This window comes from Arsenophonus nasoniae DSM 15247 (assembly GCF_000429565.1).
Taxonomy (GTDB): Bacteria; Pseudomonadota; Gammaproteobacteria; order Enterobacterales; family Enterobacteriaceae; genus Arsenophonus; species Arsenophonus nasoniae.
Genome location: NZ_AUCC01000002.1, coordinates 57,672 through 101,287 on the forward strand (window position 1 = coordinate 57,672; position 43,616 = coordinate 101,287).

29 protein-coding genes, 1 other RNA gene and 5 pseudogenes (1 of these 35 only partly in view) are annotated in these 43,616 nt (G+C 36.9%); 23 read left to right on the forward strand and 12 right to left on the reverse strand.

The features are described from left to right. The 5 genes from clpX to G468_RS0100865 form a co-directional block, all read left to right on the forward strand. Window positions 1-601: the 3' end of an ATP-dependent protease ATP-binding subunit ClpX gene (gene clpX / locus G468_RS0100845; protein WP_026821477.1), read on the forward strand. It extends 686 nt beyond the left edge of the window; 601 of the gene's 1,287 nt are visible here — the last part of the coding sequence; its start codon lies off the left edge, out of view; it ends in the stop codon at window positions 599-601. Window positions 602-790: 189 nt separating this feature from the next. Continuing rightward, window positions 791-3,151: an endopeptidase La gene (gene lon / locus G468_RS0100850; RefSeq protein WP_026821478.1), complete on the forward strand. Its 2,361-nt coding sequence runs from the start codon at window positions 791-793 to the stop codon at window positions 3,149-3,151. Between the two features lie 231 nt (window positions 3,152-3,382). Continuing rightward, a complete protein-coding gene (locus tag G468_RS0100855) occupies window positions 3,383-3,670 on the forward strand; it encodes an HU family DNA-binding protein (protein ID WP_026821479.1) in 288 nt (95 codons plus the stop codon). Window positions 3,671-3,830: 160 nt separating this feature from the next. Next, window positions 3,831-5,702, forward strand: coding sequence for a peptidylprolyl isomerase (gene ppiD / locus G468_RS0100860; protein ID WP_026821480.1), 1,872 nt, complete (start codon window positions 3,831-3,833; stop codon window positions 5,700-5,702). 263 nt (window positions 5,703-5,965) lie between these two features. Continuing rightward, window positions 5,966-6,334: a ComEA family DNA-binding protein gene (locus G468_RS0100865; protein ID WP_051296898.1), complete on the forward strand. Its 369-nt coding sequence runs from the start codon at window positions 5,966-5,968 to the stop codon at window positions 6,332-6,334. 199 nt (window positions 6,335-6,533) lie between these two features. On the opposite strand, the gene queC is transcribed toward G468_RS0100865, so the two are convergent. Beyond that, the gene (gene queC, locus G468_RS0100870; RefSeq protein WP_026821482.1) at window positions 6,534-7,232 is read right to left on the reverse strand and encodes a 7-cyano-7-deazaguanine synthase QueC; all 699 of its coding nucleotides are present in this window, start codon (window positions 7,230-7,232) and stop codon (window positions 6,534-6,536) included. 492 nt (window positions 7,233-7,724) lie between these two features. On the opposite strand from queC, the pseudogene G468_RS19360 reads away from it, so the two are divergent. The 3 genes and pseudogenes from G468_RS19360 to ffs all read left to right on the forward strand — a co-directional run bounded on the left by G468_RS19360 (window position 7,725) and on the right by ffs (window position 11,501). Next, window positions 7,725-9,471 (forward strand): annotated as a pseudogene (locus tag G468_RS19360) (SmdA family multidrug ABC transporter permease/ATP-binding protein). Next, a pseudogene (locus tag G468_RS19365) lies at window positions 9,464-11,244 on the forward strand (SmdB family multidrug efflux ABC transporter permease/ATP-binding protein). Before G468_RS19360 ends, G468_RS19365 begins: the two co-directional pseudogenes overlap by 8 nt. A gap of 160 nt (window positions 11,245-11,404) precedes the next feature. Then, window positions 11,405-11,501, forward strand: an RNA gene (ffs, locus tag G468_RS22755) — signal recognition particle sRNA small type. Between the two features lie 540 nt (window positions 11,502-12,041). Here ffs and G468_RS0100885 read toward each other — a convergent pair. The 4 genes from G468_RS0100885 to G468_RS0100900 all read right to left on the reverse strand — a co-directional run bounded on the left by G468_RS0100885 (window position 12,042) and on the right by G468_RS0100900 (window position 17,516). Next, entirely contained in the window at window positions 12,042-12,245 is a 204-nt protein-coding gene (locus tag G468_RS0100885; protein WP_026821483.1) for an HHA domain-containing protein, read from the reverse strand. Window positions 12,246-12,301: 56 nt separating this feature from the next. Then, window positions 12,302-12,670 carry an Hha toxicity modulator TomB gene (tomB, locus tag G468_RS0100890; RefSeq protein WP_026821484.1) on the reverse strand — a complete coding sequence of 123 codons (369 nt, stop codon included), beginning with the start codon at window positions 12,668-12,670 and terminating at the stop codon, window positions 12,302-12,304. A 520-nt stretch (window positions 12,671-13,190) separates the two neighbouring features. Next, a complete protein-coding gene (locus G468_RS0100895) occupies window positions 13,191-16,310 on the reverse strand; it encodes an efflux RND transporter permease subunit (RefSeq protein WP_026821485.1) in 3,120 nt (1,039 codons plus the stop codon). A gap of 42 nt (window positions 16,311-16,352) precedes the next feature. Beyond that, entirely contained in the window at window positions 16,353-17,516 is a 1,164-nt protein-coding gene (locus G468_RS0100900; RefSeq protein WP_026821486.1) for an efflux RND transporter periplasmic adaptor subunit, read from the reverse strand. A gap of 136 nt (window positions 17,517-17,652) precedes the next feature. On the opposite strand from G468_RS0100900, the gene acrR reads away from it, so the two are divergent. The 3 genes from acrR (at window position 17,653) to mscK (ending at window position 22,188) form a co-directional block, all read left to right on the forward strand. Beyond that, entirely contained in the window at window positions 17,653-18,288 is a 636-nt protein-coding gene (gene acrR / locus G468_RS0100905) for a multidrug efflux transporter transcriptional repressor AcrR (RefSeq protein ID WP_026821487.1), read from the forward strand. Between the two features lie 31 nt (window positions 18,289-18,319). Further along, complete coding sequence (locus G468_RS0100910) at window positions 18,320-18,682, forward strand: DsrE/DsrF/TusD sulfur relay family protein (protein WP_034249140.1); 363 nt, start codon at window positions 18,320-18,322, stop codon at window positions 18,680-18,682. An 89-nt stretch (window positions 18,683-18,771) separates the two neighbouring features. Then, window positions 18,772-22,188, forward strand: a complete 3,417-nt coding sequence (gene mscK / locus G468_RS0100915) for a mechanosensitive channel MscK (RefSeq protein ID WP_026821489.1) — start codon at window positions 18,772-18,774, stop codon at window positions 22,186-22,188. A 33-nt stretch (window positions 22,189-22,221) separates the two neighbouring features. On the opposite strand, the gene rsmS is transcribed toward mscK, so the two are convergent. Further along, window positions 22,222-22,395 carry a pleiotropic regulatory protein RsmS gene (gene rsmS / locus G468_RS22760; protein ID WP_071846834.1) on the reverse strand — a complete coding sequence of 58 codons (174 nt, stop codon included), beginning with the start codon at window positions 22,393-22,395 and terminating at the stop codon, window positions 22,222-22,224. A gap of 22 nt (window positions 22,396-22,417) precedes the next feature. Next, the gene (gene priC / locus G468_RS0100925) at window positions 22,418-22,966 is read right to left on the reverse strand and encodes a primosomal replication protein PriC (protein ID WP_026821490.1); all 549 of its coding nucleotides are present in this window, start codon (window positions 22,964-22,966) and stop codon (window positions 22,418-22,420) included. Window positions 22,967-23,099: 133 nt separating this feature from the next. Between priC and apt the strand changes: the two genes are divergently transcribed. From apt to G468_RS0100975, 10 genes and pseudogenes are all read left to right on the forward strand, one after another. Then, window positions 23,100-23,663: an adenine phosphoribosyltransferase gene (gene apt, locus G468_RS0100930; RefSeq protein ID WP_406929613.1), complete on the forward strand. Its 564-nt coding sequence runs from the start codon at window positions 23,100-23,102 to the stop codon at window positions 23,661-23,663. 88 nt (window positions 23,664-23,751) lie between these two features. Beyond that, window positions 23,752-25,731, forward strand: coding sequence for a DNA polymerase III subunit gamma/tau (gene dnaX, locus G468_RS0100935; RefSeq protein ID WP_026821492.1), 1,980 nt, complete (start codon window positions 23,752-23,754; stop codon window positions 25,729-25,731). Between the two features lie 75 nt (window positions 25,732-25,806). Beyond that, window positions 25,807-26,136: a YbaB/EbfC family nucleoid-associated protein gene (locus G468_RS0100940; protein ID WP_026821493.1), complete on the forward strand. Its 330-nt coding sequence runs from the start codon at window positions 25,807-25,809 to the stop codon at window positions 26,134-26,136. Continuing rightward, window positions 26,136-26,741, forward strand: a complete 606-nt coding sequence (gene recR / locus G468_RS0100945; RefSeq protein WP_026821494.1) for a recombination mediator RecR — start codon at window positions 26,136-26,138, stop codon at window positions 26,739-26,741. The genes G468_RS0100940 and recR overlap by 1 nt, the downstream gene beginning before the upstream one ends. Before the next feature lie 196 nt (window positions 26,742-26,937). After that, a pseudogene (htpG, locus tag G468_RS19370) lies at window positions 26,938-28,807 on the forward strand (molecular chaperone HtpG). 186 nt (window positions 28,808-28,993) lie between these two features. Beyond that, window positions 28,994-29,638, forward strand: coding sequence for an adenylate kinase (gene adk / locus G468_RS0100955; protein ID WP_026821495.1), 645 nt, complete (start codon window positions 28,994-28,996; stop codon window positions 29,636-29,638). A gap of 136 nt (window positions 29,639-29,774) precedes the next feature. After that, window positions 29,775-30,737, forward strand: a complete 963-nt coding sequence (gene hemH / locus G468_RS0100960; RefSeq protein ID WP_026821496.1) for a ferrochelatase — start codon at window positions 29,775-29,777, stop codon at window positions 30,735-30,737. Between the two features lie 629 nt (window positions 30,738-31,366). Beyond that, on the forward strand, window positions 31,367-31,579 hold the full coding sequence (locus tag G468_RS0100965; protein WP_026821497.1) for a Wzz/FepE/Etk N-terminal domain-containing protein: 213 nt from the start codon (window positions 31,367-31,369) through the stop codon (window positions 31,577-31,579). Between the two features lie 234 nt (window positions 31,580-31,813). Then, complete coding sequence (locus G468_RS0100970) at window positions 31,814-32,509, forward strand: hypothetical protein (protein WP_026821498.1); 696 nt, start codon at window positions 31,814-31,816, stop codon at window positions 32,507-32,509. A 97-nt stretch (window positions 32,510-32,606) separates the two neighbouring features. Beyond that, the gene (locus G468_RS0100975) at window positions 32,607-33,914 is read left to right on the forward strand and encodes an inosine/guanosine kinase (protein WP_026821499.1); all 1,308 of its coding nucleotides are present in this window, start codon (window positions 32,607-32,609) and stop codon (window positions 33,912-33,914) included. Between the two features lie 51 nt (window positions 33,915-33,965). Here G468_RS0100975 and ybaL read toward each other — a convergent pair whose 3' ends face one another. Then, window positions 33,966-35,714 (reverse strand): YbaL family putative K(+) efflux transporter, encoded by a 1,749-nt coding sequence (ybaL, locus tag G468_RS0100980; RefSeq protein WP_026821500.1) that lies wholly within the window; start codon window positions 35,712-35,714, stop codon window positions 33,966-33,968. Between the two features lie 872 nt (window positions 35,715-36,586). Here ybaL and ushA point away from each other — a divergent pair. After that, window positions 36,587-38,252 (forward strand): annotated as a pseudogene (gene ushA / locus G468_RS19375) (bifunctional UDP-sugar hydrolase/5'-nucleotidase UshA). 19 nt (window positions 38,253-38,271) lie between these two features. On the opposite strand, the pseudogene ybaK reads toward ushA, so the two are convergent. The 3 genes and pseudogenes from ybaK to copA all read right to left on the reverse strand — a co-directional run bounded on the left by ybaK (window position 38,272) and on the right by copA (window position 42,524). Beyond that, a pseudogene (ybaK, locus tag G468_RS19380) lies at window positions 38,272-38,744 on the reverse strand (Cys-tRNA(Pro)/Cys-tRNA(Cys) deacylase YbaK). Window positions 38,745-38,841: 97 nt separating this feature from the next. After that, complete coding sequence (locus G468_RS0101000; RefSeq protein WP_026821501.1) at window positions 38,842-39,654, reverse strand: TraB/GumN family protein; 813 nt, start codon at window positions 39,652-39,654, stop codon at window positions 38,842-38,844. A gap of 149 nt (window positions 39,655-39,803) precedes the next feature. After that, window positions 39,804-42,524, reverse strand: coding sequence for a copper-exporting P-type ATPase CopA (gene copA, locus G468_RS0101005; protein ID WP_026821502.1), 2,721 nt, complete (start codon window positions 42,522-42,524; stop codon window positions 39,804-39,806). Between the two features lie 130 nt (window positions 42,525-42,654). On the opposite strand from copA, the gene cueR reads away from it, so the two are divergent. Continuing rightward, window positions 42,655-43,053, forward strand: a complete 399-nt coding sequence (cueR, locus tag G468_RS0101010; RefSeq protein ID WP_026821503.1) for a Cu(I)-responsive transcriptional regulator — start codon at window positions 42,655-42,657, stop codon at window positions 43,051-43,053. On the opposite strand, the gene G468_RS0101015 is transcribed toward cueR, so the two are convergent. Beyond that, on the reverse strand, window positions 43,019-43,501 hold the full coding sequence (locus G468_RS0101015; protein WP_026821504.1) for an NfeD family protein: 483 nt from the start codon (window positions 43,499-43,501) through the stop codon (window positions 43,019-43,021). The genes cueR and G468_RS0101015 overlap by 35 nt on opposite strands. Between the last annotated feature and the right edge of the window lie 115 nt (window positions 43,502-43,616).

Here is a 43,616-nt window from a genome sequence, read left to right on the forward strand (position 1 = left end):
GGGAGGCCGTAAACATCCACAACAAGAATTTTTACAAGTTGATACTTCTAAAATTTTATTTATTTGTGGTGGTGCATTTGCAGGTCTTGATAAAGTGATTGGACAACGGTTAAATACACGTTCAGGCATTGGTTTCTCAGCTGAGGTGAAAAGCGAATCTGAGCGAGCGACTGAAGGTGAGCTGCTTTCTCAAGTGGAACCGGAAGATTTAATTAAGTTTGGTTTGATCCCTGAGTTTATTGGTCGTTTACCTGTCGTAGCTACTTTAGGCGAATTAAGTGAAGAAGCATTAATTCAGATTCTGAAAGAGCCTAAAAATGCGTTGACTAAGCAATATCAAGCACTGTTTGAACTTGAAGGTGTTAATCTGGAGTTTCGTGAAGAAGCATTGAAAGCAATTGCGAAAAAAGCCATGTCGAGGAAAACAGGAGCACGTGGTTTACGTTCTATTGTGGAAGGCGCTTTACTCGAAACTATGTATGATTTGCCGTCAATGGAGCATGTTGAGAAGATAGTAATTGATGAAATGGTCGTTGCCGGTCAATCAGAACCTTTGGTGATTTATAGTCAGCCTGATATTCAAGCATCCGGTGAAAAATAAATCTCAATGCTTTTTTGATTGAATTGTATAATGCAAAATGAGGGATTTCCCTCATTTTGTGTTTAATGCCGAATCAGGCTATTGAATGTCAAAATCTTGTCCCCATATAACTTTATATTTGAACTGAGGTTTCTCAAAACTTTTAAGGAAACCCTAAAATTGGCATAAGCTAAACGAAGAGAGAACCTTATGAATCTTGAGCGTTCCGAACGCATTGAAATTCCCGTACTGCCTCTGCGTGATGTCGTGGTTTATCCACATATGGTGATCCCATTATTTGTTGGCCGTGAGAAATCAATTCACTGTCTTGAAGCCGCAATGGATCATAATAAGCAGGTCATGTTGGTGGCTCAAAAAGAAGCGTCTACTGATGAGCCAAGTGTAAATGATCTTTTCTCTGTAGGGACAGTTGCTTCTGTTTTGCAGATGCTAAAACTACCAGATGGTACTGTTAAAGTATTAGTTGAAGGTCTGCGGCGTGCAAAAATCACAACGCTAACAGATAATGGAGAATATTTCATTGCACAGGCTGAGTATTTTAGTTCTCCAACTGTTGATGAAAAAGAGCAAGAAGTCCTAAACCGGACAACCATTAATCAGTTTGAAGGCTATATTAAACTGAATAAAAAGATCCCACCTGAAGTATTAACATCATTACATTCTATTGAACAATCGGACAAATTAGCTGATACAATCGCTTCCCATATGCCGTTAAAATTAGCGGATAAACAGCGTGTATTAGAAATGGCGGATGTGGTTGAGCGCCTTGAATATTTGATGGCAATGATGGAATCTGAAATTGATTTACTGCAGGTTGAAAAACGTATTCGTAATCGCGTTAAAAAGCAGATGGAGAAAAGTCAGCGCGAATACTATTTGAATGAGCAGATGAAAGCAATTCAGAAAGAATTAGGTGAGATGGAAGATGCGCCTGATGAATATGAAATGTTCAAACGTAAAATTGAAGAAGTCAAAATGCCAAAGGAAGCGCGGCAAAAAGCGGAAGCAGAATTACAAAAATTGAAAATGATGTCACCGATGTCTGCTGAAGCGACAGTTTTACGCAGCTATATTGATTGGATGGTGCAAGTCCCGTGGAATGCTCGTAGTAAAGTTAAAAAAGATTTGCTAAAAGCTCAGGAGACATTGGACAGCGATCATTATGGTTTAGAACGCGTTAAGGAACGTATTCTCGAATATTTAGCTGTGCAGAGTCGTGTGAGTAAAATTAAAGGGCCAATTTTATGTTTGGTGGGACCGCCTGGTGTCGGTAAAACATCCTTGGGCCAATCAATTGCTAAAGCGACAGGACGTAAATATATTCGTATGGCACTTGGTGGTGTCCGTGATGAGGCTGAAATTCGTGGACATAGACGAACTTATATTGGCTCCATGCCGGGAAAACTAATTCAAAAGATGGGAAAAGTGGGTGTTAAGAACCCCTTATTTTTGTTAGATGAAATCGATAAAATGTCCTCGGATATGCGAGGTGATCCTGCATCAGCTTTACTTGAAGTGCTCGATCCAGAACAAAATGTTGCCTTTAATGACCACTATTTAGAAGTTGATTATGACCTTTCTGATGTTATGTTCGTTGCAACTTCAAACTCGATGAACATTCCAGCACCGTTATTAGATCGGATGGAAGTGATTCGTCTTTCTGGTTATACCGAAGATGAAAAACTCAACATTGCGAAAAAACATTTGTTACCCAAACAGATCCAACGAAATGCCCTAAAAAAAGGGGAACTTACGATCGATGATAGCGCAATTATTGGCATTATTCGTTATTATACCCGCGAGGCTGGTGTTCGTGGTTTAGAACGAGAAATTTCAAAATTATGCCGTAAAGCAGTCAAAGCACTACTGATGGATAAATCATTAAAACACCTTGTCATTAATGACGATAATCTAAAAGACTATCTTGGTGTGCGTAAAGTTGATTACGGTCGTGCAGATACTGAAAATCGTATCGGTCAAGTGACGGGTTTGGCTTGGACAGAAGTTGGTGGTGATTTATTAACTATTGAAACAGCTTGTGTACCGGGCAAAGGTAAACTCACTTATACCGGATCACTAGGTGAGGTTATGCAAGAATCAATTCAGACTGCATTAACTACCGTTCGAGCGAGAGCAGAAAAGTTAGGTATTAATGCTGATTTCTACGAAAAACGGGATATTCATGTGCATGTACCAGAGGGAGCAACACCAAAAGATGGTCCCAGTGCAGGAATTGCGATGTGCACAGCATTGGTTTCTTGTTTGACCGGTAATCCTGTACGAGCAGATGTAGCGATGACAGGTGAGATAACATTACGCGGTTTAGTGTTACCAATTGGTGGTTTAAAAGAAAAATTGCTAGCCGCTCACCGTGGTGGGATAAAAATTGTGTTAATTCCCGATGAAAATCGTCGTGATTTGGAAGAAATACCTCAAAATGTTATCGCAAATTTAAAAATTTACCCGGTAAAGACCATTGAAGAAGTTTTTTCTATTGCATTACAAAATCCCCCTTTTGGGATGGAGATAGTGAGCAAAAAATGTTCTTAATGCCCTGATTTAAAATAAAAATTTTATATAAAATTAAAACTGATAAATCTTAAATGGTTTATCAGTTTTTTTTGTCTCCTAAATAATTTAAGTAAACAAATCTATAATTATTTGGCTGTAATATGTTTTCTTGCCATACTTTTGTAGTAGTGATACGACGGTGTCATCTTTTTGTGAACCGTTAGCAATATGTTTGTTTAATCCATAATTAATAAAATGGGGATGATAAGCGTGAAAAAGAAAGAACTAGTAGAGAAAATTGCAAAAGAGTCGAAGGCTGCTAAATCAGTCGCTGAGAGCGTGTTGAATGCATTTCTTAAAACTGTATCTCAAACTCTTAAAAAAGGTGATAAAGTTCAGTTAATAGGCTTTGGCACTTTTGAAGTTAAACAACGTGCAGCACGTAATGGCCGTAATCCTAAGACAGGTAAGGTAATTAAGATAGCTGCAGCAAAGGTACCGTCGTTTAAAGCCGGCCAAGGATTAAAAGATACTGTTAACGGCCACAAGAAAAAATAAGGATTGCGGCATACTGTTAACGGATAAACTAAAACAGAATCAATTGTTTTAGTAAGTTAGAATCGGGCGCATCATAAACATGATGCGCTTTTTTCTTTTAAGCTAAAATAGCGTATTATGCATCTATTTACTTTGATTAAAAACGGAGAGTATCCTCTTTATGATGGACAACCTACGCACGGCGGCAAATAGTCTTGTGCTAAAAATAGTATTTGTGATTATTATCTTATCCTTTGTGCTTACTGGCGTTGGTAGTTACCTGATTGGCGGTTCAAGTAATCACGTGGCGAAAGTGAATGGTACAGCAATTAGTCAAGTTCAACTACAGCAAGCTTTTCAGCAAGAAAAGCAAGTATTACAAGAACGATTGGGTGATCAATTTGCTGAAATTGCGAGTAGTGAACAAGGGATGCAAATGTTGCGTCGTCAAGCTTTGGAACGTTTAATTGGCGTGACATTGCTTAATCAATATTCAAACCAATTGGGTTTAACGGCGAGTGATAATCAAGTTAAGCAGGATATCTACAATATGCCGATATTTCAAACAGACGGGCATTTTGATAGTGAAAAATATCGAACGATTTTATCCCAACATAATGTTAATGCTGATGATCTTGCCCAAGAAATACGGCAAAACTTGATTAACCGTCAACTTAGCAAAATGTACATAACGGATGAATTTGTCTTACCTGAAGAAGTTAAGTCCTATGCTCAGTTACTTTTACAGCAACGTGAAGTAAAAACAGCAACTTTATCGCTTGCTAACTATCAATCTAAACAAACGGTTACAGATAAAGAGTTACAAGATTACTATAATGCGCATCAGAACAGTTTTATTTCACCCGAACAGGTACAGGTTAGTTATATTAAGTTAGATGCCGCTTCTCAACGTGAAAATGTGGCGGTCAAAGATGAAGAGCTGAAAAACTATTATGAGCAAAATATAGCTAACTTTACTCAGCCAGCGCAAAAACATTACAGCATGATCCAATTGCCAACAGAAAAAGAAGCCGATTCCGTTGTGAAATCGTTAGCCGGTGGTGCGGATTTTAAGCAATTAGTTGCCGAAAAATCGACAGATAAATTTAGCGCAGCAAATCATGGTGCTCTTGGTTGGATGGAGGCGACTTCAACGCCAAGTGAAATTATTGCTGCTAATCTAACTAAAAAAGGGCAGATTTCAGCTGTAATAAAATCGGCTAGCAATTATATTATATTTCGCCTTGATGATATTAAACCTGAAGTAGTAAAACCTTTTCAGTCTGTGAAAACAGAGATTGCCAATACACTAAAAAATGAAAAAGCGATTAATGCATTTTATTCACTCCAACAAACTGCAAGTCGTGCGGCAATGGATGATAACGAATCATTAACAGCTGCTGAAAAGGCTACGGGTATTAAAGCGGTAACAACAGGTTGGTTTAGTCGTAATAATCTTCCCGAAGAAATAAGATTTGATAAGGTGGCTGATACTATTTTTAACGGTAACTTAGTAGATAAAAATGGGCCAACAGGTATTAATTCAGATGTTATTAATGTCGATGGTGATCGTGCGTTTGTTATTCGAGTTGAAAAATATAAACCACAGGTAACACAGCCATTTGATGAGGTGAAAAAAACAGTAGCTGAATTAGTGAAGCTTAATAAGGCCACAAAAGAAATGGAAGCAGAGGGCAATAAATTGCTTACTGCATTAAAACAGGGGGCAGGTGAAGCTGCTTTAGCCAAACTAGGTATTAATTTTGGTGATGCTAAGATTATTGAGCGTTTTGAGCAAAATGACGTATTGGTTGAACCCATTTTTCAAATGCCTATTCCCAAAGAAAACACACCGACTTATTTCAGCACCAAAGATGCTAAAAATAATTTAGTTATTATTCAATTAATTAAAGTTACTCAAGGTCAACCGACAGATGAAGAATTAAAGGTTTTTTCGCAACGTTATAAAATGATACTTGGCAATGTTATGATGGAATCATTGATGTTAAATTTACGTGATAGTGCTAAAGTCGATTTAGGACGAATGGAGTAATTTGCGATCGTCTTTCACATAATTGAATACGATTACATAAATTAGAGGCTGTGCTTGCGCAGCCTTTTACTATTTTATCATTCTATTGTCGTAATGTTTTTTTATTCTTGTATCTTATCCATTGCTTAGAAAATCTGTTTTTTCATAGAGAAATTATCCCAGAATTGCTTAGCAAACGACCATAAAGCGTATACACCAGGGAAATATAATGCCTATTTGGGTAAATAAATATTGATTTTTACTAATGAATAAGGAGGTTAAAGATGCTGCTAATGATAAAAAAGAAAATAAAGTTTACAACTAGGATCTTGATTTTTGCGATAGGATTTTGTCATACCGCACTTGCCCAATCTGATCAGCTAAAAGTCGCTAATGATCAACCGCAAACTACAACGAAATTAGTTATCAATAAAATGGACAATCGACAGTTGATGGATGATAAAGTTAACATCAATACTGCATCTGAGGAGGAGTTGGCGGAGAAATTAAATGGGGTCGGATTAAAAAAAGCGCAGTTAATCGTGCTACATCGCAAGAAATTTGGCGGATTTAAATCAATCGAGCATCTTCAGGATGTGCCAGGTATTGGTTTGGGTTTTATTGAAAAAAATCGTGAGAAATTAACCTATTAAAATGTGATAGGAACTGAGAGATAGCTATTAGTCTCAGTTCCTTATTCCTTACACCAATATACGCTGTAGGTATTAAATACACTTAAGCTAAAAATAATAAATATAAATTATTATATCTTGCATTGATTAATAGAGTGCTATTTATTCTAAGTTAAATTAGGTTATTGTTTGCGTATCGTTAAATAGTATCAATTTAAAATTATTTAAGGTGCATTTTTTGCTTTAAAGAGGACATAATTGCTTGTCTATGATTAAGATAATATTTTAATCCCTCTGCACGCAGATGGCAGGCTGCACATTTTTGACAGCCATCACCTATAATACCATTGTAACAAGTAAGGGTTTTATTTTGTATAAATTCAAAGGAGTGGTAATAATCGGCTAGTGCCCAAGTCTCGGCTTTATTTAGCCACATAAGTGGGGTTTCAAAGCGAATTGCTTTAGCTATACCTAGGCAAATAGCTTGATTGAGCGCTTTAACAAATTCATCTCTACAATCAGGATAACCAGAAAAGTCTGTTTCACAAACACCGGTTATAACTACTTCAGCTTGAACTTGGTAAGCATAAATAGCAGCAAGTGTGAGAAATAGAATGTTACGTCCTGGAACGAAAGTGTTGGGTAATTCACTTTCACTGCTTTTTTCATAGGAAGGTATTGGAATGTTATCGCGAGTTAGACTACTAATAGCAAGTTCATTTAATAGTCCGACATCCAGTATTTTATGTGCTTTGATGTTAAAATGCTGGCATATCTTTTGAGCAACAACAATTTCAGTACTATGACGTTGAGCGTAATTGAAAGTAATACAATGAACTTCGTCATATTGTTTTATTGCTTGTATAAGACAAGTGGTGGAATCTTGTCCGCCACTAAATACAATAACTGCTCGTTTCAACATGCCAATACTATCCATCAATGAAGTTTAAGTAACAAATTTTGCTATTCCATATGATACGTTATGTTACCGAGTTTAATCTAGTTTAGATAGCCTTAATTGGGAAGATATATTCATTGTGTTATATTATTTTGTTTAAATTATTAAATATGGGGTTATTTTATTCTAACTATTTATTAATAATACTATATTAATTCTATGTAATCATTAGATAAAAAATGCCATTATTTATTGGATATATCGTAATGTTTCCTTGATTATAAAGCGGGTAAAATTAATTTGTTAAAAATATTTTAGATAAATATTATGATGTTAGGTGGATTTCGATAGTTTTATAAATATTTTGTCAACAAGATAGCTAATTGAATTGATCTTTTTTATTTTTGATTGAGAAAATAAAATATACAACAATTTTGTCTGTATCTCATTAATTTATTGAACTGTAACTTATTATATTTTTTGATGTAATTTTCAATATCAGGATAAAAAAATGTGAGATTATTTTCTCAATTACGTTGGTATTTCTTAACTGAGTGGCGCCGGTATTTTGGTGCAATCATTTTATTAATTTTTATTGCGGGATTACAGCTCATCCCACCACGCCTCGTTGGCTTTATTATTGATGGCATTTAAGCAAACCATGGGTATCAAACAACTTTTGGGTTGGATAAGTGTAATGGTATTTATTGCATTCATTATTTATGGATTGCGTTATATCTGGCGGTTATGGTTATTTGGTGCTTCTTACAAATTAGCCGTACAGTTAAGACAGAAATTTTATCAACAATTTAGTCGCCAAACTCCTGAGTTTTATTTACGTCATAGAGTGGGCGATCTTATTGCACGTACAACAAATGATGTTGATCGAGTTGTTTTTGCGGCGGGAGAAGGTGTCCTGACACTAGTCGATTCTTTGGTAATGGGGTGTGCGGTATTAATTATCATGAGTATAGAGATCAGTTGGCAACTGACCCTGCTATCATTGCTACCAATGCCAATTATGGCAATCATTATTAAGCGATATGGTGAGCAACTACATAAACGCTTTAAATCTGCCCAAGGTGCATTCTCTTCTCTCAATAATCATGCTCAGGAAAGTTTAACTAGTATCCGTATGATTAAAGCGTTTGGTCTTGAAGATTACCAATCCTATCAGTTTGAGATTGCGGCATTAGAGGCTGGACGTAAAAATATGCATGTTGCTAAAGTTGATGCCAAATTTGACCCTACTATCTATATTGCGATAGGCGCTGCAAATTTTTTGGCGGTAACGGGTGGAAGCTGGTTGGTTTGGCATAATAAAATGACACTAGGTGACTTGACTAGTTTTGTTATGTATTTAGGGCTTATGATATGGCCAATGTTAGCGCTTGCATGGATGTTTAATATTGTTGAGCGTGGAAGCGCTGCTTATAGCAGAATCTGTGTTTTATTTGAAGAACCCCTATCAATTATTGATGGAAAACAGTGTTTGCAGCCAAGATCTGGTCAATTGAGCGTAAACATTCGCCAATTTTATTATCCAGGTGCTGGAATATCTTCTTTGCATAATATTGTATTCAATATACAGCCAGGGCAATTAGTTGGAATTTGCGGTCCAACCGGGGCCGGAAAATCAACACTATTATCATTATTGCAACGTCATTTTGATGTTATTGATGGTGAGATTTTGTTCCAATCTCTTGCTCTGACTGATATTCAACAGGGGGACTGGCATGCCAGACTGGCTGTTGTGAACCAAATACCATTTTTATTTTCTGATACCATTGCAGGTAATATTGCTTTAGGTAAACCAACTGCCAGTCAAACAGAAATAGAGGAAGCGGCAAAGCTAGCTGATGTACATGAAGATATTATGCGTTTACCTAATGGATACAGTACACAAGTTGGTGAGCGTGGCATTATGTTATCTGGTGGACAAAAACAGCGTATTTCTATTGCAAGAGCACTATTATTAGATACTGAAATTTTGATATTAGACGATGCTTTATCTGCTGTAGATGGACAGACTGAAAATAGAATTTTAAAAAATTTACGTCAGTGGCGAGGACGCCATACTATTATCATTAGTGCCCACCGATTATCTGCGTTAGTGGATTCAGATCAACTCCTTGTATTGCAGCAAGGTACTATCTTATGTCAAGGTACCCATCAGCAATTAATTGCAAAACCTGGTTGGTATCGAGATATGTATTGCTATCAGCAAATTGAAGCTTCATTGGAAAATGAACATGAATAAGCCTCGTCTTTTATGGCCATCCTTAAAACGCTTATTAATTTATGGAAATTCATTTCGTAAACCGATAATTATTGCCGTTTTGATATCCTGGGTAGCCGCTGGTGCAGAAATTTGTGGGCCCCTACTAGTGAGTTACTTTATTGATAATATGTTAGCAAAAGCCCATATACCGTTGGAAAGCACGGTTATGTTAATAATAGTTTTTTTGCATCACAAATTATTGCTGCTATCTTACACTATTATCAAACAATTTTATTTAATCAAGTCGCTATCGGTGTTGTTCAAACATTACGTACAGATGTCATGAGTGCTGCTATCAGGCAGCCATTGAGTATTTTTGATAATCAACCAGTAGGACAGCTTATTTCTCGAGTGACAAATGATACTGAAGTGGTTAAGGATCTGTTTGTAACTGTTATTCCGACTATATTTCGTAGCTTAGCGCTAATTATTACCATGTTAATAGCGATGTTTTTTTTAGAGTGGCGAATGGCAATTGTTGCTAGCTTAATTTTCCCTGTCGTATTTTTGGTCATGGTAATTTACCAACGTTTAAGTACACCGATTGTTCGTCGAGTGCGGACTTACCTAGCTGATATCAACGATGGCTTTAATGAAATTATTAGCGGTATGACTGTTATCCAACAATTTAGGCAACAAGCTCGATTTGGTGAGAAAATGTTGGCAGTAAACCGCCAGCATTATATCGCCCGGATGCAGGCATTAAAGTTAGATAGTATTCTATTGCGCCCATTATTAAATTTATTTTCGGCATTAACACTCTGTGGATTAATTTTATTATTTGGATTTAAGGGAATAAATGTTATTAGTGTTGGGGTATTGTATGCGTTTATTAATTATCTTGGACGTTTAAATGAGCCATTAATTAAATTAACTTCACAGCAATCTGTATTACAACAAGCTGTAGTTGCAGGCGAAAGAATTTTTGAATTGATAGATAGCCCACGACAATGTTATGGCCATGATCAATTACCATTATTGTCGGGTCGAGTAGATATGAAAAAGCTTTCTTTTGCTTATCGTGATGATAAATATGTATTGTACGAGATTGATCTGCAGATGGAAGATAATGAATTTGTTGCATTAGTTGGGCATACAGGTAGTGGGAAAAGCACGATTACTAACTTATTAATGGGATACTATCAGTGGCAAGAAGGACAAATATTACTTGATGGACGTCCACTATCATCTCTTTCCCACCAAGTGTTGCGTAATTGTATTACTATAGTGCAACAAGAGCCGGTTATTTTAGCAACGACTGTTTTTGATAATATCGCTTTGGGAAGAGAAATTTCAGAACAGAAAGTTTGGCAAATTTTAACAATTGTTCAGCTCGCTGATTGGGTACATAAATTACCGAATGGCTTAAATACTCTACTAGGCGAGCAAGGCAATATGCTATCTGCAGGGCAGAAGCAGCTACTGGCGTTAGCGCGGGCTTTAGTACAAACGCCGAAAATTTTAATATTGGATGAGGCAACGGCAAATGTCGATTCGGGAACTGAGAGAGCTATCCAAGCCGCTTTACAGTTAATTCGTCGACAGACAACTTTAATCGTTATCGCCCATCGACTTTCTACTGTTATCGACGCGGATAAAATTTTTGTCTTACATCGTGGTAAAATCGTTGAGCAAGGCAAACATAATGAATTGTTGCGACATTCAGGGCTTTATGCTCAGATGTACCAATTGCAACAGATAGGTAATTTATTACATACTGGTAGCTTAGATCATCTCGATATGGTTTATTAATTTTTTTGCTATTATTTTTATATATTTAAGTCACTTAAATGTTTAACATTATTTATTTGAATAAGAAAACAGCACTTGATTTCTGTTTTCTTGCTATTTGAATTTGAATAACGCATAATGCACGCCTCTATTGTTCAGATAGAGCCATTCAATGGGGTCCTGTTGGTTCTCCCGCAATGCTAACTTGTTAACTTGGTCAGGTCTGGAAAGAAGCAGCCATAGCAAGGGATGTATGTGCCGGGATGTCGCTGACAGGACTCCGCCAGTTTAGCACTTCTAAGATATTTATGCTTTTTCCAAATAAAACTAATTTAGTTAACAAAAATTGTTTTTATGTTGATGGTTATTAAATTAATTTAACATGTTTAGTTTTTTATATAGAAAAAAATTCGATTAATTAGATGAATTTTCATTTTAATCTAAATGCCAGTTTTGGTTTAGTTTTTAAAGAAAAATAAGATTATGTAAAATTATAAATTTCAATTAACGATGCAATTAAATTATTAATTAAAAAATAAATAGCATTATAAGGATTGTTTTGCTGAATAGTTATTGGTTAAGTATGGTGCTCATTAATAAAAAAGAGTAAAAGTTGAGAGAGGATAATTATAAGGTTATTTTTCATTAAGCGAAAATATAAATAGGGTTCATTGTTTAATCTAATAATGTAAGCAACACCACGATATAACTATCCGTGCTATGAATGAATATTTTAAGTTATATAGTTACTAATAAAAGCCGATAAAGGCTATCGGCTAAAATTATAACCATATCCTATCTGATAAAGGAAAGACTTATTAGCGAACATACTTCCAAACTGACGAAGGAATTTTGTCATAAAGTTTATTCATTGTGAGTTCTGCTAACCTATGGTCGGCAGCAGAATAAAATAACTCAAGTTCGTCTTCAGATAATTCATATTTGTTTTTTTCGATTACGCGCTCCAATGTTTCGATAGTCGTACATTTTCTTAAGCGCATCAGATAGTCAATTTTAGTCATAATTTCCTTTCTTTAAATTATAGATGTATAAAATATGAATGTTATTGGCTGTTGCGTCAAGTGTTACTTAATGAATACTTTATATCATTTGTTAATATTTCAGACAAATGCTCATTCATTTTTTGCCAATCAGAAATATCTGTTAGGCTCATTACAGGTTTACCAAATAGGTTATAAGTTTCATCCAAATATTCGTCAATAAAAATAAAAAGATTTACGTTATTCGGATATTTTAATTTAAATTGACCAATAAAATCTGTGATATGATCAATTAATACATTAAATTTAACGTTTTGGTCGGAACCAAGATCATTCTTCCAATGGGTTTTTGTCCTATGCAAAGTTAACATCGCATCACGATGTAGAGCATCACATAAATACTTTAGCACTAAGATGTCATAACTCCTTGGTGAGTACTCATCCATAATCACCTCCATTCAAACCACAGATTACGGGTTATTACTCATTTTTATTGCATAATACCGCTAAAGATGAAGAATTTACCATTGAATTAATATATTGTTTTATTTTTTATAAAATCAAAAACACTATTAATTATGATTGTTGCCAAAATTATAAATGGTTGTCGGTAAACAATCAGAAGAATGTAGATAATTTATAAAAATTATACTTGTGTGAGTATAGCAAAAGTAATGCAAACAACCTACTGGATATTAATATAGCACTATTATCGCATAAGTCACTATCTCTGTATAAAGTTTTTTGTTATATGATGTTAATCAAAGAACTAATCTAGTGTAAAATATCAAATATATACAAAAAGTTACAGTATAACTGTGTTATTTCATTATTATTTATTTTTTTAATAAAAAATAAGTTTTAGTCATATATTTAGATTTATTTTTCATTTATTAAAAAATATTTTTACATAAAAGGCCAGATATTCTGGCCTTTTAATGGAAATATTACTAATAACTCGCTAAGTTAATATTTATTTGTGAAACGTCTACGTATGACGACAAAAAATACTGGAACAAAATAGATTGCTAATGTAGTTGCTGCAATCATTCCGCCAAGCACGCCTGTACCAACAGAGTTTTGCGCACCTGAACCGGCACCGTTACTAATAACCAGAGGTAAAACACCAAGCATGAATGCTAATGATGTCATTAAAATAGGTCGTAACCGCATTTTGACAGCATCTAGCGTTGCTTCAATCAACCCTTTTCCTTCTTTTTCCATTAGATCTTTCGCAAACTCAACAATTAATATGGCGTTTTTGGCAGATAGGCCAATGGTTGTTAATAAGCCTACCTTAAAGTAAACATCATTTTCTAATCCACGAATTGAAGTGAAGAGTAATGCTCCAATAACCCCTAAGGGTACAACTAACATAACAGAAAAAGGAATTGACCAACTTTCATATAAAGCGGCTAAACAGAGAAAAACGACAATAAGAGAAATTACATATAAAGCAGGTGCTTGATTACCAGAAAGACGTTCTTGATAAGACATACCAGTCCATTCATAACCAATACCTTCAGGTAATTTTTCAGTAAGTTGCTCCATTAATAGCATGGCATCACCGGTACTTTTCCCTGGAGTCGCAGAACCTTGGATTTCCATTGCAGGTAAACCATTATAGCGTTCTAAACGTGGTGAACCATATAGCCATGGATCTTTACTATGATCAATCAACGCCGAGAAAGGTACCATTTTTCCTTGATTATTGCGGACATAAAGTTTTTCAATATCAGCGGGCAACATTCGGAATGGGGCATTGGCTTGTACGTAAACTTTTTTAACACGTTCACGATCAATAAAGTCATTTACATAGATTCCACCAAACATAGTACTTAAGGTTGCATTAATATCATTGATAGATACACCTAAAGCCTCAGCTTTTTGTTGATCAAGATAAAAACGATACTGAGAGGTATCATCTTGCCCATTAGGACGAACATTTTGCAATATATCAGGATGTTGAGCGATAAGTCCAAGTAGTTGATTACGAGCTGCCATTAATTTCTCATGGCCTAAATTACCTTGATCAACAAGTTCATAATCAAAACCACTGGCTGTACCTAGCTCGGGTATGGCCGGAATATTGAAAGAGAAAATGATAGCTTCTTGTATTTTTGAAAAGGCAAGATTGGCACGATTAATAATTTGAGAAACGTGACTTTTATCGCTATGGCGTTCTTTCCAATCTTGTAGAACAACGAAAGCAAGACCCATGTTTTGTCCTTGTCCAGCGAAGCCAAAGCCACTTACGGTAAAGACAGATTTAACATTTTCTTTTTCTTTGGTTCGATAATATTGGTCAATATCGTTAAGCACCGCTACAGTTTGTTCTTGAGTTGAACCTGGCGGTAGCTGAACCATCGTCAAGAGTACTCCTTGATCTTCCTCAGGAAGAAACGAAGAAGGTAATTTTAGGAAGAGAAATGCCATACCGGCAACTAATATAACATAAATCACTAGGTAACGGCCGGTGCCTCTAAGCATATGGCCAATACTATTGGTATAGTGATGCGCACTTTTTTCAAACGTCCGGTTAAACCAACCGAAAAAGCCTGTCTGTTTACCATGACTACCTTTAGGGATAGGTTTTAATATTGTGGCACAAAGGGCGGGAGTTAGGATTAATGCGACCAGAACAGAAAGCACCATTGATGCGACAATTGTAACCGAGAATTGACGATAGATTGCGCCGGTAGAGCCACCAAAAAAAGCCATAGGTATAAATACTGCTGATAATACTAAGGCTATACCGACGAGCGCCCCTTGGATTTGTCCCATCGATTTTTTGGTGGCTTCTTTTGGCGATAGTCCCTCTTCTTGCATAACACGCTCAACGTTTTCTACTACCACAATCGCATCATCGACTAATAGTCCGATAGCGAGCACCATTGCGAACATGGTAAGCGTGTTAATTGAATACCCCATTGCAGACAAAATAGCAAAAGTACCAAGCAAAACAACAGGAACGGCGATCGTTGGGATCAAGGTTGCGCGGAAATTTTGCAGGAATAAGTACATAACAACGACGACTAGCATGATAGCTTCGATCAGTGTTTTCACTACTTCGTTAATTGAGATTTTTACAAACGGTGTGGTGTCATAAGGGTAAACAATCTCTAATCCATTAGGGAAAAAAAGCTCCATTTCAGCAAGCGTAGCACGTACGGCTTTGGCAGTATCTAAGGCATTAGCCCCGGTTGCCAATTTGATACCGATACCGGCTGACGCAGTACCATTATATTTGGCTTGAATGCTATAATTTTCCGCGCCTAATTCAACAACGGCAACGTCTTTTAAGCGAACCTGAGAACCATCTGGATTAACTCGTAACAGGATATTGGCAAACTGTTCGGCATTATTTAGCCGCGTTTGAGCAATGATAGAAACATTAAGTCGTTGGCCTGGGATCGGTGGTGTTCCACCTAGTTGGCCAGCAGCAACTTGGTTGTTTTGAATTTTTATGGCATTGATGACATCTTGAGTAGCCATATTGTATTTAACTAGTTTATCTGGATCTAACCAGATCCGCATAGCGTACTGGGTACCAAATAATTGTGTTTCACCGACACCTTTTACTCGGCTAATAGGATCTTTAATGTGAGAGTTAACATAATCAGCAATATCTTCTTGATTCATTGAGCCATTTTTGGAAATAAAAGCGACCACCATCAAGAAAGAACCGGTAGATTTATTAACATGAATGCCTTGCTGCTGTACCTCTTGAGGTAGTAATGGCATGGCCAATTGTAATTTATTTTGTACCTGCACTTGTGCAATATCAGGATCTGTCCCTGCTTCAAAGGTAAGCGTCAGAGACATGTTACCCATTGCATCACTAGTTGAAGACATATAAACCAGATTATCAATTCCATTCATGTTCTGTTCGATAACCTGAGTAACGGTATTTTGGACTGTAGTGGCGTCTGCTCCAGGATAGGTTGCTACAATTGAGATAGACGGTGGCGCAATAGTTGGATATTGTGCAACCGGTAATTTGATAATTGCCAATAGACCAGCAAGCATGGTAATAATGGCTATTACCCACGCGAATATTGGCCGTTCTATAAAAAACTGAGGCATTAATTATCGACTCCCTTAATTTAAGACTTATGCGTAGAAAATTTATTTTTCTGTTGTATTTGGATTTAACGATGTCTCTTTAGCTATCACTTTCATGCCTGGCTTGATTTTCTGTAACCCAATAACAATGACACGCTCTCCTGCTTTAAGTCCTTTAGTTATTAACCATTGATTACCAATTGCTTGCGCAGTAATTACCGTACGGACTTCAACTTCATTATTGGTATTAACAATCATCACTTGAGCTTCACCACGCGGCGTCCGACTTACGCCTTGCTGTGGCACTAGGATGGCATTTTTTTTCACTCCTTCTTCTAAAACGGCACGAACAAACATACCAGGAAGTAGTTTTTTTTCTGGATTGGGGAAAATAGCCCGCATCGTGATAGAGCCAGTACTTTCATCAACGGTTACATCGGAAAATTGAAGAATCCCTTTTTGTGAGTAAACTTCACCATTATTCATTTTTAGGCTAACCGGTGCTTGCTGCGATTCTTTAGATAAATTGCCGCTAGCGATTTCATTTTTTAAATTCAAATAATCGTCGCTGGATTGAGTAACATCAATATAAATAGGATCTAACTGTTGAATGGTTGTTAGCGCACTAGTTTGCCCGGTCGAGACCAGCGCGCCTTCTGTAACGTTGGATTTACCCGAACGGCCGGAAATAGGCGCAGTTACTTTGGTATATTCAAGATTGATACGCGCAGTTTCAACTGCCGCTTCAGCTGCTTTAAGAGAAGCTAATGCCTGAGCATAATTAGCGTTTGCGGTATCATACTCTTGTTTACTGATGTAATTTGTTCCCAATAAAGGTTTATAACGACTTACTGTTAAACGAGTAATTTCGGCATTAGCTTTTGCTTTTGCTAAATTGGCTTTTGCACTGTCATAATTGGCTTTATAGGTAGCAGGATCTATTTGATATAAAGAAGTTCCAGCTTCAACATCACTACCTTCTGTATAATTTCTTTTTAATATAATACCTCCTACTTGAGGTCTTACCTCGGCAATACGAAAAGCAGTAGTACGGCCAGGCAGTTCAGTTGTTACTGTCAATGGCTTTACTTCCAATGTTACGACACCAACTTCAGGTGTTGGAGGTGCAATATTACCTTGCTGGGAATTATCGCCACATGCTGTCAGGATCAAACAGCTTGAGAGTAGTAATATTACCAGAGGTAAAACCCCTCTGTTTTTTTGCATAAATAAACCTCAATATTCAAATATCAATTTCAAATCTGAAACCTAGTGAATTATTATGTGATAAGTCTCTTATGTTATTGCAAAAACATACATGAATGTATGTAAATTTACTTCAATAAGAAGAAAGTAAGTTAAAATGGCACGAAAAACTAAGCAACAAGCGAAAATAACTCGCCAAGAAATAATTGATGCAGCAATTAGAACATTTTCTAAGTATGGAGTTTCATCTACCTCTTTATCTAATATAGCCGAGGTCGCAGGTGTAACTCGTGGTGCTATTTATTGGCATTTTAAAAATAAAGTCGATCTTTTCTCTGAAGCTTGTAAATTCACTGATGAACAAATAGCTGAAACTCAGAAAAAGTATCACTTAAAATACCCTAATGATCCACTTTTTGTATTGAGAAAATTATTACATTATATTTTATTTACCTTTTTTGACGATACTAAAAACAAGGCGCTAACTGAGATTTTTTTTCATAAATGTGAATTGATAGGTGAAATGGCACAGTTTGCTGAATTGCGACGTGAAATTTATATGATTAACTATCAGAGATTAGTCGCTCTTTTAATTGCCTGTGTGGAAAAACAACAATTGCCTGCCAATATCAATGTTGAGTGCGCAGCAATTATGATACGAGCAGAAATTACCGGCCTGTTTGAAAATTGGTTATGTGTACCAGATAGTTTTAATATCAAAGAAAATGCGATTCGTTACGTGGATACGATGATTGATATGATGAAATATAGTCCATCAATAAGAAATAGTTGAAACGTTTTATTACATAATTAAGGAGGATTTGATGCAAGAAAAAAAACTATTTTTGATTATTGCCAATGGTGCCGCTTATGGTGATGAAAATCTTTTTAATGCACTACGTTTGGCGATTGCAGTTAAGGAACAGGCTGCGACAACGCAAATGAAAATTTTTTTAATGTCTGATGCAGTTGTTGCCGGTCTTATTAATCAAAAGCCAGTTGAAGGTTATAATTTAAAACAGATGTTAGAAATTTTGCTTGCGCAGCAAGTAGAAATAAAATTATGTAAGACATGTACTGATGCTCGAGGTATCACTGAATTACCGTTAATTAAAGGGATTACCATCGGCACTTTGATTGACTTAGCGGAGTGGACATTGGCATCCAATAAAGTTTTAACTTTTTAGATATAATAATATTTAAGACAAGGAAATAAATTCTAAGGAGAGATTGTTAACTGTTTTCTTATTTTTAATCTAACTCAGTGGATACTACTATGTTTTCATTTAGTCGAAGGTTGCAAAACAGAGCATATTATCAGCGGTTAGTTTCTTTATTGTCCTTGTCTTGTGGTTTATTCTTTCTTTTTAATGCAACCTTAGTTGAGAGCGCTACCTTAACCAATATAACTTCACGGCAAACTATTCAAAGCGAATTAAATGCATTAAGTAATCGTAGCAATTTAACTGCACCTGAAACCCAAGCTTTAGCTGACTATAAAAAAGCAATTCAATTTTATGATGAATTAGCGGAATTAGAAAAGCAAGCTGATCTAATGCAAAAAAGAGTTATACAAGCGCCGAAAGAAGCGCGAAATGCACTTGAGAAGTTGGCTAAAATTAAACGCGAGCAGCAACAAAGTGAGCAAACTAAAACTGAATATCAGCATTTAACATTATCACAACTGGAGAGCCAATTAAAAAATAAATTAGAAGTATTACAAAACCAGCAGGAAAATCTGGCCAATATTAATAGCAACTTAGTTGCATTACAAACCCAGCCAGAGCGAGCGATGAATATTATGTTAGAAAATGCTCGACGGCTACAAGATATTCGTTACCAACTAAATAATGACTTCTCTTCCAATGAAGATATTCGGCCTTCTTTGCAAAGATTATTGCAAATCGAACAATTTTATCTGCAGCAACAAAATAAATTTCAACAACACGCATTGGAAGCGAATACTCAATTGCAAGATGTGCTACAGAAGCAACGTGATTATACAGCAACTTATATTGAGTTAATTCAAAGTGATATACAATATGTTCAGGCTGCTATTAATAATAAACGCTTAAATTATTCTGAAGAAACGGCTAAAGAAGCTCAACGCTCAACGATAAATAGTCAGGAAGTAGAAGAATATCCGATAATTAAACATGAAAAAGCGATTAATAAAGCACTAAGTGAACGTTTGATTACAGTAACCCAAGATAGTAACCAATTAGTACAAAAGGGGATAAGGGTTAAATCTTGGTTAGAAAGAGCCATACAAGTAGAGAGTAATTTAAAAGAGCAAATTACCGTTTTACGAGGAAGTTTATTGCTTTCTCGCATACTTTTTCAAAAACAAATTAATTTGCCACCTAATGTATTAACAAAAAATCCACCAACATTAATTGCCGATTTAAGGCTAGAGCAGTTTGATATTAACCAAGAGCGTGATCAGTTATATCAATCTTCTAATTATATTAATAAATTGGCCGATACAATAAGTGATTCAATGGTAGATAAGAGCAAGGCAATGCCTCTTTCCAAGGAAGTCTGGCGGGCATTAGAGTTACTGATTGATATACGCCGCGATCTTTTAGATCAATTAAACGTACAGCTGGGTAATCAGATTTCTCAGGCGATTAATTTACAGTTAGATCAGCAACAATTACTGGGAGTCATTGATTCTTTAGAGCAGACATTAGCTCAGCAAATTTTTTGGGTAAATAGTAATAAACCGATTGATCTAACATGGTTAACTTCTTTTCCTGAAGCGGCGAAAGTAGAAATTACCTCTTTTAATTTTAAATTATCATTAATTAGCATATTCAAAGGGTTAATTAACTCTTCTGTTGTTACTATTCCCCTTTTGTTGGCTTGTCTGTTCTTTTTTTGGATGAATCGCAAGTTTAAACAACGTTTAAAAGAAATTAATGCGGAAGTTAGGGTATTCAAAAAAGATAACCAATTACATACACCGATAGCGTTAATTTTAACCCTAATGATGGCGTTTCCTGGCGCTTTTATGGCACTAGCAGTTGGTTACTGGTTTTTAAAAACAGGTAATCCCCATGGTGATTTTGTTTGGAGTTTTGCTCTGCAATTGGCCCTATTTTGGGTGTTATTTAGATGGTGTATTAATATTCTTAAACCTGATAGCATTGCAGAAAATCATTTTTTAATTGCTAAAAAAGAAACGTCCTGGCTACGTCAACATTTGATGAAATTGATGTTGCCGTTGATTGTTTTGATTTATTGGTCAAGTTATGGCGTCATGTATCCTTTGCGGTTGGCGGATGATGTCATCGGACAATTAATTGTATTAATATCCCTGTTTTTAGTTTTTCTATTTACTTTGCCGTTTTGCCGTCGGATCTGGCAACAAAAAGGTGGGCATTTAACTCGTACTATTATTATTACTATACTGGCTTTTTCTCCACTGGTGTTAATTGGTTTAATGATGGTCGGTTATTATTACACGACTCTTCGACTCTCCAGTCGCTGGATTGATAGCCTCTACTTATTACTCCTTTGGTATATTATTTACCATAGTTGTATTCGTGGATTATCTATTGCAGCGCGCAAGCTTGCTTATAAAAGGGCATTAGAGCGTCGTCATAATATGACGCGAGAAGAGCAAGAAAATGAACCCATTACCGAACCACCAATGTCAATTGAATTGATTAGTCAACAATCTCTACGTTTAACCAGTATGGTACTGTTTCTGATCTTTATCGTTGCTTTTTATTGGATTTGGTCAGATTTCATTACTATCTTCTCATTCTTAGATGGTATTCAACTTTGGCACACTAATGTACAAAATGAGGTTGGCCACACTTTACAAGCGGTTACCTTGGCTGATTTGATTTTAGCGATGATTATTTTTATTGTCGCTTTAGTATTGACGCGAAATCTACCCGGTTTGTTAGAGGTTTTAGTACTGTCTCGGTTAAAGCTTCGGCAGGGATCAAGCTATGCTATCACGACGATGCTAACCTACATCATTATCGGTATTGGTACCATTATCGTATTAGCAATGTTAGGTGTTACCTGGAATAAGTTACAGTGGCTAGCGGCAGCATTAACATTTGGTTTAGGTTTTGGCCTACAAGAAATTTTTGCCAACTTTGTCTCGGGTATTATTATTCTGTTTGAAAGGCCGGTCAGAATTGGTGATACCGTTACGATTGGTAATTTTTCAGGCACAGTAAGTAAAATTCGTATTCGAGCAACTACCATAACGGATTTTGATCGTAAAGAAGTCATTATTCCCAATAAAGCATTTGTGACGGAACGTTTAATAAATTGGTCGTTATCAGATACTATAACCCGTATTATTATCAAGCTAGGTGTTGCTTATGGTTCTGATCTTGATAAAGTCAAAGCGATTTTGTTACAGGCAGCGCAAAGTAACAATAAGATCATGTCGGATCCTGCTCCATTAGTATTTTTTACTGATTTTGGTGACAGTACCCTTAATCATGAATTACGTTTTTATGTTCGACAGATAGCGGATAGAAGTACAACATTGGACGAAGTTAATCGAATGATTGATCGCCTATGTCGAGAACAAAATATCGATATTGCTTTTAATCAGTTAGAAGTTCACCTTCGTAATAACAAAGGTGATTCAGTGCAAGAAGTTGAACGTACTCTTGGCGCTGGAAAGAGAGAAAAGCACCATGATAAAAACAATCGAGACTAATAATGCTGCAGAATAATAATTGGATTATTTATATCAACGTTTTTTAGTTGCATTGGTAAGTGATGTGATGGCTTTTTTATTCTCATAATCTTTTTTCACAATATCGAGTGCTTTGAGTGCAGTAGTGGGTTCGATTTGATTAATTTCCAGAAGATAAATTAAATCAATGGCAACTTGGATTTCTAATGGTGCATTCTCTAAATTCATTAAATATTACCTATATTATTTTTTATTCGATACTTTGATTTTCATCGCGCTCAATTGCCCTTTCTATGCGTGAAAGAGCCTGACGGCATCTCACTAACCTCCCTGTTAATGCAGCTATTTCTTGTTGCAGTTTCTGGCAAGCAACGTATGACTGTTGTTTAACTAATTGTTGTTCTCTATCATTTATCATTGCTATTAGGCGACGTTCATAATCTTGATGTTGAACTAAACGCTCATAGCGATCGACGGTTTTTTCTTTTTGGCTATGTTGATTTTCTTGTTCTCTTAATGTTTGGGTTGCAGATTCTCGCGTTATTGCACCAATTTGGGCAATAATTTTTTCTGTCAAGAAAGTAACCTGTTCTAAACGTGAAGTGATAACCGCATTTTTTAATTGACAAAAATGTTGCTTAATTTCAAATAAACAATCGCTTAATTGATGGCTTTTTCGATAAAATAATTTTTGATCAAAACGTGATGTTATAAAAGCAGAGTGTGCAATAGGCTTTATTTGTTCTGATAATGCTTCAATTTGCTCTTCAAGCGCGTTCAGTAACTTTTGTGTTTTCATATAGTAAGCCATAATAATAAAAAAATATGTGATTGTGATTTGACTTATTACAGTAAAAATGCGCATATTGGTAAGTAAGTTATTGCATTTTTATAGTACTTTTCATAGATTGTAGAGTTTGATTATTTTATCTATGATGATAATTATGATGGTTAATGAAAAAAAAATACAATTTATAAAAGACAGTATTGAAACAATTCCTGATTATCCGATACCCGGTGTATTGTTTCGTGATATTACAACGCTATTGGATAATCCTGCCGCTTATCAGGCCACTATTGATCTACTTGTTGAACATTATAAAAATAAAGGTATCACTAAAATTGTTGGTACTGAAGCAAGAGGCTTCTTGTTTGGGGCGCCGGTTGCTTTGCGTTTAGGCGTAGGATTTGTGCCAGTCCGTAAAGAGGGAAAACTACCGCGAGCCACTTTACGGCAAAATTATGAGCTAGAATATGGTAGCGATACCCTAGAGATCCATAAAGAAAGTATTTCAGCTAAAGACAATGTATTAGTTGTTGATGATTTACTCGCTACAGGTGGTACGATTGAGGCAACAGTACGCTTGATCCGGCAGCTTGGAGGTAAAGTGAATGAAGCGGCATTTATTATCTGTTTGCCTGATTTAGGCGGTATCGAACGTTTAAAAAAACAAGGGGTCAATTGTTTTAATTTGGTTGAATTCCCAGGACATTAATGAGCAAAATTTTCTAGCGAAATGGGCTGACTAGGCGAACAGCGCTATGTTGGTTAACAAACTATATACTTAACGTCTAATAGGAATCATGAGCTACCAGGTACTTGCCCGTAAATGGCGCCCACAAACATTTACCGATGTAGTTGGGCAACAACACGTTTTGACCGCGCTGGCAAATGGTTTGCAACAGCAGCGGCTTCATCATGCTTACCTATTTTCTGGTACCCGCGGGGTTGGAAAAACGACCATTGCGCGACTTTTTGCGAAAGGCCTTAACTGTGAGGTAGGGATAAGCCAGAATCCTTGTGGTCAGTGTGTTAACTGTCTTGAGATAGCGCATGGGCGATTTGTTGATTTGATTGAAATTGATGCCGCTTCGCGCACTAAAGTTGAGGATACCCGCGAGCTGCTAGATAATGTCCAGTATGCACCAGCGCGTGGTCGATTTAAAGTCTACTTAATCGACGAAGTTCATATGCTTTCTCGTCATAGCTTCAATGCTTTGCTCAAGACACTAGAAGAGCCGCCAGAACATGTAAAATTTCTCTTAGCAACGACCGATCCACAGAAATTACCGATAACGGTTTTATCACGTTGCCTTCAATTTCATTTAAGAACACTGGATATTGACCAAATTAGTAGTCAACTTGAACGCATTTTAGCGGCCGAGCAAATATCGAGTGATAAACGAGCCCGCCAATTAATCGCCAGAGCGGCCGAAGGTAGTTTACGTGATGCATTAAGTTTGACTGATCAAGCGATTGCTATGGGGCAAGGGAAGGTATTGGCTGATTCAGTTAGTCAAATGCTAGGAATATTGAATGATGAACAGCCCCTAGCTATCATTGAAGCGATTGTACATGCCGATGGTCAAAAAATGATGGCTTTAGTCGAAGATATTGCTTTGCGAGGCAGTGACTGGGAAAACGTTTTGATTGAAATGTTATCATTAATTCATCGCATTGCGATGATCCAGCTTTTACCTGTGGAGATGCAAGATACTGCTTCGCCGATTGATGAGCGTTTATGTTTACTTGCGCGCTTAATTACGCCAACGGATTTACAGCTCTATTATCAAACCTTATTAGTCGGACGTAAAGAGCTTCCCTATGCGCCAGAAAGGCGAATGGGGGTTGAAATGACGTTATTACGTGCATTAGCATTTCATCCTAAGTGTATTAATGATACTGAAGTTTCATTGGTATCGTCGCCAAATAGAATTGAATCAGTTACCCTAGGCAATGATATTGATAGTCATACTAATGTCTCCTCTAATATAAAAGATAAAAAAAAAGTCATTGATAAAGCGATAAGTCCATCAGATGAAAAATTAATTAATACGCCTACCTTGCAATTGCTAAAAGCAAAAGCGTCACTAAAAAAAGAGCAAGAGAAAACACCGCTAAAAAAGCCTGACACAGCATCGTCGAAGACGAAAACGCCGTCGGCGATGTCGGCGCTAGAACGATTAGCAACGGTTTCTACGCAGCATCAGCAATCTGTTGCAAATCAGCCGAAGCAGGTTAAGAAAGATGAAAAAAATCAAAAAGATAAATCTTATCAGTGGCGCCCGCAAAATATTTCTGAGCAAAAAATAGAGCGAGTAACAACGCCCGGCAATATTAAACAAGCATTGGAATATGAAAGAACACCGGAACTTGCCAATAAAATTGCGCTTGAAGCCCAAGCGCGTGACCACTGGTCGGCTGAAATTTCTCAGTTAAAAGTGCCAAAATTGATAGAACAACTTGCGTTGAATGCTTATAAGGAATCGTTAAATGAAACGGAAATGTGTTTACACTTACGATCAACGCAACGGCATTTGAATACTGAGCCTGCGCATAAAGCATTAACAAAAGCCTTATGTGAGTTATATGGCCAGCCGATAAAACTGGTTATCATCGAAGATGATAATCCGGCCGTCAAGACACCCTTGGAATGGCGGCAGGTAATTTATGAAGAGATGCTAGCACAGGCTCGTCAATCCATTATTGTGGATAAAACCATTCAGACTTTGCGCACGCTGTTTGATGCACAGTTAGATGAAGAAAGTATTCGGCCTGTGTAGTCGAATACATACCGTTAAGTACAATGTTGCAAGGTTAAAGTATATCTTGGTAACAGATCAGAAAGAGAGAATATTATGTTTGGTAAAGGTGGGCTGGGTAACCTGATGAAACAGGCTCAGCAAATGCAAGAAAAGATGCAGAAAGTACAAGAAGAGATTGCTAACATGGAGGTTACCGGCGAATCTGGTGCAGGTCTTGTTAAAGTAACCATTAATGGTGCGCATAATTGCCGTCGGGTTGAAATCGATCCTAGTTTGATGGCAGATGATAAAGATATGCTAGAAGATCTTATTGCGGCCGCATTTAATGATGCTGCGCGTCGTATAGAAGAAGCACAAAAAGAAAAAATGGCTAATGCATCTAATGGCATGCAATTACCTCCAGGCTTTAAGATGCCATTTTGATGCAAACGAGCCCACTTCTTGAATCTTTAATGGAAGCGTTACGCTGTTTGCCTGGTGTAGGACCAAAATCGGCGCAACGTATGGCTTTTCATCTTTTGCAACGTGATCGTAGTGGTGGCATGCAATTGGCTCAGGCGTTGACACGTGCAATGTCTGAGATAGGTCATTGTCAGGGTTGTCGAACATTTACTGAAAAAGATCACTGTTCAATTTGTACTAACCCGAGACGTCAACAATCGGGCCAAATATGTGTGGTTGAAAGCCCGGCCGATATTTATGCCATAGAACAAACGGGGCAGTTTGTCGGACGTTATTTTGTTTTGATGGGCCATTTGTCGCCATTAGATGGTATTGGGCCTAAGGATATTGGCCTTGATAGCTTAGCCGATAAATTAGCGACTGAGACGGTATCAGAAGTGATCTTGGCTACCAACCCAACAATTGAAGGGGAAGCGACTGCTAACTATATAGCTGGCATATGTGCTCAATATCAGGTCATGGCCAGTCGTATTGCTCATGGTATTCCGGTTGGCGGTGAGCTTGAAATGGTTGACGGAACAACGTTATCACATTCAATCATTGGCCGTCAGAAAATTAATTATTGATAATATAAATGTAATATAAATAAACCTATGCAGAGGTTAAAAACTCTGCTTATTTTTTATGAAAAAGTTAACTATATCGGCTGTCAACACTCTTTTGACAAAGGTGAGCTTGAAATTTTCAATTTATATCCCCATCTGAGTTTCATAACCATTCAACCCAATAAAATTATTCTAAAATTGAGGCTATTTAATGAGTATGAAAGGACAAGAAACTCGTGGATTTCAATCAGAAGTAAAACAGTTATTACAATTGATGATCCATTCTCTTTATTCCAATAAAGAAATTTTTCTTCGCGAACTGATTTCAAACGCATCTGATGCAGCGGATAAATTACGTTTTAAAGCACTTTCACAATCAGATCTTTATGAAAATGATGGTGACTTAAGAGTTAGAATTGCTGTTGATAAAGACAAAAAAACCTTAACCATTAGTGATAACGGTATTGGCATGACGCGCGAAGAGGTTATTGATAATTTAGGAACTATTGCTAAATCTGGTACCAAGGCTTTTTTACAGTCTTTAGGTAACGAACAAGCGAAAGATAGTCCATTAATCGGTCAGTTTGGTGTTGGTTTCTATTCAAGCTTTTATTGTTGCCGATAAAGTGACCGTACGTACTCGAGCAGCGGGCATGGCTGCTGATAAAGGAGTTTTCTGGCAATCTCAGGGTGAGGGTGACTATACCGTTGCTGATATTGAAAAAGCAGAGCGTGGTACTGAAATTACCTTGCATTTACGTGAAGACCAAACGGAATTCTTAGATAACTGGCGTTTACGTTCGGTAATCAGCAAATATTCAGATCATATTGCTCTGCCAGTGGAAATTGAAGCCAAGAACGAAGAAGATGATACGGTCATTTGGGAAAAGATTAACAAAGCCCAGGCACTATGGACACGTAACAAAAATGATATTACGGCTGAAGAATATAAAGAATTTTATAAGCATGTTTTCCATGATTATGCGGATCCTTTAATATGGAGTCATAATCGGGTAGAGGGTAAGCAAGAGTATACCAGCCTACTTTATATACCAACTAAAGCGCCTTTCGATTTGTGGAATCGTGATAATAAACATGGTTTAAAGCTTTATGTTCACCGTGTTTTTATCATGGATGAAGCTGAACAGTTTATGCCAAATTACTTACGTTTCGTACGTGGGTTAGTTGACTCTAATGACTTACCATTAAATGTTTCACGAGAAATTTTACAAGATAGTGATATTACTCGTAGTTTACGTAGTGCATTAACCAAACGTGCATTGCAGATGTTGGAAAAATTGGCCAAAAGTGAACCTGAACAGTATCAACAATTCTGGCAGGAATTTGGATTAGTGCTGAAAGAGGGTCCTGCGGAAGATACAACCAATAAAGAAGGCATTACTAAACTATTACGTTTTGCATCAACACATAATGAGAGTAATTTACAGAATGTTTCTCTCGAAGATTATGTTAGTCGAATGATTGAGGGGCAGGAAAAAATTTATTACATTACCGCAGATAGTTATGCTGCGGCGAAAAACAGCCCACATTTAGAACTATTCCGTAAAAAAGGTATTGAGGTTTTATTATTATCTGATCGGATTGATGAGTGGATGATGAATTATTTGCCAGAATTTGAAGGTAAATCTTTTCAATCTGTTAGTAAGACAGATGAGTCACTGGAAAAACTGGCTGATGAAGATAAGAAAGAGCAAGAAGAGACAGATAAAAAACTGGAGCCTTTTGTTGAGCGGGTGAAAAAATTATTAGGCGAACGGGTGAAGGAGGTGAAGTTAACACATCGTTTAACTGACACGCCGGCAATCGTGACGACCGATGCGAATGATATGAGTACCCAGATGGCAAAACTTTTTGCTGCGGTGGGTCAATCAGCGCCGGAAATAAAATATAATTTTGAACTTAATCCTGAGCATTCACTAGTTAAAAAAGTGACAGAACTAACAGATGATGGCTTATTTTCTGAGTGGATAGAAGTATTATTAGATCAGGCGTTGTTCGTTGAACAAGGTAGCCTAGAAGATCCTAATCAATTTATTCGTCGTATTAATAAGTTACTTTTGGGCTAAAATTTATTTAATTAACCAGGTTGTTCATAAAACCACGTTTTAGTAATTTTAAGACGTGGTTTGTTTTTTTAACGAAAATAATTTGATTATTCAATGGTTATCTGTTTTCTTGAGTTATGTATATGCCTAATGATAAGGTAACTTTTCTTTCAAATTATAAAAATGAAATAGCAAGGGGTTTACGCAATGCGTATTATTCTGCTCGGCGCGCCAGGCGCAGGTAAGGGGACTCAGGCACAATTCATCATGGAGAGGTATGGTATTCCACAAATTTCTACCGGTGATATGCTACGTGCTGCCGTAAAGGCAGGCACAGAGTTGGGTCGAAAAGCGAAAGAATTAATGGATAGCGGTAAGCTTGTTACTGATGAGTTAGTTATTGCTTTAGTTAAACAGCGCATAGCCCAGGATGATTGCCGAAATGGCTTTTTACTAGATGGATTTCCACGCACTATCCCACAAGCAGACGCGATGAAAAATGCCGGTATTACGGTAGATTATGTGTTGGAATTTGATGTACCTGATGAAATTATTGTTGAACGCATTGTTGGGCGCCGTGTGCATACGGCTTCGGGGCGTGTTTATCATATTAAATTTAATCCACCCAAAATAGCAAACAGAGATGATGTTACCGGTGAAGAATTAAGCATTCGTAAAGATGATCAGGAAGAAACCGTTCGCAAGCGGTTAGTGGAGTATCATCAGTTAACTGAGCCTTTAATTGCTTATTATCGTCAAGAAGCTGCTGCTGCTCATACCAAGTACTTTAAATTGGATGGTAGCCGTAAAGTGACTGAAGTCAGTGAAGAGTTGGCTAAAATTTTAGGTTAATTGTTAGTTGGTAAAGTAGGCATCCAATTTGGATGCCTATTTTTTATTTATTGCTAATTAGTAGAAGTAAAAATATTCAAAAAGTTATGATAAGGTTATTAATAGTTAGCGTTAAATAAAAATGGAGCCAATTGGCATGAGTATCAAGAAGTATGGTGTTTTATTAGTTAACTTAGGGACGCCTGATGCACCGACGCCAGCGGCGGTGAAACGTTTTTTGGCAGAATTTCTTAGTGATGTAAGAGTTATTGATATTTCAAGGATAATTTGGAAACCGCTATTACATTTAGTGATTTTACCATTACGCTCACCAAAAGTTGCTAAATTATATCGGTCAATTTGGACAGAAGCCGGCTCTCCATTGCTAAGTTATAGTTTGCAACAGCAGGCTGCACTGGCAAAACAACTTCCCACTATTCCTGTAGAATTAGGTATGAGTTATGGTTCACCTTCTATTGCAGATGCGATTGATAAACTATTAATTCAGCAGGTTGAAAATATTATTGTATTGCCGCTTTATCCACAATATTCTTGTTCAACCACAGCGGCAGTGTTTGATGCGATTTGTCGAGCGTTAAAAAAATATCGAACCATACCCGGGCTTCACTTTATTCGTAGTTATGCTAATCACCCTTATTATATTGAGGCATTAAAAAAGTCGGTTGAGTTAAGTTTTGCACAATATGGTAAACCTGATCGATTATTACTTTCTTATCATGGTATCCCTCAACGTTACGCAGAGACAGGTGATATTTATCCGCAACAATGTGAGCTAACAACCCGTTTATTTAGTGAATTAATTAATTTTCCCGCTGATAAAATCATTATGACTTATCAGTCACGCTTTGGGCGTGAACCCTGGCTTACACCTTATACAGACGTTACCTTAGCAAGCTTAGCAAAGAGTGGAGTTAAGCATGTTCAGCTGTTATGTCCGGGTTTTTCGGTGGATTGTCTGGAAACCCTAGAGGAGATTGCGGTGCAGAATAAAGAATTATTTTATGCCGCTGGTGGTGAAAAGTATCAGTATATACCTGCACTTAATGACTCAGAAAATCATATTCTGTTAATGACCGAATTAATCAGAGATAGTCTATAGCATGGTTTATCAATTTTAAATAAAATTTATTTTTGTTAAAACTCACTAAATAAGCATGTTATGTTTAATTAATATAAAACTAAAATAATTTCTAACCCTTTTATGTCAGTAATAAAATTAAGATTAGTGATTATTTGAATGGAATTTTAGCTAAAATTAAAAGTTCTTATAGTGATTATAGCACTATCATAAATTTGAAATTTTTCTGTAATTGCTTGTTTATAATCGTTAGTTTTATCTAATAATTGTAAAATTATATATTTAAACTGGTAATATGGATTATTATTATTGTATAAAAGAGTAAATGAGTTTTTATGATATTTAGATTATTTAAATAGTATTTTATTATTTATTCTTATTTTTTAGAAAGATTAATATTTTATTGGGTTTTTCTAGATAATTTATGGCAATTTACTGGTTTTAAATATCATTGTTGTAAAAATGAGAATATTGTTGATAAATGTGAGCTGTATGTTTTATTAAGGTTGGAAATGCAGAATTTTATGACTAAACTTTTCTTGATTAATGAGTATTATTTGATTATTCAGCTATTCAAGTTTGCATAAGATAGAGATAGGTGAATATTTGTGATTAATTGTTAACAACATGACAGTTAGAAACTATACACTATGACAAATCGACCGTTATTGGATGCAAGCACTGAGATCGATCCATCTTTTTATTCTGCCAAGATGAAACAAGATGATGAAATTGATTTAATTGAGCTTTTTTCTATTCTCTATAAATCTAAATTGTTGATTACTATTTTTGTTGTGGTTTTCACCGCTGCCATTTTTTGCTGGTCGCTATTTTCTCCGCAAAAATGGAAAAGTGAAGCCTAGATTGTTCAACCTACTACTCAAGAACTGTTTAAGCTGAATGAATTCCTTAGCCAGTTAAAAGTACTGGATATAGAAACAAATATTGATGCTCAGCAGGTTTATGCCAAATTTCTTGACGCTTATCGTTCGCAGCTGTTACAGGAAAATTTTCTAAAAAGTAGCGACTATTTTCAGCGGTTAGTTAAATCTTCAGAGTCCCAATCGTTAGAAAGAGAACAACAGCTTTTACGTGATATGATAAATAATATTACTGTTGGCAAAGTTACTTTTAGTAATAGCGCAGATAATAATGTCAGTAATACTACTAATATGCGAAAATGGCCGATAGAAGCAAGCGTAGGATTTACTGCCGTAACGGCGCAAGATGCACAGGATTTATTGTCTGACTATTTACGTTATATTGGCTCAAATATACGGCAAGAGATAAAAGCGGAGTTAAATGAAAAAATAGCGCAACAACTTGTTTATGCTAAAGGTAAATATGCTATTGAGCTGGCGGCTTTAGAAAATGCGAATCGGGTTGCGATTCAACGACTAAGGAATTCATTAGCCATAGCGCAATCTGTTGGTTTAAAAAAACCGGTTTCAACTACGCATAACTTTATTCAAGATGATCCAGATTATCCTATTGCATTAGGTTCAGAAGCATTAGCTAAAAAATTGGCCATTATTGAAAAGGGTAATGATTTGTCATTATCGAATTCTGACTTGTTAAGTAGTCAACAATATATCCAACAATTACAAGCGCTAGATACGAAAGATATTTGGTTCCAACCAGTGAAATATATGCAAAAGCCAACTTTACCTATTGCTAAACAGGCACCTCAGCGAACCTATATGGTAGTATTAGCTGGAATAGCTGGTTTAATTTTGGGTTGTATTTATGTTTTGTTACGCCATATGGTAAATAATCGCAAGCAAAAAGTCTGATGAGATCATTTTAAATAAGCAGCAGGCGATTTTCCTGCTGCTCAATGATGTTAATTATGTTAGACTCGCTCCTTTCGTTAATACTAATCTACCTATTATGAAATTCCCTGGTCAACGAAAGTCCAAGCACTATTTCCCTGTTAGTCTTCGAGATCCCTTATTATCCAGTCAAGAGTTAATCAATAGCGCAGGCGATCATGCTTATATTGTTGGTATTGACCAAACTTTGGTTGATATTGAAGCAAAAGTCGATGATGATTTTATTCAGCGTTATCAACTTAGCCAGGGGCACTCTTTAGTTATTGAAGATGCGATTGCTGAAAGACTTTATCGTGAGTTAACAGAAAAAAATCTTATTAGCCATGAGTTTGCTGGTGGCACGATAGGGAATACTTTACATAATTACTCTTTATTAGCGGATAATAGATCTGTGCTGTTGGGTACGATGTGCAATAACATTCAAATTGGTAGTTATGCCTATCGTTATTTATGCCATACTTCCAGCCGGATGGATTTAAATTATTTACAAGGTATCAATGGCCCGATTGGTCGCTGTTTTACTTTAATTACGGAAAATGGTGAGCGAACATTTGCAATTAGTCCTGGGTTAATGAACCAATTGCGTCCTGAGAGCATTCCAGAGCAAATTATTGCAGAATCATCAGCACTGGTTATTACCGCTTATCTTGTTCGTTGTCAGCCTGGAGAACCGATGCCAGCAGCAACAATGCAAGCAATAGAATATGCCAAGAAACATGATGTGCCCGTTGTGCTAACAATGGGCACTAAATTTGTTATTGCCGATGATCCTGCCTTTTGGCAGGATTTTCTCGCTAAATACGTTTCTGTTGTGGCAATGAACGAAGAAGAAGCGTTAGAGTTGACAGGGTTCAACGATCCCTTATTAGCTGCCGACAAAGTGCTTGATTGGGTCGACCTTGTTCTTTGTACCGCCGGTGTGGACGGACTTTACATGGCCGGTTTTACCGAATCAGCATATAAAAGAGAAACTCAACATCCACTATTATCTGGTGCTATTAAGCAATTTAATCGTTATGAATTTAGCCGGGCGATGAGAAAGAAAGATTGTCAACTGCCTTTTAGGATCTATTCACATATTGAGCCTTATATGGGGGGGCCAGAGAAAATTATGAATACCAATGGAGCCGGTGATGGTGCATTGTCGGCCTTATTACATGATATTACCGCCAATCGTTTTCATCGTTTAAATATTCCTAATTCAACAAAACATAGTTTACCCTTTCTGACATATTCTTCCTTAGCACAGGTGTGTAAATACGCTAATAGGGTAAGTTATCAGGTGCTTATCCAACATTCACCACGATTAACGCGAAGTTTGCCTGAAAAAGAGGATAGTTTAGAAGAATCTTATTGGGAACGGTAATTTGATAAAAATCATGAGAAAACTAATATTTCCCCTGATTTATTTTATCGGCTAGTTAAAAGTATCAGGTTTTAAGTATTTATCTAAATCTTTAGTGCCTGATAATAAATTATCGTCATGATTGTTAATAGTACAGCCGGTTGTTTTCTTTTTAGCTAGGAAATGAGCCATAGTTTTGGCAATTTCATGTTCACCAACAACGATATGATTTGCACCACGTTCACGAATGTATCTAACTTCATCATCATAGTGGGCACGCACAATAATTGTAATGTCTGGATTTAATAATCTAGCTTTCTCGACAATTTGGCCTGCTTCATAACCATTTGGAATGGTGAGTAAAAGTGTTTGAGCACAATCTATGCGAGCCAGTTTCATTAGTGCTTTGTTTACGGCATTGCCAATTAATGAGCGGAAGCCATTTTTGGCTAACTCTTCAAATCGGGCACGGGTATTTTCAATAACAACCAACGGAATATCTTTTTGACGTAATTTTTCCGCTAGAATAGTACCAACACGTCCATAACCAACAATGATCGCATGACCGCAAATATCAACGGGAATTTGTGCAACTTCTTCTTGTGTTTCTTCTAATAATTCTTCCTCTGTTGTTTCGGTTTTCTTCAGATAACGGTCGAGTAAGCTAAATAGTAACGGATTAATCATAATAGAGAGGATTGCACCAGCTAAAACCAGGTTTGGCGCTTGACTATCAAACACATTGAGTGCGATCCCCATTCCGGCTAGGATAAAAGAGAATTCACCAATTTGTGCCAAACTTATCGCGATAGTTAAAGCGGTACGACGACTATGGCCAAATAGTCTCACTAACAGTAAGGCGGCGAGTGATTTACCAATAGTAATGATTGCTAAAACCGCCAATATAGCGAGTGGCTGTTCTATCAATATGATAGGATCTAGCAGCATACCAACCGATACAAAAAACAGAACCGCAAAGGCATCTCGCAAAGGTAGCGTATCTTGTGCGGCTCGATGGCTTAATTCAGATTCATTTAAGATCATTCCAGCGAAAAAGGCGCCAAGGGCAAAAGAAGCATTAAATAGTGTTACCGCAGCATAGGCAATACCGAGCGCTAGTACTAAAACCGCTAATGTGAATAATTCACGGGAACCCGTTGCCGCGGTACGGGCTAGCATCCATGGAATGAGTTGTCGGCCTAGGAAAAGGGTAATGATGATAAAAATAGCGACTTTACCAACGGTAAAAGTTAATTTAATAGCCAGCTCATTAAAACTGGCATTATTGCTATCGACAATACCGGCAATTGCGGGGAGCAATACCAATGTCAATACCATGACTAAATCTTCAACAATCAGCCAGCCAATGGCAATTCGTCCTCGTTTACTATCGATAAGTTGACGTTCTTCTAATGCCCTCAATAGTACTACTGTACTGGCCGTTGAGAGACAAAGACCAAAAACAATTCCAGCAAATAATCCCCAGCCAAATAATATGGCTAAACCAAGACCTAATAAGGTCGCGGTAATTATTTGAGCGATAGCACCAGGAATAGCAATTGATTTTACGGCTAAAAGATCTTTTAAGGAAAAATGTAAACCAACACCAAACATCAATAATATAACACCAATTTCAGCAAGTTCACTGGCTAAATTTGTATTTGCCACAAAGCCTGGTGTAAATGGACCAATGAGTACACCGGCCAACAAATAGCCGACTAACGGTGATATTCTTAGCCGTTGTGCAATCATACCAAATAGATAGGCAAGAGCTAAACCACCAACAATTGTTGTGATGAGGGATGATGCTGAATGATCCATTAAATCTCCTCTTTTTTGAATGACAAAATACGTCATATAAAATTCAAGTTTATTTTATCTGCTATAAACTAAAAAAGCGCTAAAAAAATCACGTTAAAAATAATAAAAAAGCGGTTAACGATAAAAAAGAAAAGTAATAGGTTGTTTTTTTAATAAAAATACCCAGTAAATAATCATAATAACCATTATAACTATAATTAATTATTTTATAATATAAACTATTATTCTTTTTTTTATTCATATTTAGTAATGATAGGGTAAAATAAAATGATAATGATAAAAATTTAGATTGAATTAATTAATTCAATACTTTTTAATGATAAAATAATCGTGAATGTTGGATCGATTTCAATTGTCTCCAAAGGTTAATGACAAAGCGTATTTATCAAGTATTTCTACAGTATGCATCTTAAGCTAATACTTTTATATTTTGGATATAAAAGCGAAATAGTGTATCAAATAACAAGTATAGTAGTTATTTATGCTAATAAGATAAAAAAAATTGCAAAAATCAAAATAAATTGATTGGATTTGTCGCTTGAATGGTAGTTTTTACCATCATTTTTGGCAAAAACAAAATTGATTATAAAATCAGTTTGACATGATTTTGTTATTTTTTTCAGTAGGTTAATAGGATTAAAATAATCATTATCTACTATTTCTTTAGTAATAGCGATTCAGCTGCTATTTTGTTATCTATTTGAGAGTATAACTAGCAATATTTTTAATCTTGCGTCTTAGCCAGAACGATTTATGTTGTATTAAGCACATAAAATATTAAGCGAATAATAAAATAGATGCTTTTTAAGGATATAAAAAAAATTGCTCGATGAAATAATATCGGTATAAATTTGAACGGTATGGAGATTGATATGCGATTGTTACTTAAGACTTCTCTAGGTAGGATAATTGTACTTTTATGGTTGCTATCAAGTTCTACCGCAATTGCATGGCAAAAAGATAAAACTTACTCTATCACAATTTTACACACTAATGATCATCATGGTCATTTTTGGCATAACAAGAACGGAGAATATGGTTTAGCCGCGCAAAAAAACATTAGTTGCTGAAATTCGTCACGAAGTTACAAAAGAGGGCGGAATTGTTTTACTGCTTTCTGGTGGTGATATTAATACTGGTGTGCCTGAATCTGACTTGCAAGATGCTGAACCAGATATTAAAGGCATGAATATGATTGGTTATGATGCAATGGTACTTGGTAATCATGAATTTGATAAGCCATTAACAATTTTACGCAAGCAACAACAATGGGCAACTTTTCCTTTTTTGTCAGCTAATATTTATCAAACCAGTACTGGACAGAGATTATTCAAACCCTATCAAATTTTTAATCAACAGGGCATCAAGATTGCCGTTATTGGTTTAACTACCGATGATACTATTAAGTTAGGTAACCCAGGGGTAATTTCCGATATAGAATTTCGTTCTCCTGTCAATGAAGCGAAAATGGTGATCCAATCTCTACGTGCTAATGAAAAGCCTGATATCATTATTGCCGCGACACATATGGGGCATTATAACAATGGCGAACATGGTTCTAATGCGCCTGGCGATGTTAAAATGGCGCGAAGTTTACCTACAGGCTATCTAGATATGATAGTGGGCGGTCATTCTCAAGATCCCGTTTGTATGTCCTTAAGCAGGAAAAATTACAAACAAGTGGATTATGTGCCTGGGACATTATGTAGACCAGATCAGCAAAATGGGACTTGGATTGTGCAGGCTCATGAGTGGGGTAAATATGTCGGGCGGGCTGATTTTGAATTTAAAAATGGCAAATTTATTTTAAAACACTATCGACTTATACCTATCAATTTAAAGAAAAAACGGCTTAACCAAGATGGTTCGACAGAGTTAACTTTTTATACGCAAGAAATTCCACCTGATGTTGATATGCTGAAATTACTCTCTTCTTTTCAAGCAAGAGGTCGTCAACAATTAGATATCAAATTAGGTTTTGTTGATGGTAAATTACAAGGTGATCGCAACAAGGTTCGTTTTGATCAAACTAATTTGGCGCGTCTCATCTTAGCGTCGCAAGTGGAACGTGTAAATGCCGACTTTGCCATTATGAGCAGTGGTATGATCCGTAATTCTATTGACCCAGGTGAGATCAGTTATCGACAAGTGCTTAAAGTTTTACCTTTTGCTAATCACATAGCCTATGTTGATTTTAATGGTCAGGAAGTGAAAAACTATTTAGCCGCCGTCGCCAGTATGACGCCAGGTTCAGGGGCTTATGGCCAATTCTACAATATCAGTTTCATTCATCATAGCGATGGCACAATGACAGATATTAAAATAGCCGGTCAGCCATTAGATGTTAAAAAGCATTATCGAATGGCAACATTAGATTTTATTGCCTGTGGTGGTGATGGTTACCCGAAAATTAATTATCATCCAAATTATGTTAATACAGGATTAGTGGATGCTGAGGTTTTAAAAAATTTTATTGAAAAACATGCACCGTTAAAAGTCATTGATTATGCGCCTAGCAAAGAAATTATTTATCGTTAAATAAACCGGCAATTATTTATCACTTTTTTATATCGGCAAAGATTGCATTTAATAAATGAGCTAAATCGTTAGGATCAAGTTCAATATCTAGTCCTCTTTTTCCGCCTGAAATATAAATAGTTGCATATTGCTTGGCTTGTTCATCAATAATTGTTGGTAGACGTTTTTTTTGCCCTAATGGACTTATTCCGCCTAATAAATAGCCCGTTGTTTTTGGGCGATTTGCGGCTCGGCCATTTCTGCTTTTTTCGCGTTAAATGTGCTGGCAACTTGTTTCAAATTAAGTTGCCCTGATACCGGCGTGATAGCAACCACCAGATGTTTAGTATCTCCATTTAATGCTACCAGTAGTGTTTTAAATACTTGTCTGGCATCAAGCCCCAATTTTTCTACCGCTTCTTGGCCGAAATGATATATATGCGCATCATGCTTATAGCTATGTAGCGCATATTTGATTCTCTTTTTTTCCAATAAATTAATAGCGGGAGTCATATAAAGACCTTATTTTATATAAAGTTATAGTCAACAGTTAAATGGACATTTTATTATTTTGTTTGGCAATATAGCTTCAATAAAAAATGGGATAGAATTAGTCGATTTGTTGTTTAAATAAGCTAGCAAGGTTATTGTCGCCATATAAATGTAAGGCGCCAACCGCCACAACATAATGACCTGCTGGCAATTTCTTTAACTTTTGACACCATAATAAGTTACGTTCTTGCATTAATAATTGATAAACGTCATCACGGAAAGTTTTTGGTAATTTTAAATCAAGCTCAGGTTTGAAGTTCATCCACCAACTTAACATTATTTGTAACGAACGGGCATTAGATCGCCAATATGTCAGGGTATCTTCCAATAAAGATTGGCCATTGTTAGGTAAATTCATCAGTAGCTCGATTTGAGAGGCAGCGCCTTCTAGTTCAATGATTGGTTTCTGCTGTTGCCGGGCGGCTAGCAGCAGTTGATAATCTATCCCGTATTGAGGGAGTAATCCTAAATATTGAGCTTGATTGGCTTGTAAGATCAACGCAATTTGCCAGGCAGCAAGGCTATCAAATTGCTCATTGTGGAGTTTAATTTCTTGGCAATAATATTTAAATTTCAGATAAAGTGCGGGCGAAAGTCGCTGCTTAATTGGTGGGTAAGGGATTGCAGGATTGTTAGTCAAGGGAGGTACTGTATCGGTAATATCAGCCTCAACAATCAAAGCGTCGCATTGATTGAGTTTGTTTATAAGAACTTGAGGTAGCGGAAACATATTTTTGCTGGCCATATGAATGCTACCAATGAGATGCAGGTGAATATTTCCAGCCAAACTAATATCATAAGCAGGATAAGGATAATGTTTAGCCTTATCGGCAATCAAATATTTTTTTAGCCTAGATAATATAGGCGCCACCATTTTTCACTTCCCCTTAATGCAAAAATTCCTCATTGCCAGTTTAATAGGTTAGCTGTTTTTAATCATCCAGTACAAAACTTTCTACGCTTTTGTAAAAAATGGTAACTGAGTTTTAGTCACCATTTGGTTAACTGGCCAGTGATAATTTATTGCTTAGGTTTAAATCGTAATAAACGATTTGCATTACTAACGACAGTAATTGATGACAATGCCATAGCCACACTAGCAATAACTGGATTAAGTAGGGTTCCAGTAAATGGATAAAATAGACCTGCTGCGATTGGGATGCTTAACGTGTTGTAAATAAAGGCACCAAACAAATTTTGTTTCATATTACGCAGCGTTCCTTGGGCAATTTGCAAAGCATCAGCAACACTATGTAAGTTATGATTGATTAAGGTGATAGCGGCTGTTTCAATTGCAATATCGCTACCACTCCCCATAGCAATACCAACATCAGCACGCGCTAAAGCTGGGGCATCATTAATGCCATCCCCAATCATGGCAACTTTATGACCACTTTTTTGTAATTGTGCTATAACGGCTGCTTTTTGATCAGGTAATACATCAGCAATCACTTGGTCGATGCCCAATTCTTTGGCAATGGCATTTGCGGTGATTGGATTATCACCGGTTAACATTATCAATTGATATTTTTGCTTATGTAGCTGTTGTAACGCGCTAGTGGCAGTTTCTCGTAGCGGATCGCGAATAGAAAATAGGGCCGCTAATTGATTATCAACGGCCAGCAAGACCGGTGTGATCCCTTTATTGGCCTGTTCAGCGATTAATTGCTCAACTTGTTGGCTGTTAATCGAATATTGTGACATCAAGGCTTGAGTGCCTAACAAAATCGTTTTATTGTCGATTTTCCCTTTCACTCCAGCGCCGGCTAAAGTTCGAAACTGATTTACCTCTGGTAGCGATAATCCGACGCTCTTGGCTAAAATCGCATTGGCTAATGGATGATTAGCCCCTTTTTCAAGTGCACCAGCAAAGGTCAGTACTTGGGATTGCTCAAATTGATTAAAAGTATGAATCTCGATAACTTCAGGTTTACCGATCGTCAATGTTCCGGTTTTATCGAAAACCAGGGTATCTAGGTTGCTAGCTTGTTGTAAAGCTTCAGCATCGCGTATCAAAGCACCGTATTCCGCAGCACGTGCGACACCAGCAATAATTGACATTGGCGTTGCCAGACCCAGTGCACACGGGCAGGCGATTATGAGTACACTGGTAGTGACAATTAATGCATAACTGATTTGCGGTGATGGACCAAATAAATACCAGAGAGTCCCGGCAACTAAGGCTATCGTAATCACACTAGGGACGAAAATCGCGGCAACTTTATCGGCCAATTGTCCTATTGCGGGTTTGCTGCTTTGTGCTTGGCGCACTAATTTAATGATACGCGCTAAGGTGGTATGTTGACCGACTGCAGAAACGCGTAATAGTGCTGTACCATCTTGTACCACCGTCCCGGCATGTACTTTTTCATCTACGGTTTTATATTGTGGAATCGCTTCTCCAGTTAACATTGATTCATCTAGCCAAATTTCACCATAAGTCAGCACACCGTCAACGGGAATGCGATCCCCGGTAGTTAGACGTAATAGCATACCTTGTTTAACTTGGGACAGTGGTACTTTGTTTTCACTTTTTTCACTAATGACGAGTGCCGTGGGTGGTGTGAGATCAAGTAACCGCCTTAGCGCGTTTGACGAACGTTGGCGTGCACCTTGTTCTAATGCATGGCCAAGATTAATTAAGCCAATGATCATTAAACTGGCTTCATAGTATAGATGACGAGCCGGGAGAGGAAATTTATCTGGCCACAAATTAACGCTAATTGAATATAACCAGGCGGTACCCGTTCCCAGGGCGACAAGAGTGTCCATTGTGGTACTGCCATTTTTTAGACTTCTCCAGGCGTTGTAATAAAAATGGCCACCAGTCAACATCATGAGAATTAGCGTGACTAGCCCGATAAGCAGCCAGCTAAATTGATTTTTTTCACTTAACATCATATTGTTGCCAATCATGCCCCAAATCATAACGGCGATACCAATTAGTAACGCTAAAGCGGCTTGCCAACGAAATTTGTGTATAGTGTATTTGCTGAACTGCTGTTGTTTTTCTCGATGTTCCATTTCATTGTCAATAATTTCGGCGTCGTAACCGGCTTTTTGTACCGCTTGAATTAATGCCTGATGTTTGGCATGTCCGGTGATCAAGGCACTGCGTTCGGCTAAATTAACCTGAGCATTTTGTACCCCTGGCGTACTGAGTAACGCTTTTTGTACTTTGTTAACGCAACTGGCGCAAGTCATACCATTGATGAGTAATTGTATCGCGCCACTATCAATACTCGGTTTCTCAAGCTGATTCGATGCAGTTTGCTTGCTAACGTTTTGGGCTGTATCAGGCGATGATATGACTGATTGTTGGTGAATTGAAGGGTTTCCTTCGGCTTCCAATGTTGCTTGGTAGCCGATAGCCCTAACGGCAGCAATCAGTGTTGCCGGATCGGCGCTACCAAAAATTTGGGCTGCTTGAGTGGTCACTATTGCGGCGCCAACACCGCTGATATTTTCCAGTATTTTTTGTGTTTTATTGACACAGTTGCGGCAATTGAGCCCTGCAAGCTGTAGTTTAATATCAGGCTGGGTGGCGACTTTGCCTTGGTAACCGGCTTGTTCAATGGTTTTAATAATGTCATCTACTGATGCAGAACCAGTAATTTTGGCATAATCAAGTGTAACAGTAACGTGTTGTATATCTTGTCGTGCTTCTAGCGCTTTCGTTAGTTTGTTAATACAATTGGAACAAGTCAGCCCTTGTAGCGCTAGAATGGTAAAATCAGGCATAATTGACTCTCCTAATGCATACAATAAATTAATTGGTATAATGCTAATTACTTCCTAACATTATGGCTGAAATAACCTAGATGATTATAAAGGTTAAACCTTCTAGTAAGGGTAAGGTCAAGGTGAAATGATGAATATTACTCAAGTGGCAGAGAAAACGGGATTAAGTGCCAAAACAATTCGATTTTATGAGGAAAAGTCATTAATTACTCCGCCAACGAGAAGTGAAAATGGCTATCGCCATTATCAACCTGCTCATTTGGATGAATTAACCTTATTAAAGCAGGCCAGGGCAGTTGGATTTACCTTGAAAGAGTGTCGGCAATTACTTGAACTTTTCCGTAACCCACGTCGCCACAGTGCGGATATCAAAACGGCGACGTTAAATAAAATTAGTGAAATTGAAAAAAACATTACCGATCTTAATATGATAAGAGATAGCTTACTTGCATTGGTTGCATCGTGTCCGAGGGATGACAATGCAAAATGCCCGATTATTGATCATCTGGTTGGTCATCATGTTGATTAGAACAAACTGGTTTGACTTTTAGTGTAATACCATCGACATCGATCACTTCGACTTCAGTATTAGCTGATAATTGCTCAGAACAAAAAACACGCCAGCTACCATCAGCCAGTCGTATTCTGCTATAGCCATTATTAGTATCTGAAATTAAACGTGCTTTTGTGCCAATTAATTGATGTTGTTTTTGATTAGGTTCATCAGGCAATGTTTTGTTACGTATACTAAGCCATTTACGCCAACCCAATACAGAAAGAATGATCATAATGGCAAAGAATAGGCCTTGCCAATCCCAACTCATTTCAGGTATGAGCCAGGTCATAAATGCCATAATAACGGCGGCCACTCCAGACCAGAGCAGATAACCACCTACACCGATTAGTTCAGCAATTAGCAGTAATCCCCCTAAACAGAGCCAAAACCAGGCCGGTTGCGCCATTATTTGCTCAAGCATCGTTTAACACCTCTATTTATTGATGCGCCGCGCGATATTTGAAGCCAAAACGTGCGATAAATGGTGGGTTACTTTTGTTTCCATCAGTGCAACGAAATTACACTGTTATTTTTCA

What these genes read in the sequence shown, in the direction of transcription:
- lon (WP_026821478.1), top strand. Translation starts at nt 791, where the DNA reads ATGAATCTTGAGCGTTCCGAACGCATTGAAATTCCCGTACTGCCTCTG.
- ppiD (WP_026821480.1), top strand. Translation starts at nt 3,831, where the DNA reads ATGATGGACAACCTACGCACGGCGGCAAATAGTCTTGTGCTAAAAATA.
- G468_RS0100865 (WP_051296898.1), top strand. Translation starts at nt 5,966, where the DNA reads ATGCTGCTAATGATAAAAAAGAAAATAAAGTTTACAACTAGGATCTTG.
- G468_RS0100885 (WP_026821483.1), bottom strand. Translation starts at nt 12,245, where the DNA reads ATGACTAAAATTGACTATCTGATGCGCTTAAGAAAATGTACGACTATC.
- tomB (WP_026821484.1), bottom strand. Translation starts at nt 12,670, where the DNA reads ATGGATGAGTACTCACCAAGGAGTTATGACATCTTAGTGCTAAAGTAT.
- G468_RS0100895 (WP_026821485.1), bottom strand. Translation starts at nt 16,310, where the DNA reads ATGCCTCAGTTTTTTATAGAACGGCCAATATTCGCGTGGGTAATAGCC.
- G468_RS0100900 (WP_026821486.1), bottom strand. Translation starts at nt 17,516, where the DNA reads ATGCAAAAAAACAGAGGGGTTTTACCTCTGGTAATATTACTACTCTCA.
- acrR (WP_026821487.1), top strand. Translation starts at nt 17,653, where the DNA reads ATGGCACGAAAAACTAAGCAACAAGCGAAAATAACTCGCCAAGAAATA.
- G468_RS0100910 (WP_034249140.1), top strand. Translation starts at nt 18,320, where the DNA reads ATGCAAGAAAAAAAACTATTTTTGATTATTGCCAATGGTGCCGCTTAT.
- mscK (WP_026821489.1), top strand. Translation starts at nt 18,772, where the DNA reads ATGTTTTCATTTAGTCGAAGGTTGCAAAACAGAGCATATTATCAGCGG.
- rsmS (WP_071846834.1), bottom strand. Translation starts at nt 22,395, where the DNA reads ATGAATTTAGAGAATGCACCATTAGAAATCCAAGTTGCCATTGATTTA.
- priC (WP_026821490.1), bottom strand. Translation starts at nt 22,966, where the DNA reads ATGAAAACACAAAAGTTACTGAACGCGCTTGAAGAGCAAATTGAAGCA.
- apt (WP_406929613.1), top strand. Translation starts at nt 23,100, where the DNA reads ATGATGATAATTATGATGGTTAATGAAAAAAAAATACAATTTATAAAA.
- dnaX (WP_026821492.1), top strand. Translation starts at nt 23,752, where the DNA reads ATGAGCTACCAGGTACTTGCCCGTAAATGGCGCCCACAAACATTTACC.
- G468_RS0100940 (WP_026821493.1), top strand. Translation starts at nt 25,807, where the DNA reads ATGTTTGGTAAAGGTGGGCTGGGTAACCTGATGAAACAGGCTCAGCAA.
- recR (WP_026821494.1), top strand. Translation starts at nt 26,136, where the DNA reads ATGCAAACGAGCCCACTTCTTGAATCTTTAATGGAAGCGTTACGCTGT.
- adk (WP_026821495.1), top strand. Translation starts at nt 28,994, where the DNA reads ATGCGTATTATTCTGCTCGGCGCGCCAGGCGCAGGTAAGGGGACTCAG.
- hemH (WP_026821496.1), top strand. Translation starts at nt 29,775, where the DNA reads ATGAGTATCAAGAAGTATGGTGTTTTATTAGTTAACTTAGGGACGCCT.
- G468_RS0100965 (WP_026821497.1), top strand. Translation starts at nt 31,367, where the DNA reads ATGACAAATCGACCGTTATTGGATGCAAGCACTGAGATCGATCCATCT.
- G468_RS0100970 (WP_026821498.1), top strand. Translation starts at nt 31,814, where the DNA reads ATGATAAATAATATTACTGTTGGCAAAGTTACTTTTAGTAATAGCGCA.
- G468_RS0100975 (WP_026821499.1), top strand. Translation starts at nt 32,607, where the DNA reads ATGAAATTCCCTGGTCAACGAAAGTCCAAGCACTATTTCCCTGTTAGT.
- ybaL (WP_026821500.1), bottom strand. Translation starts at nt 35,714, where the DNA reads ATGGATCATTCAGCATCATCCCTCATCACAACAATTGTTGGTGGTTTA.
- copA (WP_026821502.1), bottom strand. Translation starts at nt 42,524, where the DNA reads ATGCCTGATTTTACCATTCTAGCGCTACAAGGGCTGACTTGTTCCAAT.
- cueR (WP_026821503.1), top strand. Translation starts at nt 42,655, where the DNA reads ATGAATATTACTCAAGTGGCAGAGAAAACGGGATTAAGTGCCAAAACA.
- G468_RS0101015 (WP_026821504.1), bottom strand. Translation starts at nt 43,501, where the DNA reads ATGCTTGAGCAAATAATGGCGCAACCGGCCTGGTTTTGGCTCTGTTTA.